Source organism: Nocardia sp. NPDC050697 (assembly GCF_040654395.1).
In the GTDB taxonomy this organism is placed as follows: Bacteria; Actinomycetota; Actinomycetes; order Mycobacteriales; family Mycobacteriaceae; genus Nocardia.
In genome coordinates this window covers 398330-453330 of the sequence record NZ_JBFAHY010000002.1, presented here as the reverse complement: position 1 = coordinate 453330, position 55001 = coordinate 398330, and the positions used below count along the sequence as shown (strand labels likewise).

General features: G+C 71.7%; 56 protein-coding genes, 1 pseudogene and 1 riboswitch (2 of these 58 running past the window's edge). Of the genes and pseudogenes, 25 read left to right on the top strand and 32 right to left on the bottom strand.

The window, feature by feature from the left end; translation table 11 throughout:
- Positions 1-1387, top strand: partial view of an MMPL family transporter gene (locus AB0H71_RS09640; protein WP_357017267.1) — the final stretch only. Its footprint begins 1922 nt before the window's first position; the window shows 1387 of its 3309 coding nt (coding positions 1923-3309); its start codon lies off the left edge, out of view; the stop codon is at positions 1385-1387.
- 7 nt (positions 1388-1394) lie between these two features.
- Here the strand turns inward: AB0H71_RS09640 and AB0H71_RS09635 are convergent, their stop codons facing one another.
- Together AB0H71_RS09635 and AB0H71_RS09630 are read right to left on the bottom strand one after the other, a co-directional pair.
- A complete protein-coding gene (locus AB0H71_RS09635; protein ID WP_357017264.1) occupies positions 1395-3098 on the bottom strand; it encodes a DUF2339 domain-containing protein in 1704 nt (567 codons plus the stop codon).
- Between the two features lie 537 nt (positions 3099-3635).
- Complete coding sequence (locus AB0H71_RS09630; protein ID WP_357017261.1) at positions 3636-4088, bottom strand: hypothetical protein; 453 nt, start codon at positions 4086-4088, stop codon at positions 3636-3638.
- Positions 4089-4376: 288 nt separating this feature from the next.
- Here AB0H71_RS09630 and AB0H71_RS09625 point away from each other — a divergent pair, with 288 nt between their 5' ends.
- A complete protein-coding gene (locus tag AB0H71_RS09625; RefSeq protein ID WP_357017258.1) occupies positions 4377-5570 on the top strand; it encodes a helix-turn-helix transcriptional regulator in 1194 nt (397 codons plus the stop codon).
- Here the strand turns inward: AB0H71_RS09625 and AB0H71_RS09620 are convergent, their stop codons facing one another.
- From AB0H71_RS09620 to AB0H71_RS09605, 4 genes are all read right to left on the bottom strand, one after another.
- Positions 5571-6224, bottom strand: a complete 654-nt coding sequence (locus AB0H71_RS09620; RefSeq protein ID WP_357018459.1) for a DUF1707 domain-containing protein — start codon at positions 6222-6224, stop codon at positions 5571-5573.
- Positions 6225-6417: 193 nt separating this feature from the next.
- Positions 6418-7077 (bottom strand): response regulator transcription factor, encoded by a 660-nt coding sequence (locus AB0H71_RS09615; protein WP_357017255.1) that lies wholly within the window; start codon positions 7075-7077, stop codon positions 6418-6420.
- Complete coding sequence (locus AB0H71_RS09610) at positions 7074-8339, bottom strand: DUF5931 domain-containing protein (RefSeq protein WP_357017253.1); 1266 nt, start codon at positions 8337-8339, stop codon at positions 7074-7076. The genes AB0H71_RS09615 and AB0H71_RS09610 overlap by 4 nt, the downstream gene beginning before the upstream one ends.
- On the bottom strand, positions 8317-9630 hold the full coding sequence (locus AB0H71_RS09605; protein ID WP_357017250.1) for an AI-2E family transporter: 1314 nt from the start codon (positions 9628-9630) through the stop codon (positions 8317-8319). Before AB0H71_RS09605 ends, AB0H71_RS09610 begins: the two co-directional genes overlap by 23 nt.
- Positions 9631-9740: 110 nt before the next feature.
- Here AB0H71_RS09605 and AB0H71_RS09600 point away from each other — a divergent pair, with 110 nt between their 5' ends.
- From AB0H71_RS09600 to AB0H71_RS09590, 3 genes are read left to right on the top strand one after another with little or no spacing between them, the layout of a single operon-like run.
- Positions 9741-11261: an adenylate/guanylate cyclase domain-containing protein gene (locus AB0H71_RS09600; protein WP_357017247.1), complete on the top strand. Its 1521-nt coding sequence runs from the start codon at positions 9741-9743 to the stop codon at positions 11259-11261.
- A 4-nt stretch (positions 11262-11265) separates the two neighbouring features.
- Positions 11266-12351: a YbhN family protein gene (locus tag AB0H71_RS09595; RefSeq protein ID WP_357017244.1), complete on the top strand. Its 1086-nt coding sequence runs from the start codon at positions 11266-11268 to the stop codon at positions 12349-12351.
- Between the two features lie 35 nt (positions 12352-12386).
- Positions 12387-12749: a DUF3054 domain-containing protein gene (locus AB0H71_RS09590; protein ID WP_357017240.1), complete on the top strand. Its 363-nt coding sequence runs from the start codon at positions 12387-12389 to the stop codon at positions 12747-12749.
- Positions 12750-12777: 28 nt separating this feature from the next.
- Here AB0H71_RS09590 and AB0H71_RS09585 read toward each other — a convergent pair whose 3' ends face one another.
- Positions 12778-14376, bottom strand: coding sequence for an NTF2-like N-terminal transpeptidase domain-containing protein (locus tag AB0H71_RS09585; protein WP_357017238.1), 1599 nt, complete (start codon positions 14374-14376; stop codon positions 12778-12780).
- Between the two features lie 415 nt (positions 14377-14791).
- Between AB0H71_RS09585 and AB0H71_RS09580 the strand changes: the two genes are divergently transcribed.
- Positions 14792-15370 (top strand): hypothetical protein, encoded by a 579-nt coding sequence (locus AB0H71_RS09580; RefSeq protein WP_357017235.1) that lies wholly within the window; start codon positions 14792-14794, stop codon positions 15368-15370.
- A 24-nt stretch (positions 15371-15394) separates the two neighbouring features.
- Positions 15395-15835: a type II 3-dehydroquinate dehydratase gene (aroQ, locus tag AB0H71_RS09575; RefSeq protein ID WP_357017232.1), complete on the top strand. Its 441-nt coding sequence runs from the start codon at positions 15395-15397 to the stop codon at positions 15833-15835.
- Position 15836: 1 nt separating this feature from the next.
- On the opposite strand, the gene AB0H71_RS09570 is transcribed toward aroQ, so the two are convergent.
- The 7 genes from AB0H71_RS09570 to AB0H71_RS09540 all read right to left on the bottom strand — a co-directional run bounded on the left by AB0H71_RS09570 (position 15837) and on the right by AB0H71_RS09540 (position 23204).
- Complete coding sequence (locus tag AB0H71_RS09570; protein WP_357017229.1) at positions 15837-16280, bottom strand: nitroreductase family deazaflavin-dependent oxidoreductase; 444 nt, start codon at positions 16278-16280, stop codon at positions 15837-15839.
- 84 nt (positions 16281-16364) lie between these two features.
- Entirely contained in the window at positions 16365-17618 is a 1254-nt protein-coding gene (locus tag AB0H71_RS09565) for an allantoate amidohydrolase (protein WP_357017226.1), read from the bottom strand.
- A 118-nt stretch (positions 17619-17736) separates the two neighbouring features.
- Entirely contained in the window at positions 17737-19050 is a 1314-nt protein-coding gene (locus tag AB0H71_RS09560) for an FMN-binding glutamate synthase family protein (protein WP_357017223.1), read from the bottom strand.
- A gap of 10 nt (positions 19051-19060) precedes the next feature.
- Positions 19061-19768, bottom strand: a complete 708-nt coding sequence (locus tag AB0H71_RS09555; RefSeq protein WP_357017220.1) for a protein glxC — start codon at positions 19766-19768, stop codon at positions 19061-19063.
- Positions 19753-20652: a glutamine amidotransferase family protein gene (locus AB0H71_RS09550; protein WP_357017217.1), complete on the bottom strand. Its 900-nt coding sequence runs from the start codon at positions 20650-20652 to the stop codon at positions 19753-19755. The genes AB0H71_RS09555 and AB0H71_RS09550 overlap by 16 nt, the downstream gene beginning before the upstream one ends.
- An 11-nt stretch (positions 20653-20663) precedes the next feature.
- The gene (gene glnT, locus AB0H71_RS09545) at positions 20664-21998 is read right to left on the bottom strand and encodes a type III glutamate--ammonia ligase (RefSeq protein ID WP_357017214.1); all 1335 of its coding nucleotides are present in this window, start codon (positions 21996-21998) and stop codon (positions 20664-20666) included.
- A gap of 18 nt (positions 21999-22016) precedes the next feature.
- Positions 22017-23204: an FAD-binding oxidoreductase gene (locus AB0H71_RS09540; RefSeq protein WP_357017211.1), complete on the bottom strand. Its 1188-nt coding sequence runs from the start codon at positions 23202-23204 to the stop codon at positions 22017-22019.
- A gap of 273 nt (positions 23205-23477) precedes the next feature.
- Here AB0H71_RS09540 and AB0H71_RS09535 point away from each other — a divergent pair, with 273 nt between their 5' ends.
- The 5 genes from AB0H71_RS09535 (at position 23478) to AB0H71_RS09515 (ending at position 26896) form a co-directional block, all read left to right on the top strand.
- The gene (locus AB0H71_RS09535) at positions 23478-24830 is read left to right on the top strand and encodes an ammonium transporter (protein WP_357017208.1); all 1353 of its coding nucleotides are present in this window, start codon (positions 23478-23480) and stop codon (positions 24828-24830) included.
- Between the two features lie 181 nt (positions 24831-25011).
- Positions 25012-25491 carry a hypothetical protein gene (locus AB0H71_RS09530; protein WP_357017205.1) on the top strand — a complete coding sequence of 160 codons (480 nt, stop codon included), beginning with the start codon at positions 25012-25014 and terminating at the stop codon, positions 25489-25491.
- Positions 25492-25520: 29 nt separating this feature from the next.
- The gene (locus AB0H71_RS09525) at positions 25521-26189 is read left to right on the top strand and encodes an XRE family transcriptional regulator (RefSeq protein WP_357017202.1); all 669 of its coding nucleotides are present in this window, start codon (positions 25521-25523) and stop codon (positions 26187-26189) included.
- Positions 26186-26455, top strand: coding sequence for a DUF6191 domain-containing protein (locus tag AB0H71_RS09520; RefSeq protein ID WP_357017199.1), 270 nt, complete (start codon positions 26186-26188; stop codon positions 26453-26455). Before AB0H71_RS09525 ends, AB0H71_RS09520 begins: the two co-directional genes overlap by 4 nt.
- Before the next feature lie 48 nt (positions 26456-26503).
- Positions 26504-26571, top strand: a riboswitch (guanidine-III (ykkC-III) riboswitch).
- A gap of 10 nt (positions 26572-26581) precedes the next feature.
- Positions 26582-26896, top strand: coding sequence for an SMR family transporter (locus AB0H71_RS09515; protein WP_357017196.1), 315 nt, complete (start codon positions 26582-26584; stop codon positions 26894-26896).
- 3 nt (positions 26897-26899) lie between these two features.
- On the opposite strand, the gene AB0H71_RS09510 is transcribed toward AB0H71_RS09515, so the two are convergent.
- Together AB0H71_RS09510 and AB0H71_RS09505 are read right to left on the bottom strand one after the other, a co-directional pair.
- Complete coding sequence (locus AB0H71_RS09510; protein WP_357017193.1) at positions 26900-27703, bottom strand: metalloregulator ArsR/SmtB family transcription factor; 804 nt, start codon at positions 27701-27703, stop codon at positions 26900-26902.
- Positions 27704-27792: 89 nt separating this feature from the next.
- The gene (locus AB0H71_RS09505) at positions 27793-28827 is read right to left on the bottom strand and encodes an NAD(P)-binding domain-containing protein (RefSeq protein WP_357017190.1); all 1035 of its coding nucleotides are present in this window, start codon (positions 28825-28827) and stop codon (positions 27793-27795) included.
- Between the two features lie 12 nt (positions 28828-28839).
- Between AB0H71_RS09505 and AB0H71_RS09500 the strand changes: the two genes are divergently transcribed.
- Positions 28840-29166, top strand: coding sequence for a helix-turn-helix domain-containing protein (locus AB0H71_RS09500; RefSeq protein WP_357018457.1), 327 nt, complete (start codon positions 28840-28842; stop codon positions 29164-29166).
- Here AB0H71_RS09500 and AB0H71_RS09495 read toward each other — a convergent pair.
- Positions 29163-30332 carry a glycerate kinase gene (locus AB0H71_RS09495; protein ID WP_357017188.1) on the bottom strand — a complete coding sequence of 390 codons (1170 nt, stop codon included), beginning with the start codon at positions 30330-30332 and terminating at the stop codon, positions 29163-29165. The genes AB0H71_RS09500 and AB0H71_RS09495 overlap by 4 nt on opposite strands.
- A gap of 62 nt (positions 30333-30394) precedes the next feature.
- Complete coding sequence (locus tag AB0H71_RS09490) at positions 30395-31996, bottom strand: alpha/beta hydrolase (protein WP_357017185.1); 1602 nt, start codon at positions 31994-31996, stop codon at positions 30395-30397.
- Between the two features lie 207 nt (positions 31997-32203).
- On the opposite strand from AB0H71_RS09490, the gene AB0H71_RS09485 reads away from it, so the two are divergent.
- Positions 32204-32512 (top strand): N-acetyltransferase, encoded by a 309-nt coding sequence (locus AB0H71_RS09485; RefSeq protein ID WP_357017182.1) that lies wholly within the window; start codon positions 32204-32206, stop codon positions 32510-32512.
- Here AB0H71_RS09485 and AB0H71_RS09480 read toward each other — a convergent pair.
- Positions 32509-33270, bottom strand: a complete 762-nt coding sequence (locus AB0H71_RS09480; protein WP_357017179.1) for a lysophospholipid acyltransferase family protein — start codon at positions 33268-33270, stop codon at positions 32509-32511. The two genes, AB0H71_RS09485 and AB0H71_RS09480, sit on opposite strands and share 4 nt — an antisense overlap.
- 82 nt (positions 33271-33352) lie before the next feature.
- On the opposite strand from AB0H71_RS09480, the gene AB0H71_RS09475 reads away from it, so the two are divergent.
- The 3 genes from AB0H71_RS09475 to AB0H71_RS09465 are packed head-to-tail and all read left to right on the top strand — an operon-like array spanning position 33353 to position 35415.
- Positions 33353-33994 carry a YqgE/AlgH family protein gene (locus AB0H71_RS09475; RefSeq protein WP_357017176.1) on the top strand — a complete coding sequence of 214 codons (642 nt, stop codon included), beginning with the start codon at positions 33353-33355 and terminating at the stop codon, positions 33992-33994.
- Between the two features lie 60 nt (positions 33995-34054).
- A complete protein-coding gene (locus AB0H71_RS09470) occupies positions 34055-34630 on the top strand; it encodes a sigma-70 family RNA polymerase sigma factor (RefSeq protein ID WP_357017173.1) in 576 nt (191 codons plus the stop codon).
- Positions 34627-35415, top strand: a complete 789-nt coding sequence (locus tag AB0H71_RS09465) for a zf-HC2 domain-containing protein (protein ID WP_357017170.1) — start codon at positions 34627-34629, stop codon at positions 35413-35415. The genes AB0H71_RS09470 and AB0H71_RS09465 overlap by 4 nt, the downstream gene beginning before the upstream one ends.
- A 189-nt stretch (positions 35416-35604) precedes the next feature.
- Here the strand turns inward: AB0H71_RS09465 and AB0H71_RS09460 are convergent, their stop codons facing one another.
- The 4 genes and pseudogenes from AB0H71_RS09460 to AB0H71_RS09445 all read right to left on the bottom strand — a co-directional run bounded on the left by AB0H71_RS09460 (position 35605) and on the right by AB0H71_RS09445 (position 38908).
- The gene (locus AB0H71_RS09460; RefSeq protein WP_357017167.1) at positions 35605-36687 is read right to left on the bottom strand and encodes a pentapeptide repeat-containing protein; all 1083 of its coding nucleotides are present in this window, start codon (positions 36685-36687) and stop codon (positions 35605-35607) included.
- Entirely contained in the window at positions 36684-37241 is a 558-nt protein-coding gene (locus AB0H71_RS09455; RefSeq protein WP_357017165.1) for a sigma-70 family RNA polymerase sigma factor, read from the bottom strand. Before AB0H71_RS09455 ends, AB0H71_RS09460 begins: the two co-directional genes overlap by 4 nt.
- A gap of 612 nt (positions 37242-37853) precedes the next feature.
- Positions 37854-38045, bottom strand: coding sequence for a DUF397 domain-containing protein (locus AB0H71_RS09450; protein ID WP_357017162.1), 192 nt, complete (start codon positions 38043-38045; stop codon positions 37854-37856).
- Positions 38042-38908, bottom strand: a pseudogene (locus tag AB0H71_RS09445) (helix-turn-helix transcriptional regulator). Before AB0H71_RS09445 ends, AB0H71_RS09450 begins: the two are co-directional and overlap by 4 nt.
- A gap of 132 nt (positions 38909-39040) precedes the next feature.
- Between AB0H71_RS09445 and AB0H71_RS09440 the strand changes: the two are divergent.
- Positions 39041-39250, top strand: coding sequence for a hypothetical protein (locus tag AB0H71_RS09440; protein WP_357017159.1), 210 nt, complete (start codon positions 39041-39043; stop codon positions 39248-39250).
- A 202-nt stretch (positions 39251-39452) separates the two neighbouring features.
- Here AB0H71_RS09440 and AB0H71_RS09435 read toward each other — a convergent pair whose 3' ends face one another.
- The 3 genes from AB0H71_RS09435 to AB0H71_RS09425 all read right to left on the bottom strand — a co-directional run bounded on the left by AB0H71_RS09435 (position 39453) and on the right by AB0H71_RS09425 (position 41782).
- The gene (locus AB0H71_RS09435; RefSeq protein ID WP_357017156.1) at positions 39453-40238 is read right to left on the bottom strand and encodes an ABC transporter permease; all 786 of its coding nucleotides are present in this window, start codon (positions 40236-40238) and stop codon (positions 39453-39455) included.
- The gene (locus AB0H71_RS09430) at positions 40235-41182 is read right to left on the bottom strand and encodes an ATP-binding cassette domain-containing protein (RefSeq protein ID WP_357017153.1); all 948 of its coding nucleotides are present in this window, start codon (positions 41180-41182) and stop codon (positions 40235-40237) included. Before AB0H71_RS09430 ends, AB0H71_RS09435 begins: the two co-directional genes overlap by 4 nt.
- Before the next feature lie 84 nt (positions 41183-41266).
- A complete protein-coding gene (locus AB0H71_RS09425) occupies positions 41267-41782 on the bottom strand; it encodes an EXLDI protein (RefSeq protein WP_357017150.1) in 516 nt (171 codons plus the stop codon).
- Between the two features lie 185 nt (positions 41783-41967).
- On the opposite strand from AB0H71_RS09425, the gene AB0H71_RS09420 reads away from it, so the two are divergent.
- From AB0H71_RS09420 to AB0H71_RS09405, 4 genes are read left to right on the top strand one after another with little or no spacing between them, the layout of a single operon-like run.
- Positions 41968-43809: a thiamine pyrophosphate-dependent enzyme gene (locus AB0H71_RS09420; protein WP_357017147.1), complete on the top strand. Its 1842-nt coding sequence runs from the start codon at positions 41968-41970 to the stop codon at positions 43807-43809.
- Positions 43806-44450: an SRPBCC family protein gene (locus AB0H71_RS09415; protein WP_357017144.1), complete on the top strand. Its 645-nt coding sequence runs from the start codon at positions 43806-43808 to the stop codon at positions 44448-44450. Before AB0H71_RS09420 ends, AB0H71_RS09415 begins: the two co-directional genes overlap by 4 nt.
- Positions 44447-45460 carry a 3-oxoacyl-[acyl-carrier-protein] synthase III C-terminal domain-containing protein gene (locus AB0H71_RS09410; protein WP_357017141.1) on the top strand — a complete coding sequence of 338 codons (1014 nt, stop codon included), beginning with the start codon at positions 44447-44449 and terminating at the stop codon, positions 45458-45460. The genes AB0H71_RS09415 and AB0H71_RS09410 overlap by 4 nt, the downstream gene beginning before the upstream one ends.
- A complete protein-coding gene (locus AB0H71_RS09405) occupies positions 45457-46488 on the top strand; it encodes an aminotransferase class I/II-fold pyridoxal phosphate-dependent enzyme (protein ID WP_357017139.1) in 1032 nt (343 codons plus the stop codon). Before AB0H71_RS09410 ends, AB0H71_RS09405 begins: the two co-directional genes overlap by 4 nt.
- Positions 46489-46492: 4 nt before the next feature.
- Here AB0H71_RS09405 and AB0H71_RS09400 read toward each other — a convergent pair whose 3' ends face one another.
- The 3 genes from AB0H71_RS09400 to AB0H71_RS09390 all read right to left on the bottom strand — a co-directional run bounded on the left by AB0H71_RS09400 (position 46493) and on the right by AB0H71_RS09390 (position 48818).
- Positions 46493-46891, bottom strand: a complete 399-nt coding sequence (locus AB0H71_RS09400; protein WP_357017137.1) for a hypothetical protein — start codon at positions 46889-46891, stop codon at positions 46493-46495.
- A 73-nt stretch (positions 46892-46964) separates the two neighbouring features.
- On the bottom strand, positions 46965-47852 hold the full coding sequence (locus tag AB0H71_RS09395) for a DUF692 domain-containing protein (RefSeq protein ID WP_357017134.1): 888 nt from the start codon (positions 47850-47852) through the stop codon (positions 46965-46967).
- A gap of 36 nt (positions 47853-47888) precedes the next feature.
- A complete protein-coding gene (locus AB0H71_RS09390) occupies positions 47889-48818 on the bottom strand; it encodes a TIGR04222 domain-containing membrane protein (RefSeq protein ID WP_357017131.1) in 930 nt (309 codons plus the stop codon).
- A gap of 77 nt (positions 48819-48895) precedes the next feature.
- On the opposite strand from AB0H71_RS09390, the gene AB0H71_RS09385 reads away from it, so the two are divergent.
- On the top strand, positions 48896-49267 hold the full coding sequence (locus AB0H71_RS09385; RefSeq protein WP_357017128.1) for a hypothetical protein: 372 nt from the start codon (positions 48896-48898) through the stop codon (positions 49265-49267).
- 3 nt (positions 49268-49270) lie between these two features.
- Here AB0H71_RS09385 and AB0H71_RS09380 read toward each other — a convergent pair whose 3' ends face one another.
- A complete protein-coding gene (locus AB0H71_RS09380; RefSeq protein WP_357017125.1) occupies positions 49271-49672 on the bottom strand; it encodes an SdpI family protein in 402 nt (133 codons plus the stop codon).
- Between the two features lie 177 nt (positions 49673-49849).
- On the opposite strand from AB0H71_RS09380, the gene leuS reads away from it, so the two are divergent.
- Entirely contained in the window at positions 49850-52684 is a 2835-nt protein-coding gene (gene leuS / locus AB0H71_RS09375; protein ID WP_357017122.1) for a leucine--tRNA ligase, read from the top strand.
- A gap of 3 nt (positions 52685-52687) precedes the next feature.
- Here leuS and cutA read toward each other — a convergent pair whose 3' ends face one another.
- Positions 52688-53029 (bottom strand): divalent-cation tolerance protein CutA, encoded by a 342-nt coding sequence (gene cutA / locus AB0H71_RS09370; protein ID WP_357017119.1) that lies wholly within the window; start codon positions 53027-53029, stop codon positions 52688-52690.
- 8 nt (positions 53030-53037) lie between these two features.
- Positions 53038-53721 (bottom strand): SDR family oxidoreductase, encoded by a 684-nt coding sequence (locus tag AB0H71_RS09365; RefSeq protein ID WP_357017116.1) that lies wholly within the window; start codon positions 53719-53721, stop codon positions 53038-53040.
- Between the two features lie 126 nt (positions 53722-53847).
- On the opposite strand from AB0H71_RS09365, the gene AB0H71_RS09360 reads away from it, so the two are divergent.
- A protein-coding gene (locus tag AB0H71_RS09360) for a glycogen debranching protein (protein WP_357017113.1) crosses the window boundary here: on the top strand, positions 53848-55001 show its 5' portion. It continues 184 nt past the right edge of the window; only the first 1154 of its 1338 coding nucleotides appear in the window; the start codon lies at positions 53848-53850; its stop codon lies off the right edge, out of view.

Below are 55001 nucleotides of genomic sequence, written 5' to 3'. Positions count from 1 at the left end.
CGCCGCCGCGCTCATCCTGCTCGTCGTCACCGGCGCCTTCGCCTTCTCCGACCTGGTGATGATGCAGTACATCGCCTACGGCATGGTCGCCGCGCTCTTCATCGACGCCACCGTGCTCCGCATGCTGCTCGTCCCCGCCGTCATGAAGATGCTCGGCGACGACTGCTGGTGGGCCCCCGCCTGGATGAAGCGGATGCAGGAGCGGATCGGGCTCGGTGAGCCGCTGCTCGCCGACGAGCGGCCCGGCGGTGACGACGTGGTCGACCTGGTGAAGACCACGCCGATCACCGACCCGGTGACCATGGTCATGCCCGCCGTTTCCAGCAGCAAGCTGCGGAAGACGCCGCGGCGGCCGCGGACGGTCGAGGAGATCGAGTCGGAGGCGCCGACGGCGCGGATCGGCGGGCGGCACGAGCGGCCCGCGAAGCGGCCTTCGGTTTCCCGGGCGAAGGGGGATGAGTCCGGCGATTCGGGTCGGGCCGGGGCGGTCCGTCCGGGTCAGTCGGCGCCACTCGGCGGTGCCGGACAGGCAGGCGGGATCGGCGGCTCGGGTGAGTCGGCGCCGCTCGGCGGCGCCGGGCAGCCCGGCGGTGCGGCGCGTCCGGGTGAGCCGGTGCGTTTCGGTGCCGGTCAGCCGCGCGATCCGAGCAGGCCCGGTAGTTCAGCGCGACCGGGTCAGCCGGTGCGGGCCGATGCCGGACAGCTCGGCGATCCGAGCAGGCCCGGAATGTCGGCTCGGCCGAGCGAGCCGGTTCAGCCCGGTGCTGCCGGACAACCGGGCGATCCGAGCCGAATCGGCAGCTCGGGGCGGGCGAACGAGCAGGGGCGGCCCGGTGATCCGGGTCGATCAGGCGGTCCGGCGCGGCCGGACGAGCCGGGCACCCGTCGTCCGGGCAGTGCGGATTCCGGGCTCGCCGACGCGGGCCGCCCGCCTGCGGCCCCGCTCCTCGACCTCTCCACCGGCCAGGCCGACCCCGGCACCCCGCGCCCCCGCGTCATGCCCCCCGGCCCGCACGACCCCTCCCGCCCACAGCCGCGCCCGACGGGCCGCGCCCGCGTCCTCCCCCCGCGCACCGTCGACCAGCCGACCCAGCCGCACTCCCCCGCCGACGACCACGGCCCGCGCCGCCCCGAGCCCCCGCTCGGCGAGGCCGCGCCGAGCGGCGCCGGCGCCACCCAGCTCGGCGGCGGCAACAGCGGCCCCGCGGAAGCCCCCGCCCCCGAAACCCCCACCCCGGGCACGGACGGCCGCAACAGCATCGAGGACTGGATGGCCGAACTCCGCTCCTCCCGCCGCCGCATCACCGCGGCCGAGGAGCCGCGGGCCGGCGACGACGGGCGGACGGTCAGCGTGAACGAACTGCTGCGCAGGCGCGACGGGGAGTAGCACCGGTTCACTCCTGCCGCTCCGCGGCGATCTCCTGCCGCTCGGCGGCGGCCTCGGCGAAGGCGCGGGCGTACCGGGTCCCGGCGAGCAGGAGCAGGACGCCGACCACGAGGAAGGCGAGGACGCGGACCAGCCCGTCCAGGGTGGCGAGGTCGAAGAGGAAGAGCTTCGCCAGGGCCGCCGCGGTGACGAGCAGGCCGGCGACCAGCGCGACCTTGGCGGCGGCGGGGGCGCGGGTGAGCAGCCGGAGGCCGGAGAAGAGCGCGGCGGTGGCGCCCGCCATCCAGAGGATGGTGGCGGCGCTGTGCCCGGCGACGAAGCCGTCCTCGGCGCCGGTCGCCACGCCGATGGAGACCGTGGTGACGGTGGTGGCGTACAGCGCGATCAGGGCCGCGATGACGCCGAAAACCGAGTCCGCGCCGGTATCCCGGTTCGGGGCGACGGTGCGCAGGCAGCGGAAGCCGAGCCCGGCGGCGGCGACGGCGAGGACCGCGGCGACGGCGGTGGCGAAGCCGAGGTCGTCGACGGCGAGGCGCTGTGTGGTGAGGGTCTCGATGTTCGCCAGGGTGCAGAGCAGGCCGGTGCCGAGGACGCCGAAGGCGGTGCCGAGTACCGCGGCGAGTAGCGACTTCGCCTGGCTGCCGACGGCGAGGAAGGCGACGGCGACCGCGAGGAGCGCGATCGGCAGGGTGTCGTCGGCGGTCACCGAGACGCAGGTGGCGAGCAGCGCGAGGGCGCCCGCCACCGCGGCGGTGGCCCTGGTGTGCAGCGGAATGCGCAGCGAAGCGGCGGAGGTGAGGGCGGCGGCGCCGAGCAGCGCGGCGGCGGTGATGCCGGAGACGACGGCCGCGGCGGGGCGGTCGAAGAGCGCGGGCATGCTCAGCAGCGGCACCGTGGCGAGGCCGAAGGCGACGGTGGCGACGATGTCCTTCGGGCGGCGGCGCACGCTGTCGACCACGCCGACCGCGCCGAGCAGCGCGATCACGGTGGCGCCGATCAGGATCCAGGGCACGCGGTCGCCGACCGGGTCGTCGATCACCGCGTCGGCGACGGCCCACAGGGTGGCGAGCACGGCGGGCAGGGTGCGGGCGATCTGCAGCAGCGGCCAGTCGAAGCGGCGGTGCACCGGGAGGCACGCGGCCATGAGCGCGATCAGGAAGGCGATCAGCGCGAGATCTCCGGTCAAGGCCGGGGCGAGCACCGCGACGCCGGCGACCACCAGCACCGCGAACGGCTGCGAACGCCACTGCATGGCGAGCGCGACGCCGCCCGCGGCGATACCGAAGGCGACCGCGAGGCCGGGGATCGGGTGCAGCCAGCCGTACAGCGTGGTCACGGCGAGCACGTCCAGGTAGCCGCCGGCGATACCGGTGGCGGCGAGCGCGATTCCGCCCACCCGGCCACCCGCGCGGCCGGAGACCCGGATGCCGGCGGCGACCAGGACCGCGCTGAACACCGCGCCCGCGGCGACCCGCGGCACCGGGCCGAACCAGCCCGCCTGCGCGGCCAGGACCAGCAGCATGACGACGCCGGTCAGGGTCACGGCGACGCCCGCGACCGCGAGCAGGCGGCTGACGACGCCCTCGCGCTGCCACCACGGTGGGGTGGTCCGCGGGGGGCGCGGCGGTGGGAGCTGGCCGTACGGCGGGACGCCGGGCCGCGGCCAGGCATTGGGCGGAACCGGCTGGCGCGGTCCGGGCGGCGGCGGCATCGCCCCGGCGGGTGCGGGCCGCCACCCGGTCTGCGGAGCACCGGCCGCATTCGGCCAGCCGGTCGGCGGAACCGCCGCATTACCGACCGCGGCCTGCGGGACCGCCGGACCACTCGCCGCAGTCTGCGGTGCCCCGGGCACGACACCGGTGGAACCGGCCTGCGTCGGAGCACCGGGCACCGGCCGCCTCCACACACCGGCCGGGTCACTCGCGGGACCAACCGACGAAACAGGCGCCGGGGGCGCGGAAGCCGCGGACGGCGCCGGAGGCTCGCCCCCGGCAGAACCGGCGGCGACCGACCCCTCAGCGCCCGCCGCCGGAGAATCGACGGCGCCGGGCGCGATCTGGACCCGAAGCAGCTCCAGATCGCGCCCGAGTGCGCCCATGCGCGTACCCAGATCGGTGAATTCCCCGGACAGCCGCGCGACCAGGGCCGGATCGATGAGTGTGCTCATGCACCCATCGTCGGCGCAGCGGGCACCCGGCGGCATGAGTAGAAACCCCCGCCGCGCCGCCGGGATCTACCCGACCTGCGGTTACGTGGCGGTCATCCGGGTGACGGCGTGCACCGCGGCCAGCACCGCGCCGCGCGCGGGCATGGCGAGCGCACCCGCGCCGGGTTCGCCGACCCAGTGGTACCCGAGGCCGGTGTCGGTGGTCGGCAGCATCACGTGACGCCCGCTCGGCACCACGGTCACCCGGTGCCCGGCGAGGGTGTGCCGCTCCCGGATGTCCAGCGGCGCGGCCGGCATCGGCGGGGTGACGAGGAAGGTCCAGCTACCCTCGCCCGGGTCGGCGATCACCGGCGCGGTGCGCTCGCGCTCCAGCCGGTTCAGCACGGCGCGGCCCAGTTCGGGCGGCATGACGACGGCGCCGAGCACCGAGCCGGTGCTCACGGTCGGGCGGCCGGCGAAGAGCTGGACCGGCAACCCGTAGCGATGTCGCAGCAGGTAGGCCACGTCGTGCGGGGAATGACAGGATTCGAACATCGGCCTCATCCCTCCCCCGCGCCGCCGCTTCCGGGTAGTGGTAGGCCGCAGCTCCGTCGCTGTTCCGGTGTCGCAGGCCACGTCGCGCGTTCCGCGCTCCGGGCCCCTACGAAGATCTCGGGATGGGTGATCATTCGTTGCCCGCCCTTTGCAGTCGTCAAAGTTGCAGAAAGGCAAAGGTATTCCAAAGACACGTCAACGAGTCGTACGCAATGTCCCACTCACCATCCCGGATGCGGCATACCGTCGTATCCTGAAACCTGGATTTAACAAAGGGGCAGGGTGGGTATGGACGATTCGGCGATCGGGGTGCGGATCCGCTACTTCCGCGGTCGCGCGCTGACCCAGCGGCAACTGGCGGACCAGGCCGGGGTCAGCGTCGATCTGGTGCGCAAGCTGGAGCAGGGCGGGCGGCAGACGGCCTCCATCGCGAGCCTGCAGAAGATCGCCCGCGCCCTCGACGTCGATATCGCCGACCTGATCGGCAAGAAGCAGGGCGGCGTCCCCTCCACCGACCCGGACGCGGGCATCGTCGCGATCCGCCGCGCGCTCACCCCGGTCGACGACCTGCTCGGCGCCGCCCCGGACGACGCCTCGGCCGATCTGGACGAGGGCCGCCGCGCGGTCGAGTACGCCTGGGGCGCCTACTGGACCGGTCGCTACGAACTGCTCACCTCGCTGCTGCCGACCGGGCTCACCCAGCTCCGCGCGACGGTGCACGCCGCGCGCAACGGCTCGGTGGCGCCCGCCAACGAGCTGCTGGCCCGGATGTACTGGGTCACCGGCTGCACGCTGGTGCATCTCGGCCAGACCGATCCGGCCTTCCTCGCCATCCGGCAGGCGCTCACCGCCGCCGAGCTCGGCGACGATCCGCTGCTGCTCGGCACGATTCGCGGCTCGGTCGCCTGGCAGTTGCTGGTGCAGGGGCGGTACGCCGAGTCGCGCGGAGTCGCGCTGCGTGCCGCGGCCGAGCTCGAGCCGGGGGGCGAGGCCGCGGCACCGCAGCTGGCCGCCTACGGCTCGCTGGTGCTGCAGGGCGCGACGGCGGCGGGCCGCGCGCAGGAGGTGCCGGAGGCGCTCGCCCTGGTCCAGGCGGCGAGCGAGGTGGCCGGGCGGATCGGTGCCGACCGGCGCGATTACGAGACCTACTTCGGCCCATCCCAGGTGGTCATGCAGACGGTGGACGTCAACGTCTCGGCCGAGCGCTACCCGGAGGCGCTCGCGGCCGCCGCCACCATGCCCGCGCGGTGCGGGCTGCCGCAGGCCTCGCGGGCCAGGCACCTCACCGACACCGCGGTCGCGCTGACCCGCACCGGCAAGCGCGAGCGCGCGCTGAACACCCTGCTCGACGCCGAGCGGGTGGGCGGCGCGGACTGGCTCAAGTACCAGACCCTGCCCAGGCACATCGTCTCCGAGCTGCTCGACCACGACCGCAGGCTGCCGCTGCGCACCTTCGCCCGCAGGCTCGGTGTGCACGCCTGATCAGTGCTGATACCCCATCAGCTTGCGCCAGTGCGCGCTGAGCGGGTGTTTCGCGGTGACCGAGCCGAAGCGCACCCGGCCCTGCACGATCAGGTGCAGCCTGCCGAAGGGCGGGCCGGTGCGCACCTTGTTGCTGATGCTGGAGCCGATCAGGTCGATGTTGTTCAGGTCGACGGTGGTCTCGGTGGGGACGACCAGGGTGAGGCCGCTGCAGTAGTCGTCCATGTGCAGCTCGACGACCTGGGTGGTCATGATCGCCTGGGTGAAGTCGAGGGTCACCGAGGACATCCAGGAGTTCAGCCGGAGCACCGGCGGCACCTGCCAGCGGCCCCTGCGGGTGACGCCGGACATCCTGGCCCTGATCACCGAGCCGTGGTCGCCGGCGAGCGGCTGCGCCGGGCGGGGGGCGAAGCCGGGGCCGGGGGTGGTGTTCACGAAGGTCGAGGAGGGCGCGGCGGGGTGGCCGATCAGCCGCATGCCGGGCAGGTCGATGAGCACGGCATTGAGTTCGCCGCGGGTCTTGGCGGCCAGCGCGGTGTCCATGCGCTCGGTGAACTCGCCGAGCGAGAGCATGCCCAATCCGACCGCGCGCTGCAGTAATTGCCCGACGTGCTCCCGCTCCGCGTCGGAGACGCGCAGCTCCCGATCGCTCACCTGGTGTCCGTGCGACGAGCGCGCGGGCTCGCCGTGACCCGGCTCGCGCATGTGCTGCACCCGCGTATCCGCCACCTGGCCTGACTCGCGCACGCGGGGCTCCTCACCTGACTCTGCCTCGGACCCACCCATCCTTCGAGATTACCGACGGAATCCGTACCGCGGCATCAGGGCGAACCCGGAGACCGGTGTCCTACTCCAGACCCTGTTCGATGGCGTAGCGGGTGAGCTCCACCCGGTTCGCTAGCTGAAGTTTGCGCAGCGTGGCCTGCACGTGGTTCTCCACCGTGCGGTGGCTGAGGTTGAGCCGGCCCGCGATCTGCTTGGCCGAGAGCCCCTTGGCGACCATGCGCAGCACCTCGGTCTCCCGGTCGGTGAGCGCGGGGCGGTGCGGCTCGTCCGCGGCGGGCGGGGTGGTGGCGATCCGGCGGTACTCGCCGAGCACCAGCCCGGCCAGCCCGGGGGTGAAGACCGGCTGTCCGGCGGCGGTGACGCGCACCGCCTCGATCAGCTCGGTGGCCGAGGCGCTCTTCACCAGGTAGCCGGTGGCGCCCGCCTTGATCGCCTCCAGCACGTCGTCGCGCTCGGCGGAGGCGCTGAGGACCAGCACCCGGCTGTGCGGGGAGACCCGGAGCACCTCGGCGGTGGCCTGGGCGCCGGAGCCGTCGAGGAGCTGCATATCCATGAGCACGACGTCCGGCTGCACCGCGGCGGCGCGGCGGGCGGCGGTGCCGACGCCGTCGGCGGTGGCGGCGACGGTGAAGCCCGCCTCGGTGAGATCGCGGGAGACCCCGTCACGCCACATGGGGTGGTCGTCCACCACCATGACCGATACTTCGCTCACGCCGTTCATGGTGCCACCCCGCGCAGCGGGATACGGAACTCCCACTCGGTGCCGAAGCCGACGCCGCCGGTCTCCTCGGTGAGCAGCACCGCGGTGCCGCCGAGCGCGGCCAGCCTGCCGACGATGCTGCGCGACACCCCGAGCCGCCCCTCCGCCTCGGCCTCGGCCAGCCGCCCGGGCGGTATCCCGACACCGTCGTCGCGCACGCTCACGATGAGCTCGTCGCCGGTGTCCTCCAGCAGCACATACGCCTTCGCCGCCGGTCCGGCGTGCTGCGCGACGTTCGCCAGCGCGTTGCGCACCGCGCCGTCCAGCTCGGTGGCGGCCGCGCGGCCGAGCAGCACCGGCTCGCCGGGGGTGGAGACCGAGACGTCGGGGCGGGCCTGCGCGGTGAGCAGCGGCCGCAGGTCGACCTCGTCGCCGGGCGCGCCGTGCGGCCGGGCGCCCTGCTCGGAGAGCAGCACCCGCAGCGCCACCTCCTGCTCGCCCGCGCGCCGCGCGAGTTCCGCGGTGGGGCCGCCGATCTCGGTGCCGCGGCGCTTGATGTAGGCGAGCACCTGGAGTACGCCGTCGTGCACCTCGCGGGCCAGCCGCTCGCGCTCCTCGGCGGCGGCGGTGAGCCGCACCGCGCGCTCCACCTGGCCCTGCGCCCGGCGCGCGGTCTCGGCGGCGAGCCCGAGCGCGAGCCCGACCGAGACCAGCACCGGCACCGTGGCATCGGTCCAGACGTCGTTGCCCCACTGGTCGCGCACGGTCAGCGCGACGGCGGCGATGAGCAGCCCGGAGAGCACCCCGGCCACCGGGCCGCGCAGGATGGCGGCGGAGATCACCGCGTTGGTGGCCCAGAGCGTGGTCGGCAGGGTCTGGTGGCCGTGGTACCAGCCGTAATCGGCGACCAGCCGGGTCGAGGCGATCAGCAGGATCACCACCACGTGGTCGCCGATCACCACCCAGACCCGCAGCCGCCGCGCCACCTCCGGAAAGTGCCACTGCGACAGCATGAGCGCGCTCACCCCGGACCACACCGCCATGAGCGCGATCAGCACCCAGCTCAACCGCTGGTTGTGGTAGTTCGGCACCGATGCGATCTGCTGCCCGACCGCGTACAGCAGGGTGACCAGGCGGAATGCCTGCGCGGCGCGCCAGAGCGGGGCGACGGCGGCGCCCGCCGAGTCCGCCGAAACGCCCGCCGGGTCGGCCGGGCGGACAGCACCTGCCGCGTCGGCCCGGCGGGCGGTACCTGCCGGGTCAGCCGGGAGCGGGTCGCTCATCGGCGTCATCTCCGCCGGACTCCGACCGTGCCACCGCCTCGCCACCTGCCTCCGACGCGCCCGCGGCGCCCTCGCGCTTGCGCAGGCGGTCCCGCGCGACCTCCTCGGCGGCGACGGTGTCCAACTCGAGCCGTTCCGGCGCGGGCATGTCGTCCGGCTCGGCGTCGTACAGCCCGTGCTCCGGCGAGACGGGTTTGATCTCCTCGAACATCTCCTCCGGCTCCCCGGCGAGCAGCGAGCGGATGGCGGTGTTCATCACCGCGACGAAGGGCACCGCGAGCAACCCGCCCGCGATCCCGCCGACCACGACGCCCGCGGTGATCGCCAGCACCACGGCGAGCGGGTGGATGCTCACCGCGCGGCCGAGCAGCAGCGGTTGCAGCACATGCCCTTCCAGCTGCATGACCGCGATGATGATGCCGAGCACGATGAGCGCGGTGACGAAACCCTTGGTGACCAGCGCGATGAAGACCGCGATGAACCCGGCGAGGAAGGCGCCGATGATCGGGATGAAGGCGCCGACGAAGACCAGCGAGCCGAGCGGAAGCGCCAGCGGCACACCGAGGATGGCCAGCCCGGCGCCGATGCCGATGGCGTCCACCGCGGCCACCACGACGGTCGCCCGGACGAAGCCGACGAGCGAGCCGAAGCCGAGCCTGCCCGCGGTGCGGGTGCGGGCGCGGTGCGCGGTCGGCACGATCCGGGTGACGAACTCCCAGATCTGGTCGCCGCCGTAGAGGAAGAAGATCAGGATGAACAGCGTCAGGAAGGTGCCGGTGAGGATGTGCCCGACCACCGTCGCGGTGGTGAGCGCGCCGCTGGTCACGCTGTCCTGATTGTCCTGGATGGTGCGCACGATGGTGTCGCCCGCGCTGCGGATCTGGTCGTCGCTGAGGTGCGGCGGGCCGTTGATCAGCCAGTCCTGGATGGTGTGGATGCTGTTGGTGACCTCGTCGGAGAGCTGCGGCACGCCGTCGACGAACTGCTCGACCACGAAGGTCAGCACCCCGGCGACCAGCCCGATCGAGCCGAGCAGCGTGACGAACACGCCGACCGCCCGCGGCAGCCCGCGGCGCTGCATCCAATCCACCAGCGGGGCGAGCAGCGCGGCCGCCAGCAGCGCGATGGCGAGCGGGATCACCACGGTCGCCATCCGCTGCACGATCATGCTGAGCGCGAGGAAGGCCCCCAGGATCACCAGCAGCCGCCAGGACCACTCCGCGGTCTGCCGGACCAGCGGGTGCACCGCGTCCGCCGGATGCCGCTCCGGCTTCGTCGCTGCCTCGGTCATGCCGCGAGCGTATCCGCCGCACCCGCCGCTTGCCGTACGCACGGAATCGAAACGCTAGATTGTTTGTCGTGTCGGCGCCCCTCGAAGCAATCGCAGCGGTCAAACAGACCATGCGAACGCGGTGGCCGATCTACCTGACCTCCATGCTGCTGGCGAATGCCTTCGGCGCCATCCTGGTCTGGGCTTTCATCCAGTACGGGCTGCCGGTCCCCGAGGGCGAGCAGGCCGGGGCGCGGCGCACCGGGCTGCTGATCCCGGTGATCGTCTTCGGCGCGGGCGGTGTGCTCAGCCTCACGGCGTCGGCGCTCATGCTGCGCCCGGTCATGCGCTGGCAGATGCGCGGCGGGCCGCCGAGCAGGCGCGAGCAGATGGCCGCGCTGCACGCCCCGCTCCGGCAGGCCATCGTGCACCTGCTCATCTGGCTGGTGGGCGGCGGCATCCTGACCGCCTTCATCCTGCTCGACTCGCCGGAGCTGGCGCTGGCGGTGATCGTCACCCAGTGCATGGCGGCGACCATCGTCTTCGGCTTCACCTACATGCTCGGCGAGCGCATCCTGCGCCCGGTGGCGGCGCAGGCGCTCACCGAGGGCACCTTCGACCACACCCTGACCCCCGGCGTCGGCACCAGGATGGCGATGACCTGGGGCATGGGCACCTTCGCGCCGACCATCGCGATCGTGCTGCTCTGCGTCACCCAGATCTCCTCGGACGTGAAGTTCTCGGCGCAGTCGCTCGCCGTCTCGATCCTGCTGCTCTGCGGCGTGGTGATCCTGCAGGCGCTGGCGCTCTCCATGCTCACCGGCTCCAGCATCTCCGACCCGGTGCGCCAGCTCAGCCAGGCCATCGACCGGGTGCAGGCCGGCTCGGTGGACGTGCAGGTCGAGGTGTTCGACGGCAGCGAGATCGGGCTGCTCCAGGTCGGTTTCAACCGGATGATGGAGGAGGCGGCCAAGCGCCGCCAGCTGCAGGAGCTCTTCGGCAGGCACGTCGGCGAGGAGGTCGCGCAGCGCGCGCTCGACTACGGCACCGAGCTGGGCGGCGAGACCCGGTTCGTCGCGGTGCTCTTCGTGGACATGGTGGGCTCCACCGCGACCGCCGCCGAGCGGCCGCCGACCGAGGTGGTCAGCCTGCTCAACGAGTTCTTCCGGATCGTGGTCGACGTCATCGACCGGCACCACGGCTTCGTCAACAAGTTCGTCGGCGATGCCGCGCTCGCCATCTTCGGCGCCCCGCTGGACCGCCCGGACGCGCCGACCGCCGCGCTCGCCGCCGCCCGCGAACTGCGCGAGACGCTGCGCGAGGTGCCCGGGCTCGACATCGGCATCGGGGTCTCCGCCGGACTGGCGGTCGCGGGCAATATCGGCGCCGCCAACCGCTTCGAGTACACCGTGATCGGCGACCCGGTGAACGAGGCATCGCGCTTGACCGAACTCGCCAAGGACCGCCCGGAGCGGGTGCTCGCCTCCGGCAGCGCGCTGTATTTCGCGGACGACGGGGAGCAGAGCTTCTGGGTCACCGGCGAGGAGGTGCAGCTGCGCGGGCGCCGCCGGATGACGCTGCTGGCCTGGCCGCGGGAGCACGCCGGCGCGAGCGGTGCCGCCGACCCGGAACAGGCCCGTTGGATAGGCTGAGACAGTGACGGCCAACGGCGAACGGGTGGGTACCCCGGCGCGCCGTGTCCGGAACCGCTCGGCCCGTTCCCGCTGGCTGCGCTGGCTCCTCGGGATCGCGGTGGCGGCGCTGCTGATCGGCGAGGGCGTCTACCTCTGGCCGCGGCTGCACGAGAGCTGGCAGAAGCTCACCGAGATCCACTGGGGCTGGGTGGCGCTCTGCGTCGTCCTGCAGGCGCTCTCGATGAGCGGATTCGGCCGGGTGCAGAAGCAGCTGCTGCGCGCGGGCGGGGTGCCGGTGAGCCAGTCGCGCTCGGTGGCGGTGGTCTACGGCGCCACCGCCATGTCGGTGACGCTCCCCGCCGGGCAGGTCTTCTCCACCGCCTTCACCTACCGGCAGACCCGGCGCTGGGGGGCGAACCCGGTGGTCGCCTCCTGGCAGCTGGTCTTCTCCGGGGTGGTCGCCGCGGCCGGGCTCGCGCTGCTCGGGGTGAGCGGCGCCATCCTGGCCGGTGACCGGATCGGCCCGGCCCAGCTGGTGCTCACGCTGGCGGCGGTGGCCGCGCTGGTCACCGCGGGCAACTACCTCTCGCGCCGCCCCGGGTCGCTGGAGGCGCTGCTCCGGCGCGGGCTCGCGCTCGTCAACCGGGTGCGCAAGAAGCCGGGCGAGCACGGCCTGGCCCAGGTCACCGAGATGCTCGGGCAGCTGGAGTCGGTGCGGCTCAGCCCCCGCGACGGCGCGCTGGTCGGGGCGTGGGCGGTGGTGCACCGGCTCGCCGACGTGGCCTGCCTCGGCGCCGCCTGCTACGCCATCGGCGGCGACCCGGTCTGGGCCGGGCTGCTCATCGCCTTCGCGGCGGGCAAGGCGGTCGGCTCGATCCCGTTCGCGCCCGGGGGCATCGTCTACGTGGACGCCACCCTGATCTACGCGCTCACCGTCGCCGCCGGGCTGCCCGCCGCGCAGGCCGTCGCCGCCGCCTTCGTGTACCGCATGGTGAGCTTCGTGCTGGTCGCAATTGTCGGCTGGATCGTCTTCGCCTTCCTCTTCCGCACCCCGCACGCCGACGAGGCGGAGTACGAGCGGGAGTTCAGCTCCCGCCGCCCGCTCTGACCCGGCCACGCGCCCGGTCGGTACGCTCGGAGCCCGTGAGGACCCTGGTGGCGCTGCTCGTCGATGTCGTGCTGGTGATCCTGTTCTGCGCCATCGGCAGGCGCAGCCACGAGGAGGCGGTGCTGGCCGGGCTGCTGCGCACGGCGTGGCCGTTCGCCGCCGGGCTCGCGCTCGGCTGGCTCGGCGCGCTGCTGCTGGCGCGGCGCACCGCCGGGGCCTTCGACGGCTCCGCGCTCTGGCCCTCCGGCGTGCTGATCTGGGCGGTGACCCTGGCCGGCGGCATGGCGCTGCGCGCCGTCTCCGGTCAGGGCACCGCGCTCAGCTTCGTGCTGGTGGCGGCAGGGGTGCTCGCACTCTTCCTGCTCGGCTGGCGCGCCGCCGTCTCCGCACTGGGCTGATCCCGCGCCGTGCGGGCGCTGGGCCGAGTCAGGAGTCCGGCGCGGCCAGCGCCTGGAGCAGCCTGGCGGCCATGCGAGCGGTGGCGTCGCCGCTGTCGACGGCGTCGATGTGGATGGCGAAGGCCAGGTCGCCCATGGTGGCGAGGAGCCAGCCGTCGGCGCCCGCGGTGGCCGCGAGCCCGCTGACGTCGCGGTAGCCGCGCACCGCGGTGAACTCCGGGCGGCCGGTGCCGTCGCGCAGCAGCCCGCGCAGCCGCTCCACCATCTCCGGGTTCAGCCCGCCGAGCGGGGCATCGGTGGCGGCGGGGCGGCCGACCTCGATCATGGGCGGCGCCAGCGCGCCGCGGGCCACCGCGGCGGCGGCGATGGCCATGCCGAACGGGCTGGCCAGGATGGCGTCACCGCCGCCGTTCTGGCTCACCTGCTCCGCGCCCCGGCCGCCGGGCAGCCGCCCGGTGACCTCGTCCAGCCCCGGCACCTGGAAGTCGACCCCGACCCCGAGCAGCGCCGCCGCGTCGGCGGCCTCCTGCCCGGTGACCTCCTGCGGCGGCTTGCCGTGCGCCACCGAGGCGACCTGCCGGAAGAGCTCCGAGGTGCCGCCCACCGGGTAGAGCCCGGTGAAGGCGACCGGCCCGTGCTCGCTGGCCTGGCTGTTCTGCGCCACCGCGACCACCGCGCCGCTGGACGGCTGGATGGCCACGATCGAGGCGGGCGTCGCCGAGCTCACCACCGCGTCCTCGGCCGCGCGCTGCAGCCGCTGGTCCATGGTGGCCGCGATATCCGGCCCCGGCGGGCCCTGGAAGCCGGCGACCTGCCCGGCGAACTTCCCGTCCGGCTCGAACAGCTGCACACCCCAGCCGGAGTGCGCCTCCTGGCTCTCCTGCTGCACCTTGCGCAGGGCGTCCAGCATGGGCGACCAGACTCGGCGATCAGCGGAGATCAGCCGCGGCTGCTTCTCGATCACCGCGCCGGGCACGGCGACCAGGTCGGGCTCCAGGATCTCGAAGTCGCCGTCGCGCAGGTTCACCGCGACGATCGGCTTGCCCTGCGAGGTGGCGAGCTGCTGCATGAGCGCGGGGCCGGTGATCAGCGGGGCGACCGGCTCGATGGCGCGGGCCAGCGCGTCGGTGGCGGCCACCGGGTCGCTGATCCGGGCCGGGTCCAGCTTGACCACGTTGATGTTCTGCTCGGTCATCAGCGGCGCGCCCGCGATGTCGACCACCTTCGGGGCGGGCGCGGGCAGCGTGCGCACCAGCCGCACCGTGCGGTTGTTCTGCAGCGGCGGCATGACGACGCTCGGCTCCCAGGAGATCCGCCAGCCGATGGCGAGCTTGCGCACATTGCCCTGCAGCGAGTAGCGCCACTGCTTGTCCTCACCGAAGGACCAGTCGACGTCCATGCTGTACATCCCGGACTCCGCGTCCAGCGCGATGAACTGGGTCTTGGCGTAGTCGACGGTGCCCGGGTTCAGCCCCTCGAACATTTGCTTGAGGGTTGCCGAAGCGGCAGCGGGGTAGGAGGTCAGCTGCGCGGCGGCGGAGTAGTCACGATCATCGAGCAACTCCGTGAACCGTTCGACAACCGCCTCCGCCTCGTTCCGCTGCTCGTGAACACCGCATGATCCCATCGCGATCGCGATAGCCGCCACCCCCACGAGTGCCAATGCGCTCCGGAGGCGAAAGCGGCGGGATCCCCACACATCCATGTCCGCCCACTCTTCACTCTTGTCACTTCAGCAACAAGACAACCGTATCCGACCAGTCTCTACCGGCGACACCTCGAGCACCGGGGACGCCACGCATGCTCAGCAACTCCATTGTGCCCGAACCCGGCGAACCGGGGGCCGATCATGACCTTCGCCGGGCCCTGTGGAGACAACCGGCGCCGCTACCGTACCGGCCCCGCCGGGCGGGTGGGCAGCCAACCGCCCGCTTCGGCGATTCGGGTGCGGCCCGGGCGTGTTCGCGCTGAGCGCAACCGGTAAGAGCCGCAGCGACGTAATCTTGTAATCACTGAAATACAGATGACAGGCAGGTGACGTCATGGGACACGGACAGCGACGCGGATTCGGCAGGCCCGGCGGCTGGCAGCAGGCCGACCTCCCGGACGCGGCGGATGCCGCCGACTGGTTCGCCGGGAGATTGCCGGAGGAGTGGTTCGTCAGCGTGCCGACGCTGGAGATCGACCGCGACGAGATCGTGGTGGTCGGCGAGCTCCGGCTGACCCCGCCCGGCGAGCAGCCCGGCGCGGGCGAGGAGATCCCGGCCGCGACGAAGGAGGGGGCGATCGCGCGGTTCCGCGAGGGCACCCGCTCGGCGCGGATGCGGATCGCGGAGGAGGCGCAGCACCGCTACCGGCGCAATGTCGCCTGGGGCATCACGGTGGACGGCGAGCGGATCCTCTTCACCCACCTCGCGGTGCCGGTGATGACCCGGCTCCGGCAGCCGGAGCGCAAGGTGCTCGACACCCTGGTGGACGCCGGGGTCGCGCGCTCCAGGGCGGACGCGCTGGCCTGGACGGTCCGGCTGGCGGGCAAGCACGCCGAGTCCTGGCTGGAGGAGCTGCGCTCGGCCATGAAGACCGTGGACGACCTGCGCGCCGAAGGACCGAAGGATCTCTGAGCCCGGCCCGGTAGGGTTGGCCGCATGTCAGCCCCCGGCCCGATCCTGGTGCTCAACGGCCCGAACCTGAACATGCTCGGCACCAGGCAGCCGGAGGTCTACGGCTCGGACACCCTGGATGACGTGGTGGCGCTGTGCCGCCGGACGGCGGAGCGGTACGGCCGCGCGGTCACCGCCTTCCAGTCCAACTCGGAGGGGGCGCTGATCGACCGGATTCACGCCGCGCGCGGCGTCGAGTCCGGCATCGTGATCAACCCGGGCGGGCTCACGCACACCTCGGTGGCGCTGCGCGACGCGCTGGTGATCCCGGAGCTGCCGATCGTGGAGGTGCACATCAGCAATGTGCACGCCCGCGAGGAGTTCCGGCACCACTCCTTCGTCTCGCCGATCGCGACGGCGGTGGTCGCCGGGATGGGGGTCTTCGGGTACGCGGCCGCGATCGAGTTCCTGATCCGGCACGGCTGAGTCAGCTCAGCCGGAAGACCGGGAAGCCGGGGGCGATCTCGGCCAGCTGCTCGTCGGTGGCGTTCTTGTCGATGCCGTCGAAGAAGCGGCCGACCTCCCAGCCCCAGCGCCGCAGGTACTCGCGGAGCAGCGGGTTCTTCTCCGCGTCGGCCACCTCGACCGCGGTGAACGGCTCGACCCGGCGCCCCAGCCGCAGCTCGCCGCCGCCGGCGGCGCGCAGGTTGCGCACCCACTGGGTGTGGCCGCGCGGGGAGACCAGGTAGCGCGCGCCGTCGAACTCCATCGGGTTCACCGGGACGGTGCGCCACTCGCCGCTCTTGCGGCCGCGCACGGCCAGCTCCCTGGACCCGGCCAGGCTGATGCCCCACTGCGCGAACTTGCGCACGAGCCGGTTGAAGACATTGTCGCCGCCGGCGGGGGCGAGGTAGCGGGACTCGGCGTTCATGATCTCTCCTCTGTGAGCACTGCTCTCTGTTGAGAGAAGTGTTCCACGCGGGCCCGCCCCGAGTCAAGAGCAGTGCTCTCTGTTTCAGCGCACCCAGGCCGCCATCACCTCCGCCAGTGCCGCGGCGCCGCCGTGGCAATCCACCGCCTCCGCGAATTCGTGCGGGGAGTGCGAGACGCCGGTGGGGTTGCGGACGAAGAGCATGGCGGTCGGCACCCGCTCGGCCAGCACCCCGGCGTCGTGGCCCGCGGCGGTGGGGATCACCGGGACGTCGCCGAGGTGCGCGAGCGCGGCGCTCAGCTTCGCGCGCGGCTCCGGCGGGAACTCCACGATGGGTGAGCGGGACTCGGCCGCGGCCGCGAAGCCGATGCCGCCCTCGGCGGCGGCCTTGCCCGCCAGGGTCTCGATCTCGGCGACGAGGGCGGTGAGGGTGGCCTCGTCGGCGGCGCGGGCATCCAGCCAGGCGCGGATCGCGGAGGGGATGGCATTGGTGCCGTTCGGGGCGACCAGCACCTTGCCGAAGGTGGCGACGGCGCGGTGCTTCTCGGCGCTGCCGCGCGCGGCGTGCACGGCGGTGGCGAAGGTGAGCATGGGGTCGCGGCGGTCGGCGAGGCGGGTGGCGCCGGCGTGGTTGGCCTCGCCGGTGAAGGTGAACTCCCAGCGGCCGTGCGGCCAGATCGAGGAGGCGAGCGCGAGCGGGCGGTCCACCAGGTCGAGGGCGCGGCCCTGCTCGACGTGCAGTTCGACGAAGACGCCGATCCGCCGGTCCAACAGCGGGTCCGGGCCGAGCGCGGCCGGGTCGCGGCCCGCCGCGCGCAGCGCCTCGGCGAGGGTGATGCCGTCGCCGTCGCGCAGCCGCAGCGCGCGCTCGGGGGCGAGCGCACCGGCGCTGAGCTGGGAGCCGATACAGGCGACGCCGAAGCGGGCGCCCTCCTCGTCCACGAAGCAGGTGACCGCGACGGGCACCCGCGGCGTGATGCCCCGTGCCCGCACCAGATCCACCGCGGCGAAGGCGGAGACCACGCCGAGCGGGCCGTCGAAGGCGCCGCCGTCCGGGACCGAGTCCAGGTGCGAGCCGGTCACGAAGGCGTGCTCGGGCTCGCCGGTCCAGCCGGGCGGGAGCCACCAGGCCCAGAGGTTGCCATTGCGGTCCACCTCCAGGTCCATGCCGCGTGCCGCCGCGCAGCCCGTGAACCACTCGCGCAGGGTGCGATCGGCGTCCGCCCAGGCGAACCGGCGGTACCCGCCGGTCCCGGGGTCGCGCCCGACGGCGAGAATCTCGCCCCACAGCGGGTCGAACGCCCGCGCGGCGTCCGCCGTCGCGAACAGCCCCGTCATCGGGCCCCCTCGACCGCTCGGCGAAGGCCGAGTCCCTCGGCGCCTGCGCCATTGCCTCGGCCGGAGGGTCGCCCGTGGCCGCTCGGCCGCGCCACGGCGGCGGACGGCACGGCCCCCGTCATCCCACCGCTCCGGGGATCCAGGAGGTGCCCGCGAGGGGGACCCGCGCCATGGCCGACGCCTCGACCGTGAGCGCGACCAGATCCTCCGGCTCCAGATTGCGCAGGTGCGACTTCCCGCAGGCGCGGGCCAGGGTCTGCGCCTCCATGGTCAGGACGCGCAGGTAGTTGGCGAGCCTGCGCCCGCCCTCGACCGGGTCGAGCCGCGCGGCGAGCTCGAGGTCCTGGGTGGTGATGCCCGCCGGATCCCGCCCCTCCTGGAAGTCGTCGTAACTGCCGGCCGCGCTGCCGAGCGCGGCGTACTCGGCGGCGTAGCGCGGGCTGTTGTCGCCGAGCGCGATGAGCGCCGCGGTGCCGATCGCCACCGCGTCCGCGCCGAGCGCCATGGCCTTGGCGACGTCGGCGCCGGTGCGAATGCCGCCGGAGACGATGAGCTGCACCTTCCGATGCACCCCCAGCTCCTGGAGCGCCTGCGCCGCCTGCGGAATCGCCGCCAGCGTCGGTATCCCGACGTGCTCGATGAAGACCTCCTGGGTGGCGGCGGTACCGCCCTGCATCCCGTCCACCACCACCACGTCCGCCCCGGCCTTCACCGCGAGCTTGACGTCGTAGTAGGTGCGGCTGGCGCCGACCTTGATGTAGATCGGCTTCTCCCACTGCGTGATCTCGCGCAGCTCCAGGATCTTGATAGCCAGGTCGTCCGGCCCGGTCCAGTCCGGGTGCCTGCACGCGCTGCGCTGGTCGATGCCCTGCGGCAGGGTGCGCATCCCCGCCACCCGCTCGGTGATCTTCTGCCCGAGCAGCATGCCGCCGCCGCCCGGTTTGGCGCCCTGGCCGAGCACGATCTCGATGGCGTCGGCCTGCCGCAGATCGTCCGGGTTCATCCCGTAGCGGGAGGGCAGGTACTGGTAGACCAGGTTCATGGACTGCCCGCGCTCCTCCGGGGTCATGCCGCCGTCGCCGGTGGTGGTGGAGGTGCCCATGGCGCTGGCGCCGCGGCCGAGCGCCTCCTTGGCCTGGCCGGAGAGCGCGCCGAAGCTCATGCCCGCGATGGTGATCGGGATGTCCAGGTGCAGCGGGTGCTTGGCATTGCGGTCGCCGAGCACCACGTCGGTGTCGCAGCGCTCCCGGTACCCCTCCAGCGGGTACCGCGACATGGAGGCGCCGAGGAAGAGCAGGTCGTCGAAGTGCGGCAGCCTGCGCTTGGCGCCCCAGCCGCGAATGTCGTAGATGCCGGTCTCGGCCGCGCGCTGGATCTCGGCGATCACGCCGCGATCGAAGGTGGCGGATTCCCTCGGCAGGGTTCCGGTCATCGGGGCCTCCTCAGTACGCGTTCGCGTTGTCGACGTGGAAGTGGTACAGCTCGCGGGCCGAGCCGTAGCGGGTGAACTCGGCCGGGTCGGCGTCGAATCCCGCGGCGGCGAGCAGCTCGGCCAGCTCGGCGCGGTGCTCGGGGCGCAGGTCCTTCCGCACGCAGTCGGCGCCGAGCGAGGCGACCCGGCCGCGCACGTAGATCCGGGCCTCGTAGAGCGAGTCACCGAGCGCCTCACCGGCATCGCCGAGCACGACGAGCCTGCCCGCCTGCCCCATGAAGGCGCTCATGTGCCCGATATCGCCGCCGACCACGATGTCGACGCCCTTCATCGAGATGCCGCAGCGCGCACCGGCATTGCCCTCGATCACCAGCAGCCCGCCGTGCGCGGTGGCACCCGCCGACTGCGAGGCGTCGCCGCGCACCCGGACGCTGCCGGACATCATGTTCTCCGCCACCCCGACGCCCGCGCTGCCGTGCACGGTGACGGTGGCGCGCTGGTTCATCCCCGCGCAGTAGTAGCCGACGTGGCCCTCGATGGTGACCTCGACCTCGGCGTCCAGCCCGCAGGCGAGGGCATGTGCCCCGCGCGGATCGGTGATGGTGAGCGCGGCCGGGCTGCCCGGCGACGCGAGGAGCGCGTTCACCGCCCGCACACCCGCGGCGGTCGCGTCGATGGTGCTGGCCGGTGCCAGTTCTGAGATCACGGTCGGCGCCATACGTACACCTCTTCCGGTTCGGGTTCGAAGATCCGGGCGTCGGCGACGCCGGGCAGCTCGGCCAGGGCCCGGTACTCCGACGCCATGGCCACCCAGCGATCGGTCTCCGCGACGATCGCCGGTTTGCAGGAGATGGCGTCGCGCACCACCGCGAAGGAGTCGGCGGTCGACACCAGCAGCGTGTAGAAGCCGTCGAAGACCTCGTTGAGCAGCAGCAGCGCCTTCTCCAGGTCGGCGCCGGCGGCCAGCTGCCGCGCGACGAACCGCGCCCCCACCTCGGTGTCGTTCTCGCTGTCGAACTCGACCCCGTCGCGCCGCAGCTCGTGCCTGATGCTCATGTGGTTGCTGAACGAGCCGTTGTGCACCAGGCACTGCCCCGGCCCCACCGAGAACGGGTGCGACCCCTCCGCGGTGACCGCCGACTCGGTCGCCATCCTGGTGTGCGCCACCCCCTGCCAGCCCTGCGCGGCGGGCAGCCCGAAGCGGTGCGCCAGCTCGGTCGGGTTGCCGACGCCCTTGAGCACCGTCAGGTCGGCGCCGAAGCCGATCACCCTGGCCGCGGGGACGGCCGCGCGCACCGCCGCGACCAGCGGTTCGTGCGCCACCGGGCCGTGCAGCACGAGGGTGGGGTTCAGCTCGTGCGCCGTGATCGGCGCGGCGAGCGCGGTGCTCAGCAGCGCCGCGAGCTCGGCGGCCGGCAGCGGGCTGTCCAGCACCGAGACGGTGGTGTGCCCCGGCGGCGACCAGGCCGGGTCGCCGTAGACCGCCATCCCGGCCGAATCCGGCCCGCGGTCGCACATCTGGTCGAGCATGCCGGTGAGCAGCGCGCCCAGCCGGGGGTAGAGGGTGGCGTCACGCAGGTGAAGCCCGACGATTCCGCACATGGCGCTCGCTTTCAGAAGGCGGTGAGGTAGGTGTCGATCTCCCAGTCCGAGACCGTGTTGTGCCAGGCGAAGAACTCCTCGCGCTTGGCCTGCGCGAAGTAGGCGGCGACGCCGGGCCCCGCCACGTCCAGCGCGGCGGTGAGCACCGGGTCCGCCTCCAGCGCGTCCATGGCGTGCACCAGCGTCATCGGCAGGTCGGCGGCGGCGCCCGCGCCGAGCGGGCCGGGGTGCGCCGCGCGCTCGACCCCGTCCAGCCCGGCCGCGATGGTGGCGGCGGCCGCCAGGTACGGGTTGGCCGAGCCGTCGGCGCCGCGCAGCTCCACCCGGTTGCCGTCCGGCACCCGGAGGAAGTGCGTGCGGTCGTTGCCGCCGTAGGTGGCGCGCCGCGGCGACCAGGTGGCGCCGCTGGTGGTCGAGGTGGCGCCGGTGCGCTTGTAGGAGTTCACCGTCGGCGCGATCACGCCCTGCAGCGCGCAGGCGTGGTCCAGGATGCCCGCCACGAACGAGTAGGCCAGCGGCGAGAGCCCGAGCCCCTGCGGGTCGGCGCCGGGAAAGAGCGGGGCGTCGTCGCGCCAGAGCGAGAGGTGCAGGTGCATGCCGGAGCCGGTCCGGTCGGTGAACGGCTTGGGCATGAAGGTCGCGGTCATGCCGCGCTTCTCGGCGATCACCGAGAGCAGGTAGCGGGCGGTGATCACCCGGTCGGCGGTGGTCATGGCGTCGGCGTAGTCGAAGTTCTGCTCGAACTGGCCGTTGCCGTCCTCGTGGTCGCTGGCGTAGTTGCCCCAGCCGAGCGCGTTCATCGCCGTCGAGACCTCGGTGAGGTGGTCGTACATCCGGGTGACGTCGCGGGCGTCGTAGCAGGGCTGGGCGCTGACGTCGGCGGCGTCCGCGGTGGCGAGCCTGCCGCTCGCCCGGTCGACCAGGAAGTACTCGATCTCCGCGCCGACGTTCACCGCGTACCCCATGGCCGCGGCGCGGGCCAGCGTGCGCTGCAGGATCACCCGGGGCGCGAACGGCCACGGCTCGCCCTCGACGTGCGGGGTGCAGTGCACCAGCGCCAGCCCGGGGCGGACGAACGGGATCGGGGTGAAGGAGCCGGTGTCCGGCACCGCGACCAGGTCGGGGTCGCGCGGCTGCTGGCCCATCATGCCCGCGGCGTACCCGGCGAAGCCGACGCCGTCCCGCTCGAGCTGGTCGATCGCCTGCACCGGAACCAGCTTGGCGCAGGGTTTTCCGGAGAGCGTGGTGAAGAGCGCGAGCACGAAGGTGGTGCCGGATTCGGCGGCCAGCTCGCGCAGCGAGGGGGTACTGGTCGGGAGGGTGGAGACGGTGGCTGTGTCGGACATGCGGGGTGCTCCTGTGGGTCAGCGCATCTCGCCCGCGCCGAGGTACGGGTGCGGGCTGGTGAGCGGCGCACCCTCGGCGAAGCGGCTGAGGCGGAAATCGGCGGGGTCGACGTTCGGCAGCGTGGTGGCGCCGTCCAGCAGCAGCTCGGCGGCGAGCCGCCCGACGGCGGGCGAGATCTTGAAGCCGTGCCCGGAGAAGCCGGTGGCCAGGAAGAGCCCGGCCAGCGGCGCGGGGCCGATGATCGGGTTGTAGTCCGGGGTCACGTCGTAGGCGCCGGCGTAGCTGCCGGTGACCCCCGGGTCCGGCATGGCGGGGAGGCGATGGTCCAGCTTGCCGATCACGGTCTCGACGGTGCTGTCGTCGGCGCGGTCGAGGTAGTCGTCGGGATCCAGGTACTCGACCGCCGCGTGGTCGCTGTTGCCCGCGAGGAGCTCGCCGTTCGGCTCGCGGCACAGGTACTGCAGGCTCGCGAGGTCGGAGAGGACCGGCACCTCCGGGGTGGGCTCGCCCTGGTCCACCAGGACCAGCTGGGCGCGCTGGGCGCGGACCGGGACGTCGAGGCCGAGCGGCGCGGTGAGCGCGGGGACCCAGGGCCCGGCGGCCAGGATCACGGTGCCCGCGGCGATGGTCTCGCCCACGGTGGTGCGCACGCCGGTGACGGTGTCGCCGTCCCGCAGCAGCTCGGCCACCTCCGCGCCCTGCCGGATCCGGACGCCGAGGCGGCGGGCCGCGGCGGCGTAGGCCATGCCGGTCAGGTACGCCTCGCCGCGGCCGCCGAGCGGCTCGTAGGCGAAGGCGGCGAAATCGTCCAGCCGGAGCCCGGGCCAGAGCTCGGCCATCTCGTCGTGGCCGATGAAGTCGACGTCGATGCCGAGCTGCTGCTGCATGGCGACATTGGCCTTCAGCGGGTCGACATTGTCCGGCCCGACCCCGACCACGTAGCCGCAGCGGCGGAAGCCGAGGTCGTCGCCGAGGATGTCGCGGGCCCGGCCGAAGACCTCGACCCCGTACCAGGACATGGCGGCCAGGGAAGGCACCCCGTAGTGGCAGCGCACCACGCCGCTGGACTTGCCGGTCATGCCGGAGCAGAGGGTGGCCCGCTCCAGCACCAGCACGTCGGTGACGCCGCGGTCCGCGAGCGACCAGGCGATCGCCAGCCCCTCCAGCCCGCCCCCCACGATGAGGTACTCGGCGGTAGCACCCATGAACCCGTCCTCAATTCTCATGCCGTGAATCAGTGTGTAATCACATGAAACTACCTCCTCGTGACGACCCGGTCGCCTGACCGTTACGACTGTGTTGCGTCGCGCGCGTGCTCACGCGTACGCGTTACCGTCAAGAACCGCCCGAATCGGGCACGGATTAACTCGTGGTTCACCGAGTAACGATCACCCGCAACATTCGACAGCGTTTACTGCTGTTCAACCGCACTCGGCTGCGGCCGCAAACATCCGGCACGACGGACGTAGGTGAGTTCAATGACAGAAGCCCTGGCGGCGGCCAATACCGCCTGGATTCTCGCCGCATTCACGGCGGTGGCCCTGATGGTCGCGGGCCTGGCGCTGTTCTACGGCGGCATGGTGAGCGTCCGCAGCACGCTGAACATGGCGATGATGGTCTTCGGCGCGCTGGCCGTGGTCGGCGTGCTGTGGATCGTGTTCGGCTACTCCGTCGCCTTCGGCGACTCGGTGGGCGGGCTGCGCCTGCTCGGCGACCCGCTGGAGTACTTCGGCTCCTCGAAGTTGCTGGAGGCACCGGCCGAGCCGGGGTTGCCACCGGCGCTCTTCTCGGCCTTCCAGCTGCTCTTCGCCGCCATCACGGTGGCGCTCATCGCGGGCGCCGTCGCCGACCGGATGAAGTTCGGCTCCTGGATGCTCTTCGCCGGGCTCTGGGCGACGCTGGTGTACTTCCCGGTGGCGCACTGGGTCTTCGCCTTCGACTCCGCCGACGGCGCGGTCCAGGGCGGCTGGATCGCCAACTCGCTGCAGGCGGTCGACTTCGCCGGTGGCACCGCGGTGCACGTCAACGCCGGAATCGCCGCGCTCGCGCTGATCCTGGTGCTCGGCAAGCGGGCCATCTTCCCGCACGCGCCGCGGCCGCACAGCCTGCCGCTCACCATGCTCGGCGCGGGCATCCTGTTCTTCGGCTGGTTCGGCTTCAACGCCGGCTCCGCGCTGGCCGCGGGCAACAGCGCCGCCGTCGTCGCGCTGAACACCATGGCCGCCGCCTGCGCCGGCATCTGCGCCTGGCTGGTGGTGGAGAAGCTGCGGCACGGCCACGCCACCTCACTCGGCGCCAGCTCCGGGCTGATCGCCGCGCTGGTCGGCATCACCCCCGCCTGCGGCGCCGTCTCCCCGCTCGGCGCGCTCGCCGTCGGCGCCATCTGCGGCGCCGTCTGCTGCCTGGCCATCACCATGAAATTCCGCTTCGGGCTGGACGATTCGCTGGACGTCGTCGGCATCCACCTGGTCGGCGGCGTCATCGGCACCATCCTCATCGGCCTGCTCGCCGACCCCGCCGCCCCCTCCGGCGCCACCGGCCTCCTCTACGGCGGCGGTTTCTCGACGCTCGGCAAGCAGACGGTGGCGGTCCTGGCGGTCCTCGCCTACTCCTTCACCGTCACCTGGGTCATCGCCAAGGTCATGGACCTGACCATGGGGCTGCGGGTGCCCGCCGACCACGAGACCGAAGGAGTGGACGTTCGGGTGCACCGCGAGAGTGCGTACGTGCTCGAGGCGGTGGAGCTCGCCGATGGGCGGGTGGAGCCGGTGGCGGCTGTTGTCGCGGCGGAGGTGATGACCGAGAAGGCTGCCGCGCCTGCCAGTACGTAGGTTTCACGTAAAACATTGAGCCGCACTGTGTTCACGCAGTGCGGCTCAATGCTGCCCGACGCGAACTCGCGCGTAAAGGGAGACTCGACACTCTGCAGCATCGTCAAGGCAATCTTGACGTCGTGGAGATATCGGACTCTGCCCGCAAGCACGATGTAGCCGAGGCCGAGGTGATGCCGAGATGACCATCATGAGCACCGGAAGGCGCTCCGGGCACAAGCCGTCGACCGCACTGCTGGCGTCGGCGGTGGCACCGCGGCGTCCGGCGGTTCGGTTCGATATCAGGCGCGATTTCGCCGCAGCGTTCCTCGTCGCCTGCTCGCCCGCCCCGGCGGATCGTCGTCGTTCCCGCGTGGGCCCGGAGGTCCTGTACCAGCGGCTACTGAAAGAACGGAACGCCGAAAGCGCGGCACCGAGCCCGGAGCCGACCGCGGGCGACCTCGATGCCGTTCTGGAGCAACTGGATCCGGACACCACCCCGGCCCGGGACGCCGAGCACTTCCGGCACATCATCGAGGCCCGCAAGAAGCTGGCCGCGGCGGAGGCCGAGCTGCGGTCGGCCGTCAAGCAGGCCCGGGGGGCCGGAGACTCCTGGACGGTGATCGGCGCGGCCCTGGACACGTCACGCCAGGCCGCATTCCAGCGGTTCGGCAAGGACTAGCCATCCACCCAACCTCTAGACTCGCACCCATGCGTGAACCGGCCCGGCGACGGGAGCACCGCGACTCCGGTGACCCGGCCCCGGTGGACCGCGAGATCCCGCGCGACGTCCCGACGGCGGCCGGGCTGGAGCAGGTGATCGGTCGGCAGGTGCGGAGCCTGCGGCTGGCGGGCAGCATGTCGGTGGTGGAGCTGGCGGCCAAGGCCGGGATCTCCAAGGCCATGCTGTCGAAGATCGAGAACGCGCAGACCTCGTGCAGCCTCGGCACGCTGGCGGGGCTGGCCAAGGGGCTGGATGTGCCGGTGACGTCGCTGTTCCGCGGCGCCGACGCGACCCGCGAGGCGGTGTACACGCGCTCCGGCAGCGGGGCGGTGATCGTCGGCCGCGGCACCAGGGTGGGGCACCACTACGAGCTGCTCGGCGCGCTGCGCGGGCAGCACAAGCGGCTGGAGCCGGTGCTGGTGACGCTCACCGAGGCCAGCGAGACCTTCCCGCTCTTCCAGCACGCGGGCACCGAGCTGCTCTACATGCTGGAGGGCGTCATGGTCTACGGCCACGGCGACTCGGAATACACCCTGCGCCCCGGTGATTCGCTGCTGCTCGACGGCGAGGGGCCGCACGGCCCGAACGAGCTGGTCCGGCTGCCGATCCGCTTCCTGGCGATCACCGCCTACCCGGACAACCACGTCGAGCGATGACCACCGCACTCGGCCTCGCCCTCCCCGGCAGCGTCCTGCTGCTCCTGATCGTCGGCGGCTACGAGCTGAAACGCCGCCGCCGCAGGGGGTTGGCGAGCGGCCGCATGGTCTCGACCGTGCTGACCGACGAGGTCACCGCCCTGCTCTACCCGACCAAGCGCATGGAGCTCGACCACCGCGACGGCATCTCCATGCTCCGCGACGAGGAGGCCGGCGGCGACCCGGTCGACCTCGAACGCGGCACCGCCAAGCTCAGGAAGCGGTGACCTCGGTCGCCATTGTTTGCCGCCCCACATCCGGTGTGACACCGTGGAGGTGAGCCCCGGACCAGGGGCTTCCGGACGAGGGGTGCCGTACCCGGAGTGCGACAAGACGGCCCGAGGAGGGTCGAAATGTCGTGGCTTCTTCTGGTGATCTCCGGCGTCCTGGAGGCCGTGTGGGCGACCGCGCTGGGCCGCTCCGAAGGCTTCACCCGGCTCACCCCGTCGCTGATCTTCGCCGTGGCGCTGCTCGCCAGCATGGCAGGGCTCGCGCTCGCCATGCGGGAGCTGCCGGTCGGCACCTCGTACGCGGTCTGGGTGGGGATCGGCGCGGTGCTCACCGTGGTCTACGCCATGCTCACCGGCGCCGAATCCGCCTCGTTCGCCAAGACGCTGTTCCTGGTGCTGATCGTGGGCGGGGTGGTCGGGTTGAAGCTCGTGCACTGAGCGTCACTGTGGAATGTGCAGCTCCTCGCCGGTCTCCAGCAGCGATTTGAGGCCGGAGAGGATGCTCGGCCAGCCGCCCTGGATGCCCTCCAGCACGGGGCTGCCCGGTGCGAAGCCGTCGTGCACCACGGTCAGCTTCACGACCTCGCCCTGCTGCTCCAGCTCGAAGGTGACGGTGGAGCGCGGGTCGGTGGCCCAGCGGTCGAGGTCGTCGGCGGGCAGCTCGACCTCGGCGGCGAACTCCGCGTCGATGGTGTGCCAGGTGTAGGCGAGCAGCCGGTACGGCTCGGCCCGCACCACCACCTGGCTCTCGTCGGCGTGCGACCAGCCGCCGTGCGTCCAGCGCATGGTGGAGCCGGGCTGCCAGTCGGTCTCGAAGGTGGCGCCCCAGTACCGGCTGGTGAAGGCCGGGTCGGTGAGCGCCTGCCAGAGCTGCTCGGGCGTGGTGCGGATGTAGGTGGTGTAGACGAAGGCGGTCTCGGTGGTGGTCACGGGCTCCTCCAGAGCGTGCTTCAGGTCGGCGAGCACGCGTACGCGCCCGCGGTGGTAGCGGTCGATCCAGCGGTCGGTGATGGCGTCGAGCGGGGCGGCATTGAGATGGTGCAGCTTTTCCCGGCCGCGCCGCCTGGTGGCGACCAGGTTCGCCGCCTCCAGCACCGCGAGGTGCTTGCTCACCGACTGCCGCGCCATGTCCAGCCCCGCGCAGAGCTCGCGCAGGGTGAGCCCGTCGGCGGTGCGCAGGGTGTCGAGCAACCGGCGGCGGGTGGGGTCGGCGAGTGCGCGGAAGACCGCGTCGTCCTGCTCCATACCGTCCTCCCGATAGGCAACCCCGAGGCTGCCCCATTTGACAATAGGCAGCCATCTAGCTGCCTGTCAATGGCAGTGCGCTGGTGCTGCTATCCGGAGCCGAGCATGAGTTCCAGCACCGAGACCGGGCGGCCCGCGGCCTTCGAGGCGTCGAGGCCGCGCTGCCACCACGCCAGGGCGGCGTGCGACAGCCCCGCGTCGACCCCGGCATCTTCGCTGGCGTCGACGATGTGCCGCGCACCGGCAATCATCATGCGGTACATCGACTCGTCGTATCCCGCACCAGCTTTCGCCGCCGCCACCGAATCCGCCATGAACTGCGGATAGGCACCGGCCGAGCGCTGCGCGTAGGGCAGGAAGCGGTCGATATCGTGCCCGCTGCGCGCGATCACCGCCAGCGCCTGGTCGAAGGCGAGCAGCCACGGATGGAAGGTGACAAGCAGGGCCTGGTAGAAGAGCTGCGCCACGCCGTCGTCGGGGCCGAGGTACTCCGGCGGGCTGAGCGGGCGCAGCAGCTCCCGGTGCCGTTCGAAGACCGCGGCCGGGCCGCCGTAGAAGATGTACGACGCCGGGTGCGCGATGTCGTCGCCCGCGGACATGACGCCGCCGGAGAGGAATTCGGCGCCGTGCCCGCGCACCCAGGCAGCGCCGCGCCTGGTGTGCTCGGGCGAGTCGGAGGAGAGGTTCACGATGGTGCGGCCGGGCAGTGCCGCCGTGGCCTGCCCGAGCACGTCGTACATGGCCGGGTAGTCGGTGAGGCTGAGCACGGCGACCTCGTTCGCGGCGAGCGCCGCCGCCACCGAGTCCGCGGCGGTGGCGCCGAGCGCGACCATCTCGTCCACCGTGCCGCGGCTGCGATTCCAGACCGTCACCGCGGTGCCCGCGGCGAGGAAGGCGCGCACCATGGCGCGGCCCATCGGGCCGAGACCGATCACGGTCACCGACGTGTTCTGCGGCATTCTCTGAAGCCTTTCGCTGGTCTGTCGGGAAGTTCGGCGCCGGTTCCGATGCTGGTCGCGGCCGGTAGCATCGACAAGAGCGCACGTCGGGGCGGGGCTACCGCACCCGCGGGTACGTGACCAGGTCAGGAGGCGGCGGTGGGCACCAGCGGTGACGTGGATCACGAGGTCTGCGGAATGTCCGTGGCCATCGATGTGGTCGGCGGCAAGTGGCGCATGCACCTCATGTGGGTGCTCGGCGAGGGGCCGCGGCGGTTCGGCGAGATCCGGCGCAAGCTGGACGGGGTGAGCGAGAAGGTGCTCACCGAGAACCTGCGGCACCTGGAGACGGCAGGCGTCGTGCACCGCGAGGTCTTCCCCGAGGTGCCGCCGCGCGTCGAGTACTCGCTCACCGACCTCGGCGAGTCACTCCGGGTAGCGCTGCTCCCCCTCGAGGAGTGGGGCGACCGCCACCGCGAGCATGTCGCTCAGTGTGAACTGGACGGCACTTTCGCCGGGGTCTAGACCCTCGCGCGCAGATAATGCTCCGCGATGCGTTCGCCGACGCGAACCAGGAGCGGACGGGCCTGCGCCATGCACCGGGCCGGGTCCGACTCCAGATCGGTGAGCGGGTGACACCCCGCGAACCCCGCCTCCCGCACCCGCTCGGGCGTGAGCAGCGAACGCCCGGGAGTCACGACACAGGGCACCCCGGCGGCGGTAGCGGCGGCGAGCACGCCGAGCGGCGCCTTCCCGCGCAGGCTCTGCTCGTCGAACGACCCCTCCCCGGTGACCACCAGCGCGGCACCGTTGACCAGGTCGGCGAAGCCCAGCAACTCCAGCACCACATCGATCCCGCTGCGCACGGTCACCGGCATGAGCACGGCCAGCGCCCCGAGCACCCCGAACCCGGTCCCACCGGCCGCACCGGCACCGGCCCGCTCGGCGGCATTCCCGTACCGCTCCACCGGGAACGCCTCCCCGACCACCCGCGACCAATTCCCCAGCGCCGTCTCCAGAATCGCCAGCTCCGCCGGCCCGGCCCCCTTCTGCGGCCCGTACACCGCGACCGCACCCGCCGGCCCGAGCAGCGGATTGTCCACATCACAGGCGAGGGTGAGCCGGGAACGACGCAGCAGCGGGTGCAACCCACCCGCGTCCAACCGCGCCGCGTCGGCGAGCGCGGCACCACCGGGCGGCAGCTCCGCCCCCTTGGCATCCAGAATCCGCGCCCCGAGCCCGCGCAACAGCCCGGCGCCACCGTCCGAGGAGGCGCTGCCACCGAGCCCGAGCACCAGGTGCCGCACCCCCGACTCCAGCGCGTGCGCCAGCACCGCACCGAGCCCGTCGGTGCCCGCCCCGAGGGGATCGAGCCGCCCGGCGGGCAACCTCGCCGCCCCCACCACCGCCGCCAGCTCCACCACCGCGGTATCGCCGCGCACGGCGTAGGAGGTGGGCGTCGCGGCCCCGGTGGGCCCGGGCGCGACCAGCTCGACCCGCCGCCACCCCGCCGTCACGAAGGCGTCGACGGTCCCGTCACCCCCGTCGGCCACCGGCACCCGGTGGATCCGGGCGGCGGGCACCGCCCGCACCACCCCGGTCGCCAGCGCGTCGGCGACCTCGGGTGCACTCGCCGACCCCTTGAACTTGTCCGGGGCGAGAACCACCCGCGGACTCGGTTCGCGCGTCATCGGCCCATTGTGGAACCCGGCGCCCGCGCGCGCACCTCGGACCTCCGGATGCCCACGCGGCGCTACGGCAGCGGGGCCTGATCGGCGCGGTCGATGCCGACCTCGCCGGTCTCCAGGTAGCGCACCACCGCGTCGTCCACGGCGCCGTTGCCGCGGCCGAAGGTGCCGTGGTCGCCGCCGTCGACGGTGATCAGCCGCCCGTGCACCGCGCGGGCCAGCGCCGGGCCGCCCTCGTAGGCGGTGAGCGCGTCGTAGCGGCTCTGCAGCAGCAGCGGCGGGGTGCGCAGCGCGGCGCCGTCCACCGCGACCGGCTTCGCCACCGGCCGCCAGGACCCGCAGTTCATGCCGGCCCGCACCAGGTTGGCGCGCGCCTCCATGGCGCTGCCGCCGGAGGCGATGGTGCCCGCGGCCGCGGCGATCAGCTCCGGCCGCGGCTCGACGGCGTTCTCGTTGCAGGTGATGGCGGCGAAGACCACCTGGCCGGTCGGGTCGGAGCTGCTCGCCCCCTCCAGCGCCAGCAGTTTGCCGGTATTGCGCGGGTCGGCATTGGCCTCCGCCATGGCGCGCGCGAAGTTCGGCCAGAACGCGCGGGTGTAGGTGGCGACGGTGGTGGCGCCGAGCAGCGGCACCTGCGCCGAGGTCCCGCCCGCGACCAGCGTGCGGGTCAGGTTCTGCACCTTGCCGATCTGCTCGACGCTGCCGTTGAAGCCGTCGCGGGCGATCTCGGCGAGCGGCTCCGGCAGCGCGCCGGGCAGGTCCGTGACGGAGGCGGGCGGCGGGGTCAGGTTGGCGTACCAGCCGCCGCCCTGGTCGGCGACGAGCCGCACCCAGTTGCGGTAGACCTGCAGCGGGGTGGTGCCGAGGCCGTACTCGCCGTCGTGCTCGGCGATCCAGGCGAAGAGGTCGTCCAGCCGCTGCTTGCCCGCCACCTGCTGCTGGGCGAACTCCTCGGTCCAGACCCAGCCCGGGTTGACATTGGAGTCGAGCACCATCCGGCCGGTGTGCTCGGGGAAGAGCGTGGCGTAGACGGCGCCGAGGTAGGTGCCGTACGAGGTGCCCAGGTAGTCGAGGCGCTCGACGCCGAGCGCGGCGCGCACCGCGTCCAGGTCGCGGGCGGTGCTCTCGGTGGTGATGGTGTCCAGGTACCCGGGCAGCGCCGCCTCGCAGGTGGCGCGCATGTCGTCGCGGGGGCGCAGCGCGATGTCCTTGACGCCCGGCGGCGGCGCGGGCTCGGCGCCGGTCGGCTTCACCGCGCAGTCCAGGGGGGTGGACCAGCGCATGCCGCGCGGCTGCACGGCGATCCGGTCGTACTGCTTCAGCGCGGCGGGGAAGGCATCGACCCGGCGCGCCCAGTAGTCAAGCGCGTCTGCGCCGGGACCGCCCGGATTGGCCGCGATCACCCCGCGCGAGCTGCCCTCGGCCGCGATCCGGCTGACCATGATCTCGATCCGCCTGCTGTCCGGGTCGGAGTGGTTCATCGGGACCTCGACCACCGCGCACTGCACGCCGAGACCGGCGGGTACCGCCCCCTCCGGGCAGTCGCCGAAGGCCACCGCGGGCGCCGCCGCGGCCGGCGCGAGCAGGGCAGGGGTCGCCGTTGCCGCACCGAGCAGCCCGGCTACCAGGAGCGCGGCCAGCCCGGCCGCGCGCTGTGCGCTCGTCATCTTCCGTCCCTCCCGGGCCCGCGCCGCAGCCGCCCCGAGCTCGCGTACCGGGCGGCGGGCCACAAGCATTCTGTGCGGCCGAGCCGCGTTCGACAAGTCCACCGCGCGGATTCCCGCCGCGGGCAGGGCCGCCCGGCCGCGCGGAAAGGCTGGCCGCGAACCGGATTCGAGCGCGCGATCGCGGCCCGCACCGAGTAGCGTCGAGCCATGGCGATCGAGGTCCGCACCAATACTGCCCTGGAGCGGTTCGAGCTCTACATCGACGGGGTTCTCGCCGGGTACGTGGCATACCAGGACACCGCCGCCGAGCGCGCCTTCGTGCGCTCCGAGATCTACGCCAGCCCCGACCGCGGCCACGCCGCCACGCTCTTCGAGGCCGCGCTGCGCGACACCAGGGCGCAGGGGTTCGAGGTGCTGCCGATGTGTCCGCAGGTCAACCGCTATATCGAGAGCAGGGCCGAGCACGTGGCGGCGGTGCCGTCGTGGGCCCGCAGCCAGTTCGGGCTGCCGCACTAGTAGGCGGCGACCGCCCCGTCCAGCGCGAGTTGCAGGTCGGCGCGGACCAGCCGGGAGATCTCGGCGGGCCGGGTCGGCAGCTCGGTGACCGGCTCCCCGAAGTAGAAGGACGACCCGACCACCTCCTCCTTGGACGGCTCGGTGCCGTCGCCGCGCCCGGGGCCGTAGCTCAGCGCCAGGCTGAGCAGCACCGGCGCCGCCCCGAGCTTCTGCGCGCGGAAGGCGATGTGGCCGATCCCGCTGCCCACCGGCTGCACCCGGCTCGGGTCGACCACATTGCAGGTGCCCTCCGGGAAGACCGCGAGGTGATCACCGCGGGCCAGCCGCTCCGCGCAGATGTCCATCATGCGCTGACCTGCGGCGTTCACCGCCCTGAGGCCGTGATCCTTGCCGCGGAACACCGGAATGGCGCCCATCATGTCGACCTGCTTGCGCAGCTTCGGGTCGACGAACAGCTCGTCCTTGGCCAGCACCCGGACCCGCCCGATGAGCCGCCGCAGCGGACTGCGCCAGGCCGCCGCCGCCACCGTGTACGGATCGTGCCGGGAGAGGTGGTTGACCGCGATCAGCATCGGCCGCCCCGACCGCACCAGGGCCCGCACCGCCTCCGGCGCGCCGTCCGCGAAGTGCACCCGCGGCCGGAAGCGGCGCGCCAGAAACGCGTACGCGGCCAATGCCTTCGCCCGGTTCTGCCGGTGATCGCGGTAGAAGTCGTAGACGGTGTCGAAGTCGTCGAGGAGCACCTCGGGCGGTCGCATGGCACGACTCTACGACGCCGGACGGCCGCTTTCCCACCGCAGAGGGCAAGCGCATCGGGGCTGCAACTGCGATGATGTCCGGGTGGCACGCGCAGACGACCCCGACGATCGCAGGACCCGCGGGCACGGCGACCACGGTCGCCGCGATCACCGGCCGGGCGAGCCCGCCGTGCGGGCGGGCAGTCTGCTGGTCTCCGCCATCGACCTCTCGGAGCCGACCTTCCGGCGCACCGTCATCTACGTCATCGAGCACAACGAGGCGGGCAGCCTCGGCGTCGTGCTGAACCGGCCCAGCGACACCGCCGTGCACGACGTGCTCCCGCGCTGGAGCGAGTTGGTCTCCGCGCCGCACACGCTCTTCGTCGGCGGCCCGGTCAAGCGGGACGCCGCGCTCTGCGTGGCCACGGTCCGGGTCGGCGTCTCGATCGCCGGGGTTACCGGCCTGCGCCGGGTCGACGGCCGCGTGGTGCTGGTCGACCTGGACGCCGACCCGGCCGAGATCGGCCCGCTCATCGAGGGCGCCCGCATCTTCGCCGGCTACGCGGGCTGGACCTTCGGGCAACTCGAGGGCGAACTGGACAACCACGACTGGTACGTGGTCTCCGCGCTCCCCGCCGACCCCATCGCCCCCGCCCGCACCGACCTCTGGGCACAGGTGCTGCGCAGGCAGCCGCTCCCGCTCTCGCTGCTCGCCTCGCACCCGATCGAACTAGAACGCAACTAGCCTCGTGTAACTCCTCGACAGAGGAGAACGACGTGACCAACCCCCCGCTCCGGTGAGCCGATGGACGCACCGGACAGACCGGCGGCCTCGACCCCGCCCCCAACCCACCCGGAGAACGCGCCGTGGGCCGCAACCGACCGAGCCGAACTCATGGCCGTCCTCTACCGCGAGCACGCCGCGGTGCTCTGGCGCTACACCCTCGGCCTGGTCCGGGACGCCGGGCGCGCCGAGGACATCGTCCAGGAAACCCTGCTCCGCGCCTGGCAGCGCCCCGCCGTCCTCGACCAATCCACCCATTCGGCCAGAGCCTGGCTCTTCACCGTGGCCAGGAACCTCGCCGTGGATGAACACCGCAGCGCCCGCAACCGGCGCGAGTTCCGCACCGACGCGCCGCCGGAACAGGCCACCCCTGACCACTCCGACCGCGCCCTGGACGGCTGGCTGGTCGCCGACGCACTGGCCCGCCTCGGCGCCGACCACCGCGAGGTGATCGTGCGCGCCTACTATCGCGGGCTGTCGACCCAGCAGATCGCCGACGAACTGGGTATTCCACCCGGAACGGTCAAATCCCGGATGCACTACGGCATGCGGGCCCTACGTCTCACATTGCAGGAAATGGGGGTGACGAACCGATGACCGACTTTGTCGACGACTACACGACGTGGGATGCCGCCTATGTGCTCGGGTCGCTCACTCGCGCGGAACGGCTGGAGTTCGAGGAGCATCTGGAGGGGTGCTCGCGGTGCCGCGCTGCCGTTGCCGAGCTGGCCGGGATGCCGGGGTTGCTCGGGTTGGTCGAGGTCGAGACCGCGCTCGGTCTCGGTGCCGAGGATTCCGGCCTCCCGGAGATCGCTCGGAACACCGCGCCGCGCGATCCCGCGGCGGGCATCGCCCCGACCGTGCCCGACACACTGCGCCGGGAGAGCCAACCCGCCCCACCGGCGGACCTGCTCCCCCGCCTCGCCGCCGCGAGCGAACGGCAACGCCGCCGCTCCCGCTGGGTCACCGCCGGCGCCGCCCTCGCCGCCGCCGCGGCCGCCATCGCCATCGCCGTCCCGGTGGTCGCCACGGTGACCGCCGACCCGGACCCGGTGAGCACCGAGCAGGTCTTCGCTGAGCGGGCAATGGAGCCGCTCCGGGCCAGCCCGGTCTCTGCCGACTTCCGGCTGCTGGCCGACGGCGACCGAACCCGGGTCGAGATGACCTGCAGCTATGCGGGCGCAGGTGCCAGCTACACCTGGGAGTTCGGCCTGGTCGCCACCGGCGTGGACGGCACCCGCTGGAACCTCGGCCAGTGGCCCGCGGGGCCGGGGGACGTGGTGACGCTGGAACGCACCGTCCCCACCACCCCGGACCGCATCCGCAGCGTCGAGATCACCTCCGCCGCCACCGGCGACACGGTGCTGCTCGGCACGGTCTGAGCCTGCCGATCGCCCCGTCCGGCCGGGACGGGGCGACCAGCTCGATGATCCTGCCAGCGCGCCGTCGTGGACATCGATGGAACGAGCCGCGTATTCGACCGCCCTCGGTCAAAGTCATTTCACTACGACCGTTACAGTTACAGGCAAATTTCTCTCCGATGGGTGCGTCGGCATCTTTCGGATTGACCATCAGCGAGCAGCGAGCGCATCGACTTGCCGCCCGGAGGGATTCAAGACATAAACCCCCTTACTCTGCTCGATCGAGCGGGCTCGAATCTCGCCAGTGTCACGACCCCACACAGTCTTGCCTGACCACTTCAGCTCAGTTATCGCGCCTATTAGTGGCAGTCCCGCTCCGCTCAGGTCCGCGTTGCTTAGGTCCGTGCGGCGTAGATCAGCGCCGGTCAGGTCCGCACCACACAAGACCGCACCGATCAGGTGCGCTCCACTCAAATTCGCGTTGCTCAGCTCCGCGTCGGTCAGGTCGGCGCCGATCAAGGCCGCGTCGGTCAAGTTCGCGCCAATCAGGACCGCACTGTGCAGATCTGCACGGATCAGGTCCGCGCCGATCAGGGCCGCACTACGCAGGACCGCTTCAGTCAGATCCGCACGGCTCAGGTCCGCATTTATCAAGTTCGTGCCGGTCAGATCCCCACCACGCAGGACCGCGCCGCCAAGGTCCACACCGCGCAGGTCCGCGCCTGTCAGGTCCGTTCGACTGAGGTCCGCTCCTCCCAACTTCGCGCGGCGCAGAACCGCGCGGATCAGGTTCGCGCCGGTTAGATCCGCCCCGCGCAGGTCCGCGCCTGTCAAGTCCGCGCCAGTCAAGGCTGTGCGACTGAGGTCCGCCCCTCCCAACTTCGCGCAACGCAGAACGGCGCGGATTAGATTCGTGCCGGTCAGGTCCGCGCCCCGCAGGTCCGTGCCGGTCCAGTCCGCGCTGCCTAAGGGCGCATTGGTTATTGCAACTGCGGCTGACGTTATTTCGGTGCGCACCGGCGGACGGTTTTGATCGGCTTTCAACGATCCGATGTCGGGGGGCTGGTCCTGAGTTGACGCATCTGGAAGAACAGACAGGATGGCGGCGAGCCCGGCTTCAACATCCAGGTTCTCCTGAATATGGTCGACGAGACCTCGGTAGTTCTCGGTTAGAAGCACCTCTTGAAGACCTGCTGCTATATCGAGGCGCTCGCCGAGTTCGGCGTAGAACCGCTCACGGCGGAGGTCCAACCATTGGGTCACAGTCGTTGTTTCGTACATGAACTCGGTCATTGCTGTGCCCCCTTTTGAAGATGTAGAGCCACGGCACGACGCGCTTTTCGCAGATTCGACCGCACGGTCGCGGCGTTCAGTTTCAGTTGAACGGCTATCTCGGCGGGGCTGTAGCCCTCCGTCGTCCAAATCAAAACCTGCCGTTGCCTTGGCGGCAGGTTCGCAAGCACACGTTGGTACTCGTCACGGCGAACCCAGTCGTCGATGTCGGAGGCCGCGCCAAGCAGCGCTGAATGCTCGGATTCATCGATGTTGTCTTCTTCGACAGCGCCGAGCCTACGGACCAGTTCACGGCCTGCGACCACCCGCGCCCAGGCCATGGGCGATTCGATCGTCGACCATGATTTCCACAACTTGATCATTGTGTCCTGAGCGATGTCGGTCGCATCGGCAGCACGAGCACCCTGGGTTACCAGGAATCCCACCAGCATCGCGGCATGGTTTCGATAGAATGCACTGAACTCCTCGCGCCGAAGGTAATCGACTGTCCGCGTCGCATCTGCCCTTGCCAGCGGCCTAAGATCGGCAGCAACCTGATCAGGCTCGTCGGTCACTGACCAAGGCCGATCGCGCGACTGCCCACCGTCACCCGGGTGTGGCGACCTATCGGACCATCCTGCGACTCGGCGCAACTGTTCTCTGGTAGGGCTCGTACGAGTTCCACCATCTGTATGCTGCGCTCCTTCTGCTGCACAGCCCTCCAGCGCAGTTGAAGCCACAGAGCCACGACCGCTGACACGTTTCCCGTCACCAAGCTGATGAGCATCGGATCCATCCAACTCCCCTCCTTCCAAGGTAGCTACCAGGGTGAGGGGCACTGCATGCTGTTCGTGCACTCGGGAACGAAACTTTTCGCCGGACTCCAGTGAAGGCAGGTGCCAGGGGTTCAGACTGCACCGACGCGCGGCAAGCGATGACAGGCTCGCACGGCCCGGTATCATGGCGGGCGACTCCTTCGCAGCATAGGCTCCCTCGGCATCGACCCTGCGACGTTGCGGAAGGGCGACTACTCGTCGTGGACCCGTGCCGTCACGGCGCCCGCGATAGCACTGCGGCCAAGGTCAGGGATTGAGTCAGACCTACTGCCACAATCGATCTGGTGTTCCAGCATGCCCTCAGCGTTGCGCACAGCCGAGCAGGCGGCTAGCGTTCATCGGCTACAGGCCCTATGCCTCAAACTCACCAGCCGAAACGCTAGCCAGGAAGGCTGCCCAGGATGCGTTCGGGAACGTCAGGGCCGAGCCATCCAAATTCTTGGAGTCCCGGACACCAAACCGCCCTCCAGACAGGTACGCGACCTCCACGCAGTTCCCCTGATCAGCGCTGTAACTCGACTTGAACCAGCGGGGTTCACTCACTGCTCGAACTCCTTGACCATCTGTCGGAGCAGGCTTCTGCTCGCGTCCTTTCCCAGCGTATGCCGTTGCAAGCGACGCGTGACATCCACGTACTGGGACACCTCGCCCGGCTTCTCCAGATACGTACTCCCCGTGAGCGACTCCAGGTGGATAGCAGGCGGTGACGCCGGGGCCTCGAACTCGAGCATCGCGTAGTGCCCGATCGGGCTACCCATCGGGATGCCTGCGGCGAAGGGCAGCACGCAGACCGAGACATTGGGCCGTTTCCCGACCTCGGCGAGGTGCCGGAGCTGCGCGGCCATGATGGCGTCCTCTCCGACCCGGCATCGGAGCACCGCCTCGTTCAGGATCACCAGCAGATCGAGCGGGCGATGCCGCCGGGTGATTCGCACTTGCCGCTCCATGGGCAACGCGAGCAGCCGCTGTCGCTCGTCGTCCTACCACTACGGGAAGGTGTTCTCAATCAACGTGAGCGCGTATTCGGGTATTTGCAGCAGCCCGGGCACGATCGACGGCTGGCACATCGCCATCCGAACGGCTTCGGCCTCAAGGCCGATATACACATCGAAATTCGCCGGAATCACGTCGCCATAGGCGTGCCACCAGCTCTTCTCGCCAGCCTTGAGCAGCAGGCCGATCATTGCATTGATCTGGTCATCCGGCATCTCGTAGACCCGGCAGAGGGCGTCCAGATCGCGCGCCTTCAATCTCGTCTTCTCCGCTGTCTCGAGCCGCTGCAGCACCGACGTACTGATATCGGCCTCGGCCGCTGCTTGCGCAATCGTCAATTTCACAGCCAGCCGCGCGTCACGCAAGTACGGGGCGAGCCGTCGGCTTGCCAGTGTTGACCCGCTGTCCCCCACTGCTACCCCCTCGAGTCCGTACTGGGTTTCCTGGCCCAGAAGATCGGTTCCCGCTCTGCGGCAGGAAGTTACCTGCTGCGGGGTTCTTCGTCGGGGATTACGGAAACAGATTCTCGGTGGTGTGCTGGGGCAATGAGCGAGAGCATGCATGACGCCCGTTTGCAGGCGGCGCGAGCACGGGCCGCGGCACGGGGTCTGGAAGTCCGCAACCGGAAGTCCCCGCCCTGGGGCTTCGAACTTCGGAACCTGCGGGGTGAGGTTCTGGACGAGGGCACGTTGACCGATATGGAGCGCGCGATCTCCTCGATCGATCCGGATGATCGCGTGGAGTCGATCAGATGACGCCCGAGACGGATCTCCCGTCCCTGGACGATGCCCGCGAGCGGTACCAGGCGGTCCAGCGGCTCTGGGTCGGATGGGCCGGCCGGATCACGGCGAGCTGTGGAATCAGGTGCAGCGGTTTCGCGCCCTGTTCATTGCCATCTGGCGACGCGACAACGTCCAGCCAGCGGAGAGTTCCGCTGGCTGGACGTAGACCGGGAAATTACCGTCCGCGGCGGGCGAAGATCGAGCGGGACCACAGGAAACCGGCGATCCCGATCCCGAAGCACCAGGCGAGGGCGATGATCCAGGAGTTGCCGATCTCGGTCCCCATGAGCAGCCCGCGCACCGTCTCGGTGATCGGCGTGAACGGCTGGTACTCGGCGAACTGCCGCATCCCGACCGGCATCGTCTCGGTCGCCACCAGCCCACTGCCGAGGAACGGCAGCAGGACGACCGGGAAGAGCATGTTGCTCGCACTCTCCGGGTTGGCCGCCAGCAGCCCGCAGGCAACCGCGAGCCAGGTCAGGGAGAAGACCAGCAGGCCGAGCAGGCCGGCGGCGGCCAGCCACTCCAGCACGGTGGCGTTCGGCCGCCAGCCGATGAGCAGCGCGACCAGCGCCATCCCGGTGAGCCCGAGGACCGACTGGATCAGGGTGCCGAGCACGTGGCCGGCGAGCACGGCGGGCTGCGCGATGGCCATGGTGCGGAAGCGGTTGACGATGCCCTTCGTGGTGTCGGTGCAGACCGCGACGCAGACCGAGACGGTCATGTACGCGGGGATCATGAGCAGCATGCCGGGCGCCAGGTAGTCGATGTACTTGCCGCCGGAGGAGAGCTGGAGCGCGCCGCCGAAGACGTAGTTGAAGACCAGCATGAGGATCACCGGCATGACGATGACGCCGAAGATCATGCTCGGATACCGCCTGGCGTGCAGCAGGTTCCGGCGCAGCATGGTGAGCGTGTCGGCGAGGGGGGCGGGCTGCGGGCGGGTGCGTGCGGCGGTCATCGGACGGTCTCCTTCGGATCGGCGGCGTGCCCGGTGAGGGAGAGGAACACGTCGTCCAGGTTGGGGGTGTGCACGGCGAGGCCGGCGGGTTCGAGGTGGTGCAGGTCGAGGCGGTCGAGGACGGCGCGCAGCGCGGCGACGCCGCCGTCGCTCGGGACCGCGAGGGTGAACTCCTCGCCGACGATCTGCGCGGTGTCGAGGACGGCGGCGGCGCGGTCCAGCGCGTCGGCGTCGGCGAAGCGGAGGCGGATGTGGCCGCCGGGTACCAGCCGCTTGAGTTCGGCGGCGGTGCCCTCGGCGACGATCCGGCCGTGGTCGAGCACGGCGATCCGGTCGGCGAGCTCGTCCGCCTCCTCCAGGTACTGCGTGGTGAGGAAGACCGTGACGCCGTCGTCGTCCACCAGGGAACGGATGATCTGCCACATGGAGCGGCGGCTGCGCGGGTCGAGGCCGGTGGTGGGCTCGTCCAGGAAGATGATGCGGGGGGCGCCGACCAGGGTCATGGCGAGGTCGAGGCGGCGGGTCATCCCGCCGGAGTAGGTGGCGGCGGTGCGGCCGGCGGCCTCCTCCAGGTCGAAGCGGCTGAGCAGCTCGTCGGCGAGGCGCCTGCCCTCGGCCCGGGGCAGGTGGTGCAGATCGGCCATGAGCAGCAGGTTCTCCCGGCCGGTGAGCAACTCGTCGACCGCGGAGAACTGGCCGGTGACGCCGATGGCGCCGCGCACGGCGGTGCGCTCGGTGGCGACATCGTGCCCGGCCACCCGGACGGTGCCGTCCTCGGCGTCGATCAGGGTGCTGAGGATCTGCACCGTGGTGGTCTTGCCCGCGCCGTTCGGGCCGAGCAGGGAGAAGATCGTGCCCTCCGGGACGGAGAGGTCGATGCCGTCGAGCACGGTCTGCTCGCCGTAGGACTTGCGCAGGCCGCGCACGGAGATCGCCGATGACATGGCGGTTCCTTTCATGAATAAGTACGAATGTATGCATGTTTTAGACACGCCACCCCCCGGGGCGGCGTTCGGCTGGTGCGAAAGTCAGATGTCGAGATCCTCCACCTGGGGGTGACCGGCGATATCCGCGATGCGCTCGTAGAGCTTGTCCGGGATCTTGCCCTTCAGTTCGGGGTAGTCGTCGACGATCTCCAGGCGGAAATCGCCCCAGTCCAGTTCGCCGATGCCGAGCATGCGGCGCCAGCTCTTCCAGTCGCGCAGCGAGCCGGTCTCGGTGGGGTACTCGTTCCAGTCGCTGTAGCGGGTGTGCGCGACGAATTTGCCCTTGCGGCTGCGGAACACCCGCACGTGCAGCGCCCGCTCGTCGTCCATGTCGTTCACCTCGCCGAGCAGCACCCCGGAGAACCGGACCTGCCGCGCGCCGTTGTGCCCGACCCGCAGCACGATCTCCTCGAAGCCCTCCAGCCGCCCCTCCTCCAGCTCGATGAAGCGGCGCAGCGCCGTGGTGACGGCACCGGAGAGGTTGCCGCCGACCAGCTCCTGTGCCCGCTGGAAGAGCGGGAGGTCGGTGTCCGCCACGTAGATCGTCTTGTTGGGCATGCAATGACTATACGTAGATGTATATGTAGAACACAACCCCGAGTTTCCGGCGGCCGGTGAACCGGGTGCGGCCGCGCCCCGTGTCTTCTCCCGAGGATCGATCGGGCGCGGCTGTGAACGCCGCGCGGATCGCCCGCGATGAACTGAGTGGGCTTGCAATCCGGCCCCCGGAGGAGGTGGAATACGTGCCCGATCGAGTGGCCGATCATCTGGTCCGCGCCGTCGCCGCGCTCGGAGCGCGACAGCTCTTCGGCGTGGACGGCGCCAATATCGAGGACATCTACGACGCCGTCTTCGCCTCCGGTGCCGCGGTGCGCGCGGTGGTCGCCAAGCACGAGTTCTCCGCCGCCACCATGGCCGACGGGTATGCGCGGGCCTCCGCCGGGATCGGCGTCGTCGCAGCTACTTCCGGGGGCGGGGCGATGAATCTCGTTCCCGGGCTTGCGGAATCGTTCACCTCGCGGGTTCCGGTGCTGGCGCTGATCGGTCAGCCGCCGCGGGCCGGGGAGGGGAACGGCGCTTTCCAGGACACCAGTGGGCTGGCGGGGACCATCGACGCGGAGAGTCTGTTCGCCACGATCACCGGGTACTGCGCGCGGGTGCGGGGCGCCGCCGAGCTGCCCGGGCATCTGGACGGTGCCGCGCTCGCATTGCAGCGTGGGCTGCCCGCTGCGCTGTTGCTGCCCAAGGACATTCAGCAGGAGGTGATCGAGCTTCCGGCTTGGACGCCACCTGCCGTCGTGCCTCGGCACGATACGGCTCGGCTGGCCGAGGTGCGGGCGCTGCTCGCCGCCGCGCGGGTGGCCGGTGGGGTGCTGGTGCTGGCCGGGGCGCAGGTCGGGATGGATGACGCCAGGGCCGAGCTGGCCCGGCTGGCCGGGTTGCTCGGCGCGGGGGTCGGGGTCGCGCCGGATGCCAAGGACGTCTATGACCAGGATGCACCGGGTTTTCGCGGGGTCGCGGGGACCATGGGGCATCCGGAGTTGCCTGCCGCGCTGGCGGGGGCGAGTGTGTGTCTGCTGGTCGGCACCACGATGCCGGGGCCCGCGCGGACCGGGCTCGAGCTGGACGGCGTGCCGGTGCTGTCGATCGGGCACACTGAGCCACACCCGCGTGCGCTGCACGCGCACAGTTCGGATCTGCGGTACACGCTCAATACCCTCGCCGATGCGCTGGAGCCGGAGTTGTGCGCCGCGGCCATCCGCGCACCCTGGGCCGGGAACGGGGCGGCGGCGGGCCACCCGACCACAAATGGGTCGCCGCCGGACGAGTCCGCCGCGAGCCGAACGCCGAGTCACCTTGCCACGAGCGAGCCGACAGCGGCGAACGAACCGCCTGCGTCGGGCCGCCCGGCCACGAACAGCCACCCTTGCGGACCTGCCACGAGCATGCCCACCGCCGCCCCGACCCGCCTCGAGGTCCCGGAATCCACCGGACCCGGCCTGCGCTACCGCACCGTCGTCGACGCCATCACCGCCACCCTCCCCTCGGGCAGCGACGTCTTCGCCGACGCGGGCAATACCGGCGCCTCCGTCGTCCACCACCTGCGCGTCCCACAAGACGGCCGCTTCGTCGTCGCCCTCGGCATGGGCGGCATGGGCTATGCCTTCGGCGCCGCCATCGGCGCCTGCCTGGCTCGCGGCAGACGCACCGTCGTGATCGCGGGTGACGGCGCCTTCTACATGCACGGCATGGAGTTCCACACCGCCGTGCAGCTCGACCTCCCCCTCACCGTGATCGTCTTCGACAACAGCGCGCACGCCATGTGCCTGACCCGCGAGCAGATCTACTACGGCGACCGCTACAGCTTCAACCGCTTCCGCCCCGCGGAGCTCGGCGACGGCATGGCCGCCATGTTCCCCTGCCTGCCCGCCTGGTCGGTCCGCACCGATGCCGACCTGGCCACCGCGCTCCCCGCGGCCTTCGATACCCCTGGCCCCTCATTCGTCGCCGTGACCTGCGATCCCGACGAGATCCCCCCGTTCCTGCCCTTCCTCTCCGCCAACCCCTCCAGGAGTACACCGTGACCGCTCTCAGCGATATCCCCGTCCCGATCGTTCCCGGCGTCTTGCGCTTCGAGAACTCCGATCGCGACGCGACGCTCCCCATCATTCTCGAACGATTGCGCTCGGTGTACCCGCACGACGAGGTGTTCGGCAAGTACTGCCCGGTCCAGATCGTGATCGACGCACCACCGCGCGAGGTGTACGAGTACCTGTCGCACACCCTGTCGCTGGCCGAGTGGACCTACAGCATGCGCGATTTCACCGAGACCGACGAGCCGGGGCTGTGGGCGGCCTACGACCGGCTCGGCGAGGACACGCCGATCTACACCCGCACCGTCGCCTACCCGGACGCCATGACCGTCGACTACCACTGCGCCTGGGACCAGGGCGAACACCTGTGGATGATCTACCTCATGCGGGTGGTCGACGCGCAGGTGGTATTCGACCGGCCCGGCTCGGTGGTGCTGTGGACCAACTGTCACCACCCGTTCTACGAGAAGAACCCGTTCCCGGAGAAGGCGCCAGCGGGCCGGGACGCCTGGGTCGGCGACTTCTGGCCGCTCTTCGGCCCCGGCCACCAGCTGGAGCTGGACAACCTCAAGGCCATCTGTGAGTACCGGTACGCCAACGGCCTGCCGCTGACCCCGGAGTGGATGCGATGAACACCGTCAGCCTGGTCGACGTCGCCTCCTACCTGCCCGGCGACCCGGTCGGCACCGAGTACTTCACGCAGTACTCGCGGTCGGAGCGGCAGGCGCGCAATGTCATGTTCCGCGCGCCCGCCGCCCGGCACCACATCGCGCCCGGCGAGACCGCGGTGGACATGATCGAGCGCGCCACCGATCCGCTGATCGAGCGGCACGGGCGCGACCTGATCAGCGATATCGACGTGCTGCTCACCCACACCCAGCTGCCGGACAACCCGGTGCTCGGGGCGGGCCCCGAGGTCGCCCGCAGGCTGGGCGCGCGGCCCGAGCACGTGCTCGACGTGCACAACGGCGGGTGCGCGGCCTTCATCCACATGATGGCGCTGGCCGCGAACCTGCTGCGGGCGAGCGGCGGCCGGACCGCGCTGATCGCGGCGGCGCAGAACTGCGCGGGGCCGGTGTTCACGCAGTCCGAGATCCGCGGCATGCCGCAGGCGCCGGTGCCCGGCGACGGCTGCGGGGTCGGGCTGCTCGTGCTGGACGACAGCGCGCCGATCCTGGACACCGAGTGCCGCACCTATCCGGAGTTCGCCGGTGACATGGCCTTCTCCACCGGCAGCGAGCGCCGCTACTGGGAGCCCGGCGACGGGCAGGCCTGCGTGCGCTTCTCCGACTCCAAGGTGGCCGCGGTGCTCGCGCGCGGCAACCGGCTGGTGCCGGAGGTGGCGTTCGCGGTCTGCGATCGGATCGGCACCAAGAGCAGCGAGGTGGACACCCTGGTGACCAACCAGCCGAACCGGCTCTTCCTGCGCAACTGGCACGACGCCCTGGAGCTCCCGGCCGAGCGGCACCCGGACACCTTCGACCGCTGCGGCAACCTCTTCGCGGCGGGCATCCCGGTGACGCTGGACCAGGAGAACCGGGCGGGGCGGCTGCGCAACGGCTCGACGGTGCTGCTCTCCGCCTTCGCGCACGCGGGCGATTTCGCGGCCGCGGCCGCCGTGCGCTGGGGTGCGGCGCGGTGAGCGTCCGGGTGTATCCGGGCGACACCACGCCGCGCGACGGCACCTCCAGCGGCGTCCGCCGCTTCGATCTGAGCCTGAGCGAGAACCCGTTTCCGCCGCTGCCCTCGGTGCTGGAGGCGGTGCAGCGGGAGCTGGCCGGGGCCAATCGGTATCCGGAGTTCCTGCCGGAGAAGTTGCCCGCGCTGATCGCCGGGGAGTTGCGGGTGCACCCCGATCAGGTGGTGGTCGGGGCGGGGGCGACCGGGGTGGCGATGCAGGTGCTGCGGACCGTGGTGGAGCCGGGGCGGAGCATGGTGTTCGCCGCGCCGACCTTCGACGGGTACCCGATCATGGCGGAGATGGCGGGGGTGCGGGCGGTTCCGGTGCCGTTGGATGCCCGCGGTGGGCAGGATGTTCGCGCTCTGCGGCGAGCCGTGGACCGGCACACGCGGTTGCTGGTGGTGTGCCGTCCGCACAACCCCACCGGGACGGTGCTTCCGCTCGCCGAGCTGGATGCGCTGCTGGCCCGGGTTCCCGCGCGGGTCACAGTGCTGCTGGACGAGGCGTACATCGAGTTCCTGGATCGGGCCGACCGGCCGGATCTGCATCACCTCATCGCGAAGTACCGGAATCTGCTCGTACTGCGGACCTTTTCCAAGGCTTACGGGCTGGCCGGGTTGCGGATCGGGTACGCGGTCGGGGATATCGAGCTGGCGCGGCGAGTGCGGACGCAGCAGCTTCCCTTCGGGATCGGTGCCGCCGCCGGGGCTGCCGTGGACGCGTCGTATGCCGCTGCCGAGGAGTTGCGGATGCGGGTGCGGCGGATTACCGAGGAGCGGGATCTGTTGCGGGCATCGCTGTATTCGATGGGAATCGAGGTGCCGGAGAGTCACGCCAATTTCCTGTATCTGCCCGGGCCGGGAGCGTCGAACGCGCTGCGGCGGCGGGGGATCAAGGCGCGGTGCTATCCGGATGGGAGTGCGCGGATCGCGGTCGGGGACCCGGAGGCGGGGCGGGCTGTGTTGCGCGCCATGCGGATTCCGCACTGAAGGGTCAGCGGCGGAACCAGCGGCGTTTCCGCTCGAGGCCGTGGGCGGCCGCGAAGCCCGCGGCGTCGTCGGCCACCGAGGTGGAGGGGCGGCCTTTGGCCCAGGTGGTGAAGTGCTCCGGGAAGCCGGGGCCGATCCGCTGGGCCAGCAGGGGGTAGCGCGTGGCTACCAGGCCCGCGCGTTTGCGCAGCAGAGCGGTGGCGGTGGGGGCCAGGTCGTCCTGGGTGAAGCCGGATGGGGGTGGGCCGTTGGCGACCAGGGCGCGGATCAGTTCGGCTTGGCGGGTGGCGAGGTCGGTCTGGTTCGCGCCGGCCCAGGTCGCGTCGTCCGAGATTCCGGGACTCGGCGGGCTGCCTGCTGCTTCCCGATCACGGCCCGGACCGGCCGCCGCTCGGCCGCTCACCGCAGCACGCCGATAGTGCGCGGAGTGCACGTGGCCTCGTCGATCGGGAGCCGGGCTGCCGCCGCTCGCGCGCTCACCGCCGGGCTCCCGTGCCGTGGAGGCCGACTACAGGGGCCGCCGCTTCTCGGCTCGGCTCGGAACCGCCGGTGATCCGCTCCCGCCCGGCGACATCGGCGATGGCGTCCAGCTCGGCGAGCAACTCCGCCGCGGGCGGGTAGTTCCCGTCCCGCTCCAGCATGAGCGGGACATCGCGGTCGGCGGCGAACTCGCCGACCAGCTCGAGCACCGCCTCCGGGACGGCGGCGGTGTGCGTGTCGTGGTAGCGCCCGTCCACCTCGTGCCCACCGGCGATGTGGCAGTATGCGATCCGCTCGGCGGGCAGGCGGCGCAGCTCGGTGCGCGGGTCGCGGCCGCGGTTGCGGGCATTGGCGTAGACGTTGGCGATATCGAGCAGCAGGTAGACGCCGGTCCGCTCGACGAGTTCGGCCAGGAACTCCGACTCGGCGAATTCGTCCTCCGGCCAATCGAAGTGGCTGGTGATGTTCTCCATCGCGAGGGGGACCGGCAGCTCGGCCGTGGTGCGCGCGATATTCGCGGCGAGCGCGTCGAGCGCCGCCCGCGTGCGCGGCACCGGCAGCAGGTGTCCCGCCTCCATGCCGTTCGTTCGAACGAACGACACGTGTTCGCTCACCAGCGGCGCGTTCAACGCCCGCGCGCTCCGCGCCAGGTGCGCCACCCGCTCCGGCGACACCGGCTCCGCGCCGCCGAGCGAGAGCGAGACCCCGTGCGGCACTACCGGAACGCCGCGGTCCCGCAGCGCGGCCAGCTCGGCCGGTACGCCGTGCGCGACCGTCTCCGCGATCACCTCGCAGAACCCGAGCCCCGGCAGCCCGGCGATCACCCCGCAGATCTCCGGCCGCCACCCGATCCCGAGTGCCCGCCCCGGCAGCAAGGTCGTCACCGCCCGGCCCCCGGCGCTAACCCGGTCCGCCGCAGGCTATCCACCGCAACCGCCTCCTCCACCACACCCTCCCCCGCCACCGCAGCTACTCCCGCTGCTACAGCTACTGCCGCTGTCCCCACCGCTACCGCCCCCGCCGTCCCAGCCCGAGGACGACGTCGGCGGCTCCGCCGCGCTCGCCAGCCCGGCATCGAAGGTGAGCAGCGCTGCCCCGCCGAAGAGCGCGGCACCGAGCGCGGCGGTGTGCAACCCGTACGTCTCGTAGGAGGGCGCGTTCTGCGGCCGCAGATACCCATTGGCGATCACGGCCTCCGTAGTGGCGGCCCGCCCGAGCGCGGTCACCCGCGGCACCCGCGTCACCAGGAACCCGGCGAACCCGGCGAACCCGAGCACGAGCAGCAGAATTACGAGGAAGCCGACCCCCTTCCCATTCGCGATCCCGGCGATCAGCCGCACCACCCCGAGCAGCCAGACGATCAGCACCGGCATCGCCGCGTCCCGCAGCTCCCGCCGGTACGCGGGGCTCGGCAGGTAGCCGCGCTCGACCAGCCCGGCCCGCAGCCGCTGCAGATCCGGCGCCACCGCGGCCGCGAGCACCGCGACCTTGACCGGCGTACCGGCGGCGATCCGGTCGTACACCGCCCCGGTGAACGGGTCGAGCCGGCTCCGATCAGCCGCGGTGATGGCCCGCGCCGGCATGCCGTCCGACCCGATCAGGTTCTCGGCGCGCAGCAGCGCGAGCGCCGCCAGCACCGGCCGGTTGTCGTCGATCAGCAGGCCGAGCTCCGGCGCGCTGAGCTCGGACCCCGGCTTCTCCAGCCGCGGCTTCACCTCGTCCCGCCGCGTCACCCCGCGGCGCAGCCAGATCGCCGCGACCACCGCCGCCACCGCGACCGGGATGTACAGCGCGAGAAAGTCCGGCCCGGAGATCCCCCAGGTATCCGCCGCCGTGTCGAGCACGCTCATCTCCACCTCACGATTCGCCGCGTTTCGCCTGATTATCGAGCTCGGCCCGGCCGCGCGCCAGATGGTTCCATGAACCCATGGCGAATTTCCCCCGGCTGCGCCCCAACCCGCCGCCCGCGCACGGCACCGCCAGCCGCGAATGGTTCCGCCGCACGCTCGGCCGGCACGAATACGTCCTCCGGCAGACGGTCATCGAACCCGGCGGCAGCAGCGGCTGGCACTACCATGACGGCACCCTGCTCGTCCTCGTCACCCGCGGCACCCTCGACCACCCCGACGCGCGACTCACCCCCATCCGCTACCCCCGCTTCCGCGTCTTCCGCGAACCGAGCGGCCCCCGCCACCCGCACGTCGCCCGCAACTCCGGCCCCGAGCCGGTCACCATCTGGGTGCTCTACCGCAACCCGCCCGGCGCCCCGCTCTCGAGGCACATCGAACCGCTGGACTGAGCGTCAGGCGGGTTCGCAGGCGGAGCGGAGCGAGCACGCTCCGCAGGCACTCCCACACCCACCGACCTGCTCCGGAACCAGCGGCGCCACGACCCGCTCCGCGGCATTGGCCCCCGCCCCGAGCGTGAACACCGCGACAACCCCGGTCACCGCGGCGACGATCAGCGCCATGAACCCGCCGGCGGCGAGCGCGACCAACCCGCCCGCGAAGAGCAGGAAACCGGCGGCGACGGAGGTGGGGGCGGCGACCCGGTTGGCGAGCCGGAAGGTGGTCTCGTCGGTGAGCGCGGCCGAGCTGTGCACGCCGACGAAGCGGTTGCGCGGCAGCCGTCCGGTCAGCCCGAGCAGGCCGGTCGCGACGGCGACGGCGGCCGCGGCGAACAGGAGGAGAGCGACGACGAACACCGGGGTAGGTTATCGCACGAGCCCCCGCGCACCCGCGCGGGCATCGTCCGGTGTGACCCCCGCTACCTGCGCGGATCCACCTGAACCGGGCCGCTCGGAATCGTGTTCGAGATGAACGGGCCCACGTTCTACCCTGATAACTCAGGTTCCGGACGAACAAAGAGGGAAGGCTGAGCGGTGGAGGACACGCGGGCGACCGAGAGCGCTGGCACCGAGAAGGACGCCCCGCGGCATCGGTACAGCGCCGAGCTCGCGGGGCGCATCGAGCGCCGCTGGCAGCAGACCTGGATCGAGCGCGGGACCTTCCATGCGCCGAACCCGGTCGGCCCGCTCGCCGGCGATACCCCGGCCGACAAGCTGTTCGTGCAGGACATGTTCCCGTACCCGTCCGGCGCGGGGCTGCACGTCGGGCACCCGCTCGGCTACATCGCCACCGACGTCTTCGCCCGCTACCACCGCATGCGCGGCCGCAATGTGCTGCACGCGCTGGGCTACGACGCCTTCGGGCTGCCCGCCGAGCAGTTCGCGGTGCAGACCGGCACGCACCCGCGGGTGACCACCGAGTCGAATATCGCGATCATGCAGCGTCAGCTGGACCGGCTCGGCCTCGGCCACGACCGGCGGCGCTCCTTCGCCACCACCGACCCGGAGTACTACCGCTGGACGCAGTGGATCTTCCTGCGCATCTACAACGCGTGGTACGACCCGGAGGCGAACCGGGCGCGGCCGATCGCGGAGCTCACGGCGCAGTTCGCCGACGGCGCCCGCCCGACCCCGGACGGCCGCCCCTGGGGCGAGCTGGCCGCGGCCGAGAAGAACGCCGTGATCGACTCGTATCGCCTGGTCTACCAGACCGATTCGGTGGTGAACTGGTGCCCCGGCCTCGGCACCGTGCTCTCCAACGAGGAGGTCACCGCCGACGGCCGCAGCGAGCGCGGCAACTTCCCGGTGTTCCGCAAGCGGCTGTGGCAGTGGATGATGCGCATCACCGCCTACTCCGACCGCCTGGTCGACGATCTGGACGGCCTGGACTGGCCGGAGAACGTGAAGACCATGCAGCGCAACTGGATCGGCCGATCCCGCGGGGCGCAGGTGAAGTTCGGCACCGAGGCCGGGTTCATCGAGGTCTTCACCACCCGCCCGGACACCCTGTTCGGCGCCACCTACGTGGTGCTGGCGCCGGAGCACGAGCTGGTCGACGCGCTCACCGCCGAGCAGTGGCCCGCGGGCACCGACGAGCGCTGGACCAATGGCGGCGCCGCGAACCCGCGCGAGGCCGTCGCCGCCTACCGCGCGTCGATCGCGGCCAAGTCGGATCTGGAGCGTCAGGAGAACAAGGAGAAGACCGGCGTCTTCCTCGGCACCTACGCCATCAACCCGGTGAACGACGCGGCGGTGCCGATCTTCGTCGCCGACTACGTGCTGAGCGGCTACGGCACCGGCGCCATCATGGCGGTGCCCGGCCACGACCAGCGCGACTGGGATTTCGCCACCGCGCTGCACCTGCCCATCATCGAGGTGATCGCGGGTGGCGACGTCAGCGCCGCCGCGTACAGCGGTGACGGCAAGCTGGTGAACTCCGGCTTCCTGGACGGCATGGCGGTGGACGAGGCCAAGGCCACCGTGATCGCCCGGCTGGAGACGGTCGGCGCGGGCACCGGGACCGTCCAGTACAAGCTGCGCGACTGGCTCTTCGCCCGCCAGCGGTACTGGGGCGAGCCCTTCCCGATCGTCTACGACGAGGACGGCGCCCCGCACCCGCTGCCGGAATCCATGCTGCCGGTGCGGCTGCCGGAGCTCGAGGACTTCGCGCCGGTCACCTTCGACCCGGACGACGCGAGCTCCGAGCCCTCGCCGCCGCTGGCCAAGGCCACCGACTGGGTCGAGGTCGAGCTGGACCTGGGCGACGGGGTGCGCAAGTACCGCCGCGACACCAATGTCATGCCGAACTGGGCGGGCAGCTCCTGGTACCAGCTGCGCTACGCCGACCCGACCAATACCGAGGCCTTCTGCGCGCCGGAGAACGAGGCGTACTGGCTGGGCCCGCGCGGCGCGGCCGACCCGGGCGGCGTCGACCTGTACGTGGGCGGCGTCGAGCACGCGGTGCTGCACCTGCTGTACGCGCGGTTCTGGCAGAAGGTCCTCTTCGACCTGGGCGATGTCACCGGCAGCGAGCCGTACCGGAAGCTGTTCAACCAGGGCTACATCCAGGCGCACGCCTACACCGACGAGCGCGGCGCCTACGTGCCCGCGGCCGAGGTGACCGAGCGCGACGGCCAGTTCTTCTGGCACGAGCAGCGGGTGTTCCAGGAGTACGGCAAGATCGGCAAATCGCTGAAGAACGCCATCTCGCCGGACGAGATGTGCGACCTGTACGGCGCCGACACCTTCCGCTTCTACGAGATGGCCATGGGCCCGCTCGACACCTCGCGCCCGTGGGCCACCAAGGACGTCGTCGGCGCGCACCGCTTCCTGCAGCGGGTCTGGCGGCTGGTGGTGGACGAGGAGTCCGGCGCGGTCCGGGTCACCGACGCCGAGCCGACCGCGGAGACGCTGCGCGTACTGCACCGCACCATCGCCGGCGTCGACGAGGACTACGCCGCCATGCGCGACAACACCGCGGGCGCCAAGCTCATCGAGCTGACCAACCACCTCACCAAGGCGTACCCGGACGGCGCGCCGCGCTCGGCGGTGGAGCCGGTGGTGCTCATGCTCGCCCCCATGTCCCCGCACATCGCGGAGGAGCTGTGGGAGCGCCTCGGCCACACCGAGTCGCTGAGCGCAGGCCCCTTCCCGGCCGCCGATCCGGCGCTGCTGGTCGAGGAGTCGGTGGAGTACCCGATCCAGGTGAACGGCAAGGTGCGCAGCCGCATCCAGGTCCCGGCCGACGCCGACGGTGCCGCCATCGAGGCCGCCGCGCTGGCCGACGAGAAGATCGCCGCGCTGCTCGACGGGGCGGCGCCGCGCAAGCTCATCGTGGTCCCGGGCAAGCTGGTGAATATCGTCCGGTAGCCGCTACTCCACGACGCCGGGCTCGGTCTCGGCGAGCACCCAGTCGCGGTAGCCGGGGTGCACGACGGCCACCGGCACCGCGACCACCTGCGGGGTGTCGTACGGGTGCTCGGCGTCGGCGCGGACGATGATCTCGTGCACGTGCGCGCGGCGGGTGTGCAGGGTGACGAGCGCCTCCGGCTCGTCGGCGATGGCGCCCGCCCAGCGGTACAGGCTGCGGACCGCGGGCTGTAGGTTGCCGCAGGCCACGAGGCGGTCGGCGAGCAGGCGGCGGGTGAAACCGGCGAGCCAGTCGGCGTCGGCGGCGGTGATGCTGACGGCGACCAGTTCTTCGTCGACGGACATGCGTTCCCTCAGCTTCCGTACGGGCGGATGACGATCTCGGTGGGGTGCCCGTCGCGCGGGGTCTCGATGGCGGTGCGCACGGTGCGGGCGACGGTGGCGGGGGTGAGGAATTCGGCCGGGTCGTACTCGCGGCCCTCGCCCGCGATGATCTCGCGCTGCATATCGGTGTCGATCCGGCCGGGGTGGATGGAGGTGACCCGGAGCAGCGGCTCCTCCTGGCGCAGCGAATCGCCGAAGGCGCGGAGCGCGAACTTGCTGGCGGCGTAGGAGGCCCAGCCGGGGTGCGCGCGCAGCCCGGCGCCGGAGTTGATCAGCAGCACATGGCCGTTCGCCGCGCGCAGGGCGGGGAGCAGCAACCGGGTGAGTTCGGCGACCGCGATGACATTGGCCTCGAGGGTGCGGCGCCACTGGTCGACGGTGGAGTTCTCGACGGTGTCGATATCGGCGATGCCGGCGTTGTGCACGAGCACGTCGAGCCGTTCGATGGGGGCTGTCGCGGCGGCGACGGCGGCGTAGTCGGTGAGCTCGACCGGCCAGCCGGTGGCGTCCGGGATCTCCGCGAGCACCTCGGTGAGCGAGGGCAGGGCCCGCGCGCCGAGCAGCAGCCGGTGCGTGGGCGCGAGCTCGCGGGCGATGGCGGCGCCGAGCCCGCGGGCGGCTCCGGTGACGAGGGCGACGGGTTTCGCGGTCATGCGCCCCACGGTAGCGGCCGGTCCACGGGGGCCGGAACGTTCCGATCCGCGCGAAATCCCCCCTGGTGGCCCATACCACCCCGTACTGAACAGGCGAAACCACTGGAATCGCCGCAGAATGAACAGATGCAGCACCCCGGTTTCACGCCGACCCAGCTCGCGGCCCGCGCCGCCTACCTGCTGCGCGGCAACGACCTGGGCACCATGACCAGCGCGGCGCCCCGGCTCTACCCGCACATGTGGAGCTGGGACGCGGCCTTCGTCGCGGTCGGGCTCGCCCCGCTCAGCGTGGAGCGGGCGGTGATCGAGCTCGACACGCTGCTCTCCGCGCAGTGGAAGAACGGGATGATCCCGCACATCGTCTTCGCCAACGGCGTCGACGGCTACTTCCCCGGCCCGGCCCGCTGGGAGTGCCGCAAACTCGCGGCCAATGCCCCCGACGGCCCCGACACCTCCGGCATCACGCAGCCGCCGGTGCACGCCATCGCGCTGCAGCGCATCCTGGACCACTCGCGCAGGCACGGCCGCAGCACCAGGGCCGCCGCCGACGAGTTCCTGAACCGGCGCTGGGCCGACCTGGTGCGCTGGCACCGCTGGCTCGCGCACGCCCGCGACCCCAAGCACACCGGCCGGATCACGCTCTACCACGGCTGGGAGTCCGGCATGGACAACTCGCCGCGCTGGGACCGCGCCTACTCCAACGTGGTCCCCGGCGACCTCCCCGCCTACCACCGGGAGGACGTGCTGGTGGTGAGCGACCCCTCGCAGCGGCCATCGGACCGGGAGTACGACCGCTACCTGTGGCTGGTCGAGCAGATGCGCCGCTCCGGCTACGACGACTACCAGCTCGCCTCGACCATGAGCTTCGCCGTCGAGGACGTCTTCGTCACCGCCATCTTCGCGCTGGCCTGCGACGTGCTCGCCGATATCGGCGAGGAGTACAAGCAGCCGAACGCCGACGTCAGGGAGCTGCACGGCTGGGCCGCGCACTTCCGCACCGGCGTGCTCGCCACCACCGATCCGCGCAGCGGCGCCGCCCGCGACTTCGACGTCCGGCTCGGCCGCTGGATCGACACCGAGACGCTGGCCATGTTCGCCCCGCTGCTCTGCGGCGGGCTGCCGCGCGACACCGAGCGCGCGCTGCTCCGGCTCTTCGAGGGCCCGCGCTTCTGCGGCCACCCCGACCTGCGCTACGCGCTCCCGCCCTCGACCTCGCCGGTGGCCAAGGATTTCCGGCCCCGCGAGTACTGGCGCGGCCCGGTGTGGCCGGTCATGAGCTG

Excerpts from the sequence above, each read along its gene's own strand:
- AB0H71_RS09555 (WP_357017220.1), bottom strand. The coding sequence starts at position 19,768 with ATGGCGCCGACCGTGATCTCAGAACTGGCACCGGCCAGCACCATCGAC.
- AB0H71_RS09610 (WP_357017253.1), bottom strand. The coding sequence starts at position 8,339 with ATGAGCGACCCGCTCCCGGCTGACCCGGCAGGTACCGCCCGCCGGGCC.
- AB0H71_RS09510 (WP_357017193.1), bottom strand. The coding sequence starts at position 27,703 with ATGGAGCAGGACGACGCGGTCTTCCGCGCACTCGCCGACCCCACCCGC.
- AB0H71_RS09425 (WP_357017150.1), bottom strand. The coding sequence starts at position 41,782 with ATGCCCAACAAGACGATCTACGTGGCGGACACCGACCTCCCGCTCTTC.
- AB0H71_RS09585 (WP_357017238.1), bottom strand. The coding sequence starts at position 14,376 with ATGGGATCATGCGGTGTTCACGAGCAGCGGAACGAGGCGGAGGCGGTT.
- AB0H71_RS09460 (WP_357017167.1), bottom strand. The coding sequence starts at position 36,687 with ATGACCGAGTTCATGTACGAAACAACGACTGTGACCCAATGGTTGGAC.
- AB0H71_RS09385 (WP_357017128.1), top strand. The coding sequence starts at position 48,896 with ATGGCGAATTTCCCCCGGCTGCGCCCCAACCCGCCGCCCGCGCACGGC.
- AB0H71_RS09440 (WP_357017159.1), top strand. The coding sequence starts at position 39,041 with ATGAGCGAGAGCATGCATGACGCCCGTTTGCAGGCGGCGCGAGCACGG.
- AB0H71_RS09635 (WP_357017264.1), bottom strand. The coding sequence starts at position 3,098 with ATGCCGCCGCCGCCCGGACCGCGCCAGCCGGTTCCGCCCAATGCCTGG.
- cutA (WP_357017119.1), bottom strand. The coding sequence starts at position 53,029 with ATGTCCGTCGACGAAGAACTGGTCGCCGTCAGCATCACCGCCGCCGAC.
- AB0H71_RS09490 (WP_357017185.1), bottom strand. The coding sequence starts at position 31,996 with ATGACGAGCGCACAGCGCGCGGCCGGGCTGGCCGCGCTCCTGGTAGCC.
- AB0H71_RS09515 (WP_357017196.1), top strand. The coding sequence starts at position 26,582 with ATGTCGTGGCTTCTTCTGGTGATCTCCGGCGTCCTGGAGGCCGTGTGG.
- AB0H71_RS09580 (WP_357017235.1), top strand. The coding sequence starts at position 14,792 with ATGGGACACGGACAGCGACGCGGATTCGGCAGGCCCGGCGGCTGGCAG.
- AB0H71_RS09495 (WP_357017188.1), bottom strand. The coding sequence starts at position 30,332 with ATGACGCGCGAACCGAGTCCGCGGGTGGTTCTCGCCCCGGACAAGTTC.
- AB0H71_RS09600 (WP_357017247.1), top strand. The coding sequence starts at position 9,741 with ATGCGAACGCGGTGGCCGATCTACCTGACCTCCATGCTGCTGGCGAAT.
- AB0H71_RS09430 (WP_357017153.1), bottom strand. The coding sequence starts at position 41,182 with ATGTCATCGGCGATCTCCGTGCGCGGCCTGCGCAAGTCCTACGGCGAG.
- AB0H71_RS09410 (WP_357017141.1), top strand. The coding sequence starts at position 44,447 with ATGAACACCGTCAGCCTGGTCGACGTCGCCTCCTACCTGCCCGGCGAC.
- AB0H71_RS09530 (WP_357017205.1), top strand. The coding sequence starts at position 25,012 with ATGACCATCATGAGCACCGGAAGGCGCTCCGGGCACAAGCCGTCGACC.
- AB0H71_RS09390 (WP_357017131.1), bottom strand. The coding sequence starts at position 48,818 with ATGAGCGTGCTCGACACGGCGGCGGATACCTGGGGGATCTCCGGGCCG.
- AB0H71_RS09630 (WP_357017261.1), bottom strand. The coding sequence starts at position 4,088 with ATGTTCGAATCCTGTCATTCCCCGCACGACGTGGCCTACCTGCTGCGA.
- AB0H71_RS09480 (WP_357017179.1), bottom strand. The coding sequence starts at position 33,270 with ATGCGACCGCCCGAGGTGCTCCTCGACGACTTCGACACCGTCTACGAC.
- AB0H71_RS09615 (WP_357017255.1), bottom strand. The coding sequence starts at position 7,077 with ATGAACGGCGTGAGCGAAGTATCGGTCATGGTGGTGGACGACCACCCC.
- AB0H71_RS09365 (WP_357017116.1), bottom strand. The coding sequence starts at position 53,721 with ATGACCGCGAAACCCGTCGCCCTCGTCACCGGAGCCGCCCGCGGGCTC.
- AB0H71_RS09625 (WP_357017258.1), top strand. The coding sequence starts at position 4,377 with ATGGACGATTCGGCGATCGGGGTGCGGATCCGCTACTTCCGCGGTCGC.
- AB0H71_RS09520 (WP_357017199.1), top strand. The coding sequence starts at position 26,186 with ATGACCACCGCACTCGGCCTCGCCCTCCCCGGCAGCGTCCTGCTGCTC.
- AB0H71_RS09550 (WP_357017217.1), bottom strand. The coding sequence starts at position 20,652 with ATGTGCGGAATCGTCGGGCTTCACCTGCGTGACGCCACCCTCTACCCC.
- AB0H71_RS09605 (WP_357017250.1), bottom strand. The coding sequence starts at position 9,630 with ATGACCGAGGCAGCGACGAAGCCGGAGCGGCATCCGGCGGACGCGGTG.
- AB0H71_RS09465 (WP_357017170.1), top strand. The coding sequence starts at position 34,627 with ATGACCGACTTTGTCGACGACTACACGACGTGGGATGCCGCCTATGTG.
- AB0H71_RS09525 (WP_357017202.1), top strand. The coding sequence starts at position 25,521 with ATGCGTGAACCGGCCCGGCGACGGGAGCACCGCGACTCCGGTGACCCG.
- glnT (WP_357017214.1), bottom strand. The coding sequence starts at position 21,998 with ATGTCCGACACAGCCACCGTCTCCACCCTCCCGACCAGTACCCCCTCG.
- AB0H71_RS09485 (WP_357017182.1), top strand. The coding sequence starts at position 32,204 with ATGGCGATCGAGGTCCGCACCAATACTGCCCTGGAGCGGTTCGAGCTC.
- aroQ (WP_357017232.1), top strand. The coding sequence starts at position 15,395 with ATGTCAGCCCCCGGCCCGATCCTGGTGCTCAACGGCCCGAACCTGAAC.
- AB0H71_RS09540 (WP_357017211.1), bottom strand. The coding sequence starts at position 23,204 with ATGGGTGCTACCGCCGAGTACCTCATCGTGGGGGGCGGGCTGGAGGGG.
- AB0H71_RS09435 (WP_357017156.1), bottom strand. The coding sequence starts at position 40,238 with ATGACCGCCGCACGCACCCGCCCGCAGCCCGCCCCCCTCGCCGACACG.
- AB0H71_RS09560 (WP_357017223.1), bottom strand. The coding sequence starts at position 19,050 with ATGACCGGAACCCTGCCGAGGGAATCCGCCACCTTCGATCGCGGCGTG.
- AB0H71_RS09470 (WP_357017173.1), top strand. The coding sequence starts at position 34,055 with ATGGACGCACCGGACAGACCGGCGGCCTCGACCCCGCCCCCAACCCAC.
- AB0H71_RS09570 (WP_357017229.1), bottom strand. The coding sequence starts at position 16,280 with ATGAACGCCGAGTCCCGCTACCTCGCCCCCGCCGGCGGCGACAATGTC.
- AB0H71_RS09500 (WP_357018457.1), top strand. The coding sequence starts at position 28,840 with ATGTCCGTGGCCATCGATGTGGTCGGCGGCAAGTGGCGCATGCACCTC.
- AB0H71_RS09565 (WP_357017226.1), bottom strand. The coding sequence starts at position 17,618 with ATGACGGGGCTGTTCGCGACGGCGGACGCCGCGCGGGCGTTCGACCCG.
- AB0H71_RS09535 (WP_357017208.1), top strand. The coding sequence starts at position 23,478 with ATGACAGAAGCCCTGGCGGCGGCCAATACCGCCTGGATTCTCGCCGCA.